The 45,706-nt window shown below is 36.1% G+C and carries 40 protein-coding genes and 1 riboswitch (1 of these 41 running past the window's edge); of the genes, 3 read left to right on the top strand and 37 right to left on the bottom strand.

The annotated features are described in order from the left end of the window. Positions 1–131: 131 nt before the first annotated feature. From M2139_RS06035 to M2139_RS05940, 20 genes are all read right to left on the bottom strand, one after another. Positions 132–1,202, bottom strand: coding sequence for a SepM family pheromone-processing serine protease (locus tag M2139_RS06035; protein ID WP_280737926.1), 1,071 nt, complete (start codon positions 1,200–1,202; stop codon positions 132–134). After that, positions 1,192–1,689 (bottom strand): pantetheine-phosphate adenylyltransferase, encoded by a 498-nt coding sequence (gene coaD / locus M2139_RS06030; RefSeq protein WP_280737925.1) that lies wholly within the window; start codon positions 1,687–1,689, stop codon positions 1,192–1,194. The genes M2139_RS06035 and coaD overlap by 11 nt, the downstream gene beginning before the upstream one ends. Positions 1,690–1,705: 16 nt before the next feature. Continuing rightward, the gene (gene rsmD, locus M2139_RS06025; RefSeq protein WP_280737924.1) at positions 1,706–2,263 is read right to left on the bottom strand and encodes a 16S rRNA (guanine(966)-N(2))-methyltransferase RsmD; all 558 of its coding nucleotides are present in this window, start codon (positions 2,261–2,263) and stop codon (positions 1,706–1,708) included. A gap of 77 nt (positions 2,264–2,340) precedes the next feature. After that, positions 2,341–2,685, bottom strand: a complete 345-nt coding sequence (locus M2139_RS06020) for a YlbG family protein (protein ID WP_280737930.1) — start codon at positions 2,683–2,685, stop codon at positions 2,341–2,343. Beyond that, complete coding sequence (locus M2139_RS06015; protein ID WP_280737923.1) at positions 2,675–3,106, bottom strand: YlbF family regulator; 432 nt, start codon at positions 3,104–3,106, stop codon at positions 2,675–2,677. The genes M2139_RS06020 and M2139_RS06015 overlap by 11 nt, the downstream gene beginning before the upstream one ends. Next, positions 3,103–4,251 carry a CAP-associated domain-containing protein gene (locus tag M2139_RS06010; RefSeq protein WP_280737922.1) on the bottom strand — a complete coding sequence of 383 codons (1,149 nt, stop codon included), beginning with the start codon at positions 4,249–4,251 and terminating at the stop codon, positions 3,103–3,105. Before M2139_RS06010 ends, M2139_RS06015 begins: the two co-directional genes overlap by 4 nt. Before the next feature lie 132 nt (positions 4,252–4,383). Next, positions 4,384–7,812, bottom strand: coding sequence for a pyruvate carboxylase (locus M2139_RS06005; protein WP_280737921.1), 3,429 nt, complete (start codon positions 7,810–7,812; stop codon positions 4,384–4,386). 105 nt (positions 7,813–7,917) lie between these two features. After that, positions 7,918–9,102 (bottom strand): FtsW/RodA/SpoVE family cell cycle protein, encoded by a 1,185-nt coding sequence (locus M2139_RS06000; RefSeq protein WP_280737920.1) that lies wholly within the window; start codon positions 9,100–9,102, stop codon positions 7,918–7,920. After that, entirely contained in the window at positions 9,089–9,412 is a 324-nt protein-coding gene (locus M2139_RS05995) for a YlaN family protein (protein ID WP_280737919.1), read from the bottom strand. Before M2139_RS05995 ends, M2139_RS06000 begins: the two co-directional genes overlap by 14 nt. Before the next feature lie 352 nt (positions 9,413–9,764). Further along, complete coding sequence (gene typA / locus M2139_RS05990) at positions 9,765–11,603, bottom strand: translational GTPase TypA (RefSeq protein ID WP_280737918.1); 1,839 nt, start codon at positions 11,601–11,603, stop codon at positions 9,765–9,767. 265 nt (positions 11,604–11,868) lie between these two features. Next, positions 11,869–12,630 (bottom strand): inositol monophosphatase family protein, encoded by a 762-nt coding sequence (locus M2139_RS05985; protein WP_280737917.1) that lies wholly within the window; start codon positions 12,628–12,630, stop codon positions 11,869–11,871. A gap of 4 nt (positions 12,631–12,634) precedes the next feature. Further along, positions 12,635–12,910 carry a UPF0223 family protein gene (locus tag M2139_RS05980; protein WP_280737916.1) on the bottom strand — a complete coding sequence of 92 codons (276 nt, stop codon included), beginning with the start codon at positions 12,908–12,910 and terminating at the stop codon, positions 12,635–12,637. Positions 12,911–12,928: 18 nt separating this feature from the next. Then, positions 12,929–13,435: an LURP-one-related family protein gene (locus tag M2139_RS05975; protein WP_280737915.1), complete on the bottom strand. Its 507-nt coding sequence runs from the start codon at positions 13,433–13,435 to the stop codon at positions 12,929–12,931. 332 nt (positions 13,436–13,767) lie between these two features. Further along, complete coding sequence (gene lpdA / locus M2139_RS05970; protein ID WP_280737914.1) at positions 13,768–15,174, bottom strand: dihydrolipoyl dehydrogenase; 1,407 nt, start codon at positions 15,172–15,174, stop codon at positions 13,768–13,770. 6 nt (positions 15,175–15,180) lie between these two features. Next, positions 15,181–16,482, bottom strand: coding sequence for a dihydrolipoamide acetyltransferase family protein (locus M2139_RS05965; protein ID WP_280737913.1), 1,302 nt, complete (start codon positions 16,480–16,482; stop codon positions 15,181–15,183). A gap of 30 nt (positions 16,483–16,512) precedes the next feature. After that, entirely contained in the window at positions 16,513–17,490 is a 978-nt protein-coding gene (locus tag M2139_RS05960) for an alpha-ketoacid dehydrogenase subunit beta (protein ID WP_280737912.1), read from the bottom strand. A 2-nt stretch (positions 17,491–17,492) separates the two neighbouring features. Further along, the gene (gene pdhA, locus M2139_RS05955) at positions 17,493–18,602 is read right to left on the bottom strand and encodes a pyruvate dehydrogenase (acetyl-transferring) E1 component subunit alpha (protein ID WP_280737929.1); all 1,110 of its coding nucleotides are present in this window, start codon (positions 18,600–18,602) and stop codon (positions 17,493–17,495) included. 485 nt (positions 18,603–19,087) lie between these two features. Continuing rightward, positions 19,088–21,697 carry a magnesium-translocating P-type ATPase gene (gene mgtA, locus M2139_RS05950; RefSeq protein ID WP_280737911.1) on the bottom strand — a complete coding sequence of 870 codons (2,610 nt, stop codon included), beginning with the start codon at positions 21,695–21,697 and terminating at the stop codon, positions 19,088–19,090. 338 nt (positions 21,698–22,035) lie between these two features. Beyond that, a riboswitch (M-box (ykoK) riboswitch) is annotated at positions 22,036–22,211 on the bottom strand. Positions 22,212–22,266: 55 nt separating this feature from the next. Further along, entirely contained in the window at positions 22,267–22,995 is a 729-nt protein-coding gene (locus M2139_RS05945; protein ID WP_280737910.1) for a nitroreductase family protein, read from the bottom strand. Between the two features lie 52 nt (positions 22,996–23,047). Continuing rightward, entirely contained in the window at positions 23,048–24,475 is a 1,428-nt protein-coding gene (locus M2139_RS05940) for a PLP-dependent aminotransferase family protein (RefSeq protein ID WP_280737909.1), read from the bottom strand. A 136-nt stretch (positions 24,476–24,611) separates the two neighbouring features. Between M2139_RS05940 and thiD the strand changes: the two genes are divergently transcribed. Both thiD and M2139_RS05930 read left to right on the top strand, forming a co-directional pair. Next, on the top strand, positions 24,612–25,433 hold the full coding sequence (gene thiD / locus M2139_RS05935; protein ID WP_280737908.1) for a bifunctional hydroxymethylpyrimidine kinase/phosphomethylpyrimidine kinase: 822 nt from the start codon (positions 24,612–24,614) through the stop codon (positions 25,431–25,433). 45 nt (positions 25,434–25,478) lie between these two features. Beyond that, positions 25,479–25,997 (top strand): ECF transporter S component, encoded by a 519-nt coding sequence (locus M2139_RS05930; RefSeq protein ID WP_280737907.1) that lies wholly within the window; start codon positions 25,479–25,481, stop codon positions 25,995–25,997. 57 nt (positions 25,998–26,054) lie between these two features. On the opposite strand, the gene dnaI is transcribed toward M2139_RS05930, so the two are convergent. From dnaI to M2139_RS05860, 14 genes are all read right to left on the bottom strand, one after another. Beyond that, complete coding sequence (dnaI, locus tag M2139_RS05925) at positions 26,055–26,981, bottom strand: primosomal protein DnaI (protein WP_280737906.1); 927 nt, start codon at positions 26,979–26,981, stop codon at positions 26,055–26,057. 2 nt (positions 26,982–26,983) lie between these two features. Next, positions 26,984–28,387 carry a DnaD domain protein gene (locus M2139_RS05920; protein WP_280737905.1) on the bottom strand — a complete coding sequence of 468 codons (1,404 nt, stop codon included), beginning with the start codon at positions 28,385–28,387 and terminating at the stop codon, positions 26,984–26,986. Between the two features lie 42 nt (positions 28,388–28,429). Further along, positions 28,430–28,909, bottom strand: a complete 480-nt coding sequence (gene nrdR, locus M2139_RS05915) for a transcriptional regulator NrdR (RefSeq protein WP_280737904.1) — start codon at positions 28,907–28,909, stop codon at positions 28,430–28,432. Positions 28,910–29,120: 211 nt separating this feature from the next. Then, complete coding sequence (gene coaE / locus M2139_RS05910) at positions 29,121–29,717, bottom strand: dephospho-CoA kinase (RefSeq protein ID WP_280737903.1); 597 nt, start codon at positions 29,715–29,717, stop codon at positions 29,121–29,123. A 16-nt stretch (positions 29,718–29,733) separates the two neighbouring features. Next, the gene (gene mutM, locus M2139_RS05905) at positions 29,734–30,567 is read right to left on the bottom strand and encodes a DNA-formamidopyrimidine glycosylase (protein ID WP_280737902.1); all 834 of its coding nucleotides are present in this window, start codon (positions 30,565–30,567) and stop codon (positions 29,734–29,736) included. 96 nt (positions 30,568–30,663) lie between these two features. Continuing rightward, positions 30,664–33,309 (bottom strand): DNA polymerase I, encoded by a 2,646-nt coding sequence (polA, locus tag M2139_RS05900; RefSeq protein ID WP_280737901.1) that lies wholly within the window; start codon positions 33,307–33,309, stop codon positions 30,664–30,666. Between the two features lie 151 nt (positions 33,310–33,460). After that, the gene (locus M2139_RS05895) at positions 33,461–35,809 is read right to left on the bottom strand and encodes a bifunctional metallophosphatase/5'-nucleotidase (protein ID WP_280737900.1); all 2,349 of its coding nucleotides are present in this window, start codon (positions 35,807–35,809) and stop codon (positions 33,461–33,463) included. Between the two features lie 185 nt (positions 35,810–35,994). Further along, entirely contained in the window at positions 35,995–36,678 is a 684-nt protein-coding gene (locus M2139_RS05890; RefSeq protein WP_280737899.1) for a Bax inhibitor-1/YccA family protein, read from the bottom strand. Further along, a complete protein-coding gene (locus M2139_RS05885) occupies positions 36,671–37,156 on the bottom strand; it encodes a MaoC/PaaZ C-terminal domain-containing protein (protein WP_280737898.1) in 486 nt (161 codons plus the stop codon). The genes M2139_RS05890 and M2139_RS05885 overlap by 8 nt, the downstream gene beginning before the upstream one ends. A gap of 122 nt (positions 37,157–37,278) precedes the next feature. Continuing rightward, entirely contained in the window at positions 37,279–38,613 is a 1,335-nt protein-coding gene (gene murC, locus M2139_RS05880) for a UDP-N-acetylmuramate--L-alanine ligase (RefSeq protein ID WP_280737897.1), read from the bottom strand. A gap of 300 nt (positions 38,614–38,913) precedes the next feature. Continuing rightward, positions 38,914–39,762 (bottom strand): DegV family protein, encoded by an 849-nt coding sequence (locus M2139_RS05875; protein ID WP_280737896.1) that lies wholly within the window; start codon positions 39,760–39,762, stop codon positions 38,914–38,916. A 111-nt stretch (positions 39,763–39,873) separates the two neighbouring features. Next, entirely contained in the window at positions 39,874–40,962 is a 1,089-nt protein-coding gene (locus tag M2139_RS05870; RefSeq protein ID WP_280737895.1) for an LCP family protein, read from the bottom strand. A gap of 166 nt (positions 40,963–41,128) precedes the next feature. Next, positions 41,129–41,551, bottom strand: a complete 423-nt coding sequence (locus M2139_RS05865) for a pyridoxamine 5'-phosphate oxidase family protein (protein WP_280737894.1) — start codon at positions 41,549–41,551, stop codon at positions 41,129–41,131. 172 nt (positions 41,552–41,723) lie between these two features. Beyond that, entirely contained in the window at positions 41,724–43,073 is a 1,350-nt protein-coding gene (locus M2139_RS05860; protein WP_280737893.1) for a DEAD/DEAH box helicase, read from the bottom strand. 205 nt (positions 43,074–43,278) lie between these two features. Between M2139_RS05860 and M2139_RS05855 the strand changes: the two genes are divergently transcribed. Then, entirely contained in the window at positions 43,279–44,058 is a 780-nt protein-coding gene (locus M2139_RS05855; protein WP_280737892.1) for a hypothetical protein, read from the top strand. A 51-nt stretch (positions 44,059–44,109) separates the two neighbouring features. Here the strand turns inward: M2139_RS05855 and M2139_RS05850 are convergent, their stop codons facing one another. The 3 genes from M2139_RS05850 to M2139_RS05840 form a co-directional block, all read right to left on the bottom strand. Then, positions 44,110–44,523, bottom strand: a complete 414-nt coding sequence (locus tag M2139_RS05850) for a thioesterase family protein (RefSeq protein ID WP_280737891.1) — start codon at positions 44,521–44,523, stop codon at positions 44,110–44,112. Between the two features lie 32 nt (positions 44,524–44,555). Next, positions 44,556–45,488 (bottom strand): signal peptidase I, encoded by a 933-nt coding sequence (gene lepB / locus M2139_RS05845; RefSeq protein WP_280737889.1) that lies wholly within the window; start codon positions 45,486–45,488, stop codon positions 44,556–44,558. A 151-nt stretch (positions 45,489–45,639) separates the two neighbouring features. After that, positions 45,640–45,706 carry the end of a DUF1002 domain-containing protein gene (locus tag M2139_RS05840; protein ID WP_280737888.1) on the bottom strand. 956 nt of this gene lie beyond the right edge of the window, so 67 of the gene's 1,023 nt are visible here — the last part of the coding sequence; its start codon lies beyond the right edge, outside the window; the stop codon is at positions 45,640–45,642.

The raw sequence follows: 45,706 nt of genomic DNA, 5'->3' as shown, positions 1-45,706 counted from the left end.
AAGAGGCAAAGGCACTATGGCTTGAACATGAAATGTGAAAAGCCAGCGTCTTTAGGCGCTGGCCGGTTTTAGGGGCTTATAGCCCCAGAGCAAACCACCCTTTTGAAGGGTGGTGCTGATTTCTTTTATTATTAATCAAGTTTTGCCAAATAATCTAAAGCATCTTGAACATTTTTGACAGGAACAATTTCCATCTCTGTATCTAATTTCTCTGCGGCTGCCAAAGCTTCTTGATAATTGCTTTGCAACTCTGGATATTCTGCTAAAATTTCAGGGGCTAATTCATCATCAGGTGCAAAGAAAATTTCAGCGCCACTTTTGCTAGCGCTAGCGACTTTTTTATCAATCCCGCCAATTCGGCCCACAGTTCCGTCAGAACTAATCGTTCCTGTTCCGGCGATTTCTTTGCCATGGCGTAAATTGCCTTCTGTTAATAAATCATAAATCTCTAAGGTAAACATCAACCCAGCTGAAGGACCACCGATATTGCGGGTATCTAATTCAACTTGCGTATCTGATTTGATTTCGTTATCGTCCACCAAACTGATACCAATGCCGGCTTTCTTTTCGCCGGTTAGTTCAATTAATTCACCAGTGGCTTCTTGTTCTTCCCCATCATGTAAAAAAGTAATCGTAACTTCATCGCCAACTTTTTTATTTTTGACATAATCCATAAAACCTTCTTTGGCATCAAAAGATTTACCATCAGCTTTAATGATAGTGTCACCTAAAGATAAGACATCTTTAAAATTAGAACGTTCATCTATGCTCATGACATAAATTCCCCGATAAATCATTTCATAATCCACATCAGCTAATTCAAAAGCCTGCTGAATGGCGCTATTTTTTGAAGAAACCATATAATATTCTTGAATTTGTTGGTATTCAGCAGAACTTGCGCCACCAGTTAATTCTTCTTCAGTGATAATCGCTTCAAAATCTCTATTTTGTGCGACTAACAAGCGTAATGCCGAAGCTTTAGAAATAGCCACTGCGGTTAAAGAAAAAGAACCCGCTTCTTTATCTTCCTCTTTATCAACCGTCACAACTTTTCTTAAATCCATCGTCGTCCCCGGTGCTTCCACGTAATAACCAGGAACCGGAACTAGAGCCGCGATAGCAGTAAGGACAAGTGCCACTATCAGTACGACAACACCTATTGTGCTTGCTGTAAAAATAATCTTATTTTCTTTATTCTTCATCTGTCATTCTCTTTTCCGCAATAGCCTCATAAATTGGTTGTGGTAAATATTTTTTAACATCACCATCAAAATGAAGTACTTCTTTTATTAAAGTTGAGCTTACATGACTAAATTCTTCATTAGCTAAAAGAAAAACCGTCTCAATTTCCGGTGCTAAATGCTTGTTCATCGCCGCAATATCTTTTTCATATTCATAATCTTTGACACTGCGAATGCCTCGAATCAAAAATTGTGCGCCAACTTCAGCCGCCGCCGTTACTGTTAGCTGACTGCTTTGTTGAAGAACTTTAACATTTTCAAAAGGCGCTAAAACTTCACTAATCAATTGCAGTTTTTCTTCCTCAGTAAAATAACTTTTTTTATTCGTATTGGTAAAGACGCCAACAATAACTTCATCAAAAAGCTTAGTGCTACGCTGAATTGTATCTAAATGCCCCATTGTTAAAGGGTCAAAGCTACCAGGAAATAATGCAATTCTTTTTTTCATGGTTAACCTGCTTTCTTTATTCTTCACTCTTTTGATAAATCGTAATACTTGTAATCCCGTAGTTTTGTTGTCTGATTTGTTGTAAACCAGCAATTTCAACTGGTAGTTGAACTGTTTTATCAGTTTCACAGACAATCAAAGACTCTTTAGCTAATAAATTATTTTCTTCCATAAATTCAATCTGCGAAACTATTTTTTGCTGGGCATAAGGTGGGTCTAACAACACTAAATCAAACTGAGTCTCTTCAATGGCAAATTGTTTCAAAGCTTGATTGGCTTCTCTTTTAATAACGGAAAATTTAGCTTCTTCTTTGGTAATTGCCACATTTTCTTTAATGATTTTGATTGCTTGAAAATTTTTATCCACACAAAAAGCCTCTGACATCCCTCTGGAGACCGCCTCAATGGCTAATCCGCCACTGCCGGCATATAAGTCCAAAACGCTACCACCATCAAAATAAGGCCCAATCATGTTGAAAATAGCCCCTTTTATTTTATCCGTGGTTGGTCTAGTATTATCGCCAGGTAAACTTTTTAATTTACGCCCGCCATATTCTCCTGCTACAACTCGCATAAAAAGCTCCTTCTTTTTTGAAATTAAGTGAAAAAAATGAAAAAAGCTCTGATTCATCAGCTTTTTTCATTTTTACTTTAAACCCCTTCAGCTAAGCGAATTTCAGTATTCAATTCCTCAACATCAAAGCCTTCATCATTGACTTGATAAGCTGCTTTCGTGCCAATTTTATCAGCAAAATTCATTTCAACATCTGGTCGATAAGAACGTTCAACACTACGCACGAAATGTAGCTTACGAATTTTTTCTTCCGCTAGCTCAATTTCACTTTCTTTCATATAAATAACCACATATTTCATTTTGCGAGAAACATATTGAATTAAACCAAAACGTCGCAAATTTTTTAATTGTTTTAAACTATAAACCCAAACGACTAAACTTCTTCGGGCTTGAATTTCTAATTGATTTGTTTCATCCATGATGACAATCCCCCTTACAGCTTGTGCCTTCTTTTGTTTCAAAAAATGGATTCCCTGCGCTAACTTTGACTGATTTTGAAATGGTGTTGGCTACACTTAAACAGACTTCATCTAATAATTCTTGTAAATTAGTTTCCGCCACTCTAAATTCTGCCACCGTTTCGTTTAAATCCAATTGCCGTTTCGCTTGGAAAACAGCCACTTTTTTTGCTTTATAATCAGGAGCAAACGAGCTAAAACGCTCAATTTCCTCAAACGTATTTTTATGTTTTTGAAAAGCTTGCTGGAGCTCTTTAACTGTCTGACTATTATTTAAAGCTAAACGTTTTTTTTGATAATTAGCTGTTGTTTCGCTTGATAATAATGTCGTGACTAACTCATTGCAGCAATCTTCTAAAATAAATAGTTCATCATTGATAATCATTGCGTTTCACTTTCATCCGTTTCCTGCATTTCTTTCTCCAATAAGACTATCATACTTTCTTTAGCAAATGCAATCTCTAATCTTTGATTTTCATTAGAAATAAAACGACTATGCAAATAAGGATCACTATACCACCAGAAAATTGTAAAACTTGGGTCAATAATCGGCTTAGCTGCGATAATCACCCGCTCTTTTTCCAACTCTTCATTATCTAGCAAGAAAGCATCAGTAGTCAACAAACTTGCCGGCCCGTTTTCCTTTTCAGGAATGATGCTTTGCCAAGTTTTTTTGCTAGATTCCGTAACTAGTGGAATTTGATTTTCATTTAAAGCCTCAATTAGCTGGCTGGCAGCCAATTGCAGCTCAAGATTACTGACATAGCTATCATAACCTTCTTGTTCTCGCAAATAAGCAATCAACATTTTACTTCGCAGTGCATTTTGATTGGCAATTTCTTGCCATTTTTCTTCAGAAAAATCACTTAATTTATAGGCTAAAGTATTTTCGCTGTTGATTTGATAAGGCATCAATCTTAAAAGTGTTTCTTTATTCAAGTAATCAACGGCATAAAGCTCATTATGATCTTGTCCGAAAAAGAGAATCGCAAAAGTTTCATTGTCAAAAGCGATTAACGGTCGATAATTTTGATCTTCTTCCGTCAATTCAATATCGAAACTTTCCTCTTTATAATCAAAATCGAAATGAAAAAATAGCGTCGTAATATCAGTTAATTCAGATAAAGACATGCCAAAATCAAAAGGGGCAATTTTATCGGTACTTTTACCAGCAACCTTAATGGATTGAACAAGGTCCGCTTTAATATTCACTTCAATAAAAAGGTCCCGGATGCCATCTTCGTAATTGCCAATCGTATAACCTAAACCAGTTTCTTGCGTATTAATCGGTTTGCCAAAAACTTTCTCTAAATCACTAACTGGTTTATTTATGTACACAGAAAAACCTGCAGCCGTTAATTTATCATAATTTAAAGGGGTAATTGCATTACTACTATCATTAGGAAGCGTATCAGTTGGTTGCGGATTGGCAGATTGAGTGGCTTCCGTTAGGGGAAAATAAATAGGCTCCAGATAAAATAAACTCATAACAACTGTAAAAATTGTTAAAAACCATAAGGCTCGCTTCATCTGCTCATTTCATCTCCTATCAATTATTTTCACTTTAGCTTTGTACTAAAAAAGCTGACAAACTTATTTTACCGAAATAACATAAGTTTGTCAGCTATTAACTAGCAAACTAAGTAGCTTGTTTGCATTTTCTTATTTTTCTCTCACTTCAATTAATAAATCACCAGAAGAAATGGCATCGCCAGTCGATACATAAAGGTGCGCCACTTCACCGTCAAAGCGGGCTTCAATCGCTGTTTCCATCTTCATAGCTTCTGTAACCATTAAGGTATCACCTTTTTTAACAAGGTCGCCTTTTTTAACTAAAACATCTAAGACGGAACCTGACATAGTAGCCCCAATTTGTTCTTTATTCGTTGGCTCAGCTTGACGACGGGTTTGTACTGTACTGATAATTGAACGGTCTTTGACGACAATTTCTCGTCGTTGGCCGTTTAAGTTAAAGAATAGATTACGGTTACCTTCAATATCAGGCTCACCAATTTCATCTAAACGAATAATTAAAGTTTTACCTCGTTCAATTTGCACTTCAATTGATTCTCCCAAACGCATTCCTTGGAAGAACGTCGGTGTATCTAAAACTGTTGCATCGCCAAAATTATTACAAGCTACCCGATAATCTAAGAAAACTTGTGGATACATTAAATAGCTTAAAACTTCTTCTTTTTTCGGCGTATAACCAATTTTTTCTTGCAACTCAAGCTTCACCGCTTCAAAAGAAATCGGTTTTGCTAAAGCCCCAGGTCTTTCAGTAATCGCAGGACGGCCTTTTAAGATAATTGCTTGCAATTCTTTAGGGAATCCACCCACAGGTTGACCTAAATCACCTTGGAAGAAAGTAACGACTGATTCAGGGAAGCTCAATGATTCGCCTTTTTGGTAAACATCTTCTTCAGTTAAATCATTTTGCACCATAAATAGCGCCATATCCCCGACAACTTTTGAAGATGGGGTTACTTTTACAATATCGCCAAACATCAAATTAACTGTATGGTACATTTTTTTGATTTCATCCCATTTGCTACCTAAGCCAACTGCTTTGGCTTGTTGTTGCAAGTTAGAATATTGACCACCAGGCATTTCATGCATGTAAACTTCTGTTTGTGGCGCATTTAAGCCATTTTCAAAGGGTTGATAATACATCCGGACATCTTCCCAATAGTGATTTAATTTTTGCGTATTTTCAATATTGATTTCTGGCGCTCGCTCTTCGTTAAGTAGCGCGTAATATAAGCTACTCATACTTGGCTGACTAGTTGAACCACTCATGGCGCTCATGGCAACATCTAAGACATCAATACCTGCTCGAGTTGCGGCAGCATAAGTAATAATACCATTGCCACTAGTATCGTGAGTATGCAAATGAATCGGTAAATCAACTGTAGCTTTCAACTCGCTAATTAAACGATAGGCAGCTTGTGGTTTTAATAAACCAGCCATATCTTTAATCGCAATCATATGAGCACCGCAAGTTTCGAGTTCCTTAGCCATTTGTTTATAGTAAGCTACGTTATATTTGGCACGACTTTCATCGTTAATATCGCCAGTATAGCAAATCGCAGCTTCGGCAATTTTACCAGTATCTCGGACGGCTTGAATACTTTTTTCCATTTGTGGCACCCAGTTTAAGCTGTCAAAAATTCGGAAAACATCAATCCCCTGCGCCGCAGCTTCGTTGATAAATTCCACTAACACGTTATCAGGATAATTAGAATAACCAACCGCATTAGAGCCGCGGAAAAGCATTTGCAATAGCGTATTTGGCATTAGTTTACGGATTTTTCGTAATCTTACCCAAGGGTCTTCATTTAAGAAACGATAAGCAACATCAAAAGTTGCTCCACCCCACATTTCACTTGAAAAAAGTTCTGGTAAAGCTTCCCCAGTTAATTGGGCAATCTCAGTAAAATCGTTAGTCCGAATCCGTGTTGCTAATAAACTTTGATGAGCATCGCGGAAAGTAGTATCTGTCAAAAGAACATTTGGTTGAGCTTTCACCCAATCACTAACCGCCGTTGCACCTTTATCATCTAAAATATTTTTAGCAGTGATAAATTTAGGTTTTACTTCAACATCTTTAGGGATACGTGGTTTATCGTAATGACGTTTTTTAGTTTTTTCTACTCCAGGGAAACCATTAATGGTAATTTCGCCAATATATTTCATGACTTTATTCCCGCGGTCGCGTAAATAAGGGAATTTAAATAAGTCTGGACAATTATCAATAAAGGTCGTTTTAGCATCCCCTGTTTGAAATTCCGGATGCAAAATAACATTTTGTAAAAATGGAATATTGGTTTTTACCCCACGAATCCGAAACTCAACTAAACAACGACGCATTTTGCGAATCGCTGTTTCAAAATCATGCCCATAAGTGCAGACTTTTACTAATAAAGAATCGAAATATGGCGTTACTACATAACCAGCATAAGCATTACCGACATCTAAACGAACCCCAAAACCACCTGGTGAACGATAAGTATCAATTTTCCCAGTGTCCGGCATAAAATTATTTAAAGGATCTTCTGTGGTAATCCGACATTGAATGGCAGTGCCTTTTAATTTCAAATCCGCTTGTTGCGGTAACTCAATATCTTTGTGCAAATCTTTTCCTTGAGCAATTAACAATTGTGCAATCACGATATCTACATCGGTAATCATTTCGGTAATAGTATGTTCTACTTGAACTCGTGGATTAACTTCAATAAAGTAAAACCGGTCACCTTCAACTAAAAACTCGACGGTTCCCGCATTGATATAGCCCACATGCTTCATTAGTTTTACGGCTGCTTGACAAATTTCTTGACGTTGCGCTTCTGACATAGAAACACAAGGGGCCACTTCTACAACTTTTTGATGACGGCGTTGCACGGAACAATCCCGTTCAAATAAATGTAATACGTTCCCGTGCGTATCACCTAAAATTTGAACTTCAATATGTTTCGGGTTGCCAATATATTTTTCAACATAAACTTCATCACTACCGAAAGCTGCTTTCGCTTCACTTTTGGCGCGATGATAGCCATCATGAGCTTCTTTTTCGTTATGAGCCACCCGCATCCCGCGACCACCGCCACCTAAAGCGGCTTTAATCATGATTGGGTAACCATATTCAGCTGCAAAAGCCAAGACTTCATCAATTGAATCGACTGGTCCATCCGTTCCCGGAATGGAAGCAATTCCAGCAGATTCTGCCGCTGCTTTCGCTTTGATTTTATCGCCAAAAATATCTAAGTGATATAAACTTGGTCCTACAAAAATCAGACCTTCTTCTTCACAGCGACGGGCAAAATCAATATTTTCAGATAAAAGACCATAGCCTGGATGAATGGCATCAGCGCCACTCATTTTAGCAATCCGAATAATCTCTTCAATATCTAAGTAAGCATCAATCGGCTTTTTGCCTTCACCCACTAAATAAGCTTCATCCGCTTTAAAACGATGCACGGAATACTCATCCTCAGCAGCATAAATCCCCACTGTTTTAATCCCTAATTCCGTACAGGCCCGAAAGACCCGAATAGCAATTTCACCACGATTGGCAACAAGTAATTTCTTCATAAAGCACTCCTCCACCAAAATTTCTTCATTTTTTTGTTAGAAAGAGGCTGAGATATCGCTACCTCATCCTCTTTAACAAACGACTTTAAAAATATACTTCAATAATTATTGAACTTCATATAATTGATTGTTTTCCATTGCAAATCTATCGCGTTTTTCTTCAGCACTAATATTTAAGGCTAAACCAACACAGATAGATAAGGCAAAGAGGCTTGAACCACCTTGACTAAGGAAAGGAAAAGTAACCCCTGTTAAAGGAATAATACCACTAATTCCTCCAAGGTTAACAAAAGTTTGAATCATTAATAAACTAGCGATACCAATACACATCATAGAATTAAAAGGTGATTTTGAGCGAATCCCTACTAATAAAATGCGGATAATTAAGAAGAATAATATCGCCAACACAATTAGCGCTACGATTAAACCTAATTCTTCCATTAAAATAGCGAAGATATAATCAGTATGAGCTTCTTTAAGGAAACCTTTTTTCTGAATACTATTACCAATTCCGACGCCGAACAAGCCGCCGTTAAACATCGCATAATAACCATTTACAATTTGATGTCCATTATCAAATTCATCAATAAAAGGATTTGAAAAAGCTTGAAATCGTCCATAAATATATTGGAATTTTGTCGGTAAAAATCTACCTAACCATAACATCAACTGAATAGCAATCGTACTACCAACGACTGCAGCACCACCAACAATCAGTGTATAGCGATAATTAATGCCACTAGCTAACAGCATTAAAACCACTAATAAAACAACAATTACGGTAGTTCCCAAATCCGGTTGCAGTATCAGTAATGCCGTCATCCCAGCAATAATCGCTAAAGGACCAGTAAAACTTTCCTTAAAATGATTAGGAATATTGCGTTGTCTGCTAGAAATGCTATAAGATAAAAACCAAATCACATAAATTTTGAAAAATTCTGCCGGCTGCAAACTCCCTAAAACAGGAATTTGAATCCAACCTTTGGCACCATTGACTGGATTCATAAATAATACGACAATCAGTAGCAAACCAATCACATAAGTCGCCAACTTGACAATTTGCTTATTTTTGAAAATATCAATTTTCAACTTATAAATAAGAAAGATTAGTACCAAACTAATCCCCCAAAATAGCAATTGGCGTTTCCCATGATAACCATTGGGTAAGTTGTTGGAAATTTCTAAATAGGCTGATGAGCTATGAACCATCAATAAACCAATCACACATAGAATCACATAAGGAATAATAATCCCATAATCTAAAAAGTGACGTTTTCTAATTTTTTGCAAGTGGTTCCCCCTCCTTGCCTAAATCAACACGTGAATCTTGTGTTTCTTCATAAACTTCATTATATAAATTATTAAGCTCCTTTTCTAAGTCGCTTAAAAGTTGATTGCCATGTTCTTTAGTTATAATTCCTAAACGCGCTGCGTAAGTCACTTGACGAGAAAAACCATACATTTGTGTGTCAACCACTTCTTCAAATGCTTTACACTGTGAGATACAAAGGCGATTTTTTTGATTACGAATTAACATTTTAATCCGATCAGCATCTTCCATTAACAACTCTAAAGCAAGTTGCGTAGAAATAGTATCCATTAATTGTAACCCCCTGTCTAAGACTACATTATATCATAAATCTTGAAATATTTATTACAAATTTTGCAGATTTCAGCTGAAAACTTTATTCTCAAAATTCAGCTGAAAATCTCTGCTGTGAAACAAAAGATAAATATGAAACTTTGCTGTGAAGAAATCAGCGCTTTTTTCATTCTATAAATTTAACTTTCCTGTTAGATAGCCATTTTGCCAAAAGAGCTTTTCCACAGCTCATTTATTATACAATTATCAAAAAACTTTATAAAGACTTTTAAGAGAATCTTAGCAATAAAAAAGACTTGAGCTGCTGACAACTTTCATCAGCAGGCACAAGTCTCAATTACAATTATTTTTATTCAGCCTTTTTTTTCTTTTTAGAAGCTTTTTCACGTTCGTTTTTGTTTAAAATTTGTTTACGTAAACGAATGCTTTCTGGCGTTACTTCACAGAATTCATCTTCATCTAAAAACTCTAAAGATTCTTCTAAAGTAAGTTGTTTAGGTCTTTTAATAACTGAAGTTTGATCTTTATTAGCTGAACGGACGTTAGTCATTTGTTTTGCTTTAGTAATATTAACGGTTAAATCGTTATCGCGATTGTTTTCGCCGATAATCATACCTTCATAAACTTCTGTACCTGGTTCAACAAAAACAGTTCCCCGTTCTTCAATACTCATAATTGAGTAAGTTGTCGCTTTACCAGTATCAATTGAAACTAAAGCCCCTTGATGACGACCACCGATAGAACCTTGAATCATTGGTAAATACTGATCAAAAGTGTGGTGCATAATTCCATAACCACGTGTCATTGATAAAAATTCAGTTGTATAACCAATTAAACCACGAGCTGGTGCTAAGAAAATAATTCTTACTTGGCCATTACCAGTATGAATCATATCTTGCATTTCTGCTTTACGCATCCCTAATGATTCAATCACGCTACCCATGTATTCTTCTGGAGTATCAATTTGAACTCTTTCGAAAGGTTCGCATTTCACGCCATCAATTTCACGTTCAATTACTTCTGGACGAGAAACTTGTAATTCATAACCTTCACGACGCATATTTTCAATTAAAATTGATAAATGCAATTCTCCACGACCAGATACAGTCCAAGCATCAGGTGAATCAGTTGGATCTACTCGTAAAGAAACGTCAGTTTGTAATTGAGCCAATAAACGCTCTTCAATTTTACGAGAAGTTACGTATTTACCTTCACGACCTGCAAAAGGTGAATTATTCACTAAGAAAGTCATTTGTAAAGTTGGTTCATCAATGTGTAGAATTGGTAAGCCTTCTTGTTTATCAATCGGTGTTACTGTTTCACCAACAAAGATATCTTCCATTCCTGAAACGGCAATTAAATCACCAGCTTTAGCTTCTTGAATTTCTAAACGTTGTAAGCCGAAGAAACCAAATAATTTAGTTACTCGGAACTTCTTAACTTCGCCATTTAATTTCATTAAAGCAACTTGGTCGCCAACTTTAATTGTACCGCGGAAAACTCGGCCAATCCCAATACGACCAACATAGTCATTATAATCTAATAAAGAAACTTGGAATTGTAAAGGTTCATCGCTATTATCAATTGGTGCTGGAATGTGTTCGATAATTGTATCGAAAATATGTGACATTGTTGATTCTTGCTCTTCAGGTTTATCTGACAAACTAGAAGTTCCGTTAATCGCTGACGCGTAAATAACTGGGAAATCTAATTGATCATCATCAGCACCTAATTCAATAAATAATTCTAAAACTTCATCTACAACATGTTCAGGACGAGCTGAAGGTTTATCAATTTTGTTTACAACAACAATCGGAATCAAATGTTGCTCTAAAGCTTTTTTCAATACAAAACGAGTTTGTGGCATTGTTCCTTCGTAAGCATCAACGACTAAAACAACCCCATCAACCATTTTCATAATACGTTCCACTTCACCACCGAAATCGGCGTGTCCTGGTGTATCCATAATGTTGATTCGTGTGCCATTATAATCTACGGCAGTATTTTTAGCTAAAATCGTAATACCACGTTCTTTTTCAATCGCGTTAGAGTCCATCGCTCTTTCTTGTAACTCTGTACGACCATCCAATGTTTGCGACTGTTTCAATAATTCATCGACTAATGTTGTTTTTCCGTGGTCAACGTGGGCAATAATGGCAACGTTACGAATATCATTTCTTAATTTCACGTTTTATTCTCCTCTATTTCTAAGTACATTTGTACCTTCTGATTTCCAATAACAATTTATATAAAATTGATTCGACTGTTAATTATAGCAGAAAATCATTATGAAATATAGTGAAAAATGAATGAAAATCAATATTTTCATTCATAAACTAATGATTTCTAACAATTCTCACTTAAAATTCAGCAATTATCTTCCAAAATGCTAAAAAAAGAAACTTTGAATCTGCCTCAAACAAAATCCAAAATTTCTAAATTGAAAGATTAACCTATTTAATTAAAGTCATCACTCGCTGATAAGTTTGTGGCGTCCCGGCAAAGAAATACTCTCGTCCTTCAAAAGCTAATTTTTTACCATTAACACCACTATAAGGAAAATTAAAAATATCTAGCATTACACTACCCGCCGCGTAATCCCAAGGACTCAAGTTAGAAATATAACCATTCCGAGTCCCTTTTAAAATACCGATAAGTTCAATACCTGCACAACCGCTACAGCGAATGCCTTTACTTTCCTCGCCAATTGCTAAGGTGTTAAATAAATTATTGCCGTGCATATAAGCATTCATGCCAATCAAGCCTTCACTTAAAAGCAAATCCTTAGGTTGCGGTAATTTTCGATCATTACAATAAACGCCAAATTGCTTTGAGCCCCAATAGATTTCTTTTTTCATGACATCATAAATGAATCCATATTTGCCGACACCCTCTTCAAAAACCGCCAACATAATGCAGAAATTTTCTTTTTCCAGCACAAAATTTAAAGTTCCGTCAATCGGATCAATAATAAAAACTTGTCCTTGGCTGATATCTTGTTGATTATAGCCCTCTTCTTCAGCTAAAATTTTTGCTTGAGGATTATAAGCATTTACTTTACTAATCAAAAACTGCTGGGTTTGTTTATCAATATTGGTGACTAAATCTTTAGCGCTGGTTTTTTCAGCCACTTCAATCTCACTTTTAAAAGACTCTTTAATTTTTTCGCCGGCTTCTTCTAACCAACCGATAACCTCAGTAACTAGATTTTGCATTTTCTTACCCTTTCATTTTCAAAACTTTTTGAGATGCGGATTGCGCCGCCTTGACTGCTGGATATAAAGCATAGCCAGAAAGCTTTTCAAACTCTCGCCCTAAACGCTTTTCTTCACCGATTGACTTTACAACCGTTTTAAACTCCCCGTAAGCCGCTAAAAAGTCTTTAACTGGAATACCTTTTTCATAAGCAGCTTCTAATGCTGACCACATCGCCACCACCGTCACCATCTCTGCTGTTGTCCATTCAATATCAAGGGGATATTGATAATCTTTCATTTATAAAAACTCCTCATCTTAATTTGCATTTGCGCCGCCATTATTTCTGGCAGCTCTTTCCGTTGATGTCACATAGTCTAATGCTACCACAAAACAAATCAGTAAATGCTCCAAATCATCTTGTAAAATTTCGATTTCATAAGTATCGCCCCACGTGAACCACTTTTCAACCACACGGGCAACTTGTAGATTCCCTTGAAACACTTCAAAATTTTTATCCCAAAAATCACCGTGAATCGCTAAATTTTCACCAGTAATTTGATAACGGTCTTTAAAGAAAGTGAACTCTTTTTGAATCACAACTTCTTCTTTTCCCTGAACATTAACAAAGAACCGGGGCATCCAGCTAAATGTCTTTTTGACCACGGTACCAATTTCATTACCAGCCACATCTGTCACTTGAAAAGATTTCGGAATTTGAAAAAAACTTCCTTCTATATAATATAAATCATTTTCCAATTCATCCTTAATCGTAAAACGTTCACTTAAAGAAAAAACTTTTTGCTTCATATATAATTTTCTCAAAAAAGCCACCGTCCTTCTTAAGTCTATAGCCTAATAGTAATTGATTTTGACTATTTCAACAAGGACAAAAAGAAGCAACCACAAAAAAATACGATATTTAACCAAAATAGTTTTATAACAAGAAAAGCGGAACGAACTTGGTCAGCTCTCGAGTAAAATGCATAAAGAAATTATAGCGGTGTTTTGTACCGCGAATTTATTTATCATTTTATCGAAGAGAGTTAGTTCGTGTAGCTAGACAACAGGAAAAGCGAAATGACTTGTTTTGCACCCAAACAAAGCGAAAAAAGCCGAAGACAATCACTTGAATAACTGTCTTCAGCCGTTTTCTTTTAAATATGAATAGGTAAACCTAAAGCTAATTCAGCCGTATCCATAGTAATTTCACCTAATGACGGATGAGGATGAATCGTCAAAGCAATATCTTCTGCATTCATGCCAGATTCAATCGCTAAAGCTAACTCAGAAATCATATCACTAGCTCCAACTCCGGCAATTTGGGCACCGATAATCACGTTATCATCAACTGTAGTTACTAAGCGAACAAAGCCTTCTGTTTTCCCTAAAGAAATTGCGCGGCCATTACCGGCAAAAGGAAATTTATAACCTTTTGCTTCAATGCTAGCCGCCTTCGCTTCTGCGACTGTCATACCAACAGAAGCTAATTCTGGATCGGTAAAGGCAACTGCCGGCATTGCTTTATAATCAACTACGACTTTTTTACCTGCAATTGCTTCAGCAGCAATTTTAGCTTCGTAGCTCGCTTTATGAGCCAAGGATGCGCCAGCAACAATATCGCCAATAGCAAAGATGTTAGCGACATTGGTTCGACCTTGCGAATCAACAGGAATCAAGCCCCGTTCACCGATTTCTATGCCGGCTTGCTCTAAACCTAAATCATCCGTATTGGCTCTGCGTCCAACCGTAACCATCACATAATCAGCAGTAATCGTTGCTTCTTGACCGTCTACTTGATATTTAACAGTTACACTATCGCCATTATCAATCGCTTCTTTAGCCAGTGCTGAAGTTACTACTTTTACCCCTTTTTTAGCAAAATCATCTAAAACGACTTTTACCATATCTTTTTCATAAGTTGGTAAAATAGAAGGACTACCTTCTATAATCGTAACTTCTGATCCTAAATTGGCATACGCCCCACCTAGTTCAGCCCCAATAACGCCGCCACCAATGATGACAAATTTTTTAGGGATTTCTTTTAAATTCAAACCGCCTGTAGAATCCAACACCCGACCAGCAAATTTAAAACCAGGAATTTCAATTGGGCGGGAACCTGTTGCAACAATTGCGTGATTAAATGAATATGTTTGTGCTGAATCAGGATGAATCACTCGTAAAGTGTGGTCATCAACAAAGAAAGCTTCTCCTTCAATAATTTCCACTTTATTTTTTTTCAAAAGCATCCCAACGCCTGTTGTTAAACTTTTAACGACTTGATTATCTTTCCAAGCTTGCGTTTTTTCAAAATCAATCGCGACTTCTTTAGTAGTCACGCCAAACAGGGTTGAATCTATAGATTCTTGATAATGATGTCCGGCAGCAATTAAAGCTTTGGAAGGAATACAGCCGACATTTAAACAAACACCACCAATAAATTCTCGCTCAATAATCGCAACTTTTTGTCCCATTTGCGCAGCTCGAATCGCAGCTACATAACCACCAGGTCCAGCACCAATCACCACTGTATCTAATTCAATCGCAAAATCTCCTACTACCATTTATTTTCACCCTTCCATCAATAATAATTCTGGATCAGCTAAAAGGCGCATGATATTATTTAAAGCTTGTTGAGCAGTTGCACCATCAACAATTCGATGATCAAAGCTTAAAGATAGTTTCATCATACGACCAACAACGATTTCTCCAGCTTCATTAACTACTGGTTGTTGGGCAATTGTGCCAACGCCTAAAATCGCAACTTCCGGATAATTGATAACTGGCGTAAACCAGCCACCACCAACTGAACCAACATTACTAATTGTAATTGAACCTTCTCGCATATCATTTGCGGCTAATTTACCTTCATGAGCTAAAGCAGCTTTTTCACTAATTTCATCAGCAATCTTAAACATACTCTTCATATCAGCATCTTTAATATTAGGAACATAAAGGCCATGCTCTGTATCCGTTGCAATGCCGATATTATAATAATTTTTGTAAACCACTTCTTGTTTTGCGTCATCAATAGAGGCGTTTAAAATTGGATATTTTTTAACTGTCGCTACTAAGGCTTTAACTACATATGGTAGGAAAGTTAGTTTGGTCCCTTTTTCAGCAGCAATATCTTTAAATTTTTTACGATAATCCCATAACTTAGAAACTTCTACTTCTCCAAACATCGTGACATGGGGTGCCGTATGTTTGCTGTTAACCATTGCTTTTGCAATTGCTTTGCGCATTGGTGTTAAAGCTTCTCGCGTTTCTCTAGCAGCTAAACTTGAAGTGAAAGCTTGCGGAGCTGGCGTTGCAGCTCTTGGTGTTGCTGCTTCGGAAACTTCAACTGGTATAGCTGTAACTTTTGGAGTTGCTGGAGTTTCAACTGGTGTACCACCTGCTAATAAGGCGTCAATATCCGCCTTAATCACGCGGCCACCTTTACCAGTTGCTTTTGCTTGCGTAATATCAACATCTTTTTCACGAGCATATTGACGAACTGACGGCATCGCTAAAACTCTAGCATCGGGATTTTTCGGAAGGTCAATATTCGCTTTTACAGTTTCGATTTGAACAGGTGTCGCTGGCGTTGTAATCAATTCCTCAGGTTGCTTATCCGCTGAGATATGTTGCCCAGCAGTAGCAATTTCTACTAAAACATCACCGACATTTGCTACGGTACCTTCTGGAACAATAATGTTAAGAATTTTTCCGGTAATAGGCGATGGAATTTCTTCCACTGATTTATCATTTTGAACTTCTAATAGTGTATCATCTTCATTAATTGTATCGCCAACTTTGACGAACCATTTGACGATTTCGCCTTCTGCGATGCCTTCGCCAATATCGGGTAATTTAAATTGAAAAGCCATATTTTTTCATCCTTTCCTTACAGTATTTGCTTAAAATGCTAAAATTTCACGAACTTTTGCTTCGATATCAGTAGCGTTGGGTAACCAAATGTTTTCAGCTTGACCAAACGGGAAAATCGTATCAGGTGCTGAAACGCGACCGATTGGTGCCTGTAAGGAAAGAATAGCTCGTTCAGAAATTTCAGAAACAACTTGGGCTGCAACTCCAGCTTGTTTTTGCGCTTCTTGAACAACGACAACACGACCCGTTTTTTCAACAGAAGCAATAATTGTCGCTATATCTAAAGGTGCTACCGTTCGTAAGTCAACAATTTCAACGGAAATATTTTCTTTAGCTAAATTGTCTGCCGCTTTAATTGCTTCTCGCACCATTGCGCCGTAAGTAATAATAGAAATATCAGTGCCTTCACGCGTAATACCAGCTTTATCTAAAGGCACTTCATAAGCTTCATCAGGCACTTCCTCACGAAAAGAGCGGTACAACTTCATATGTTCTAAAAAGACCACTGGATCATTACTACGAATAGCAGCGATTAACAAGCCTTTTGCATCATAAGGATTTGAAGGAATTACCACTCGTAAACCAGGCGATTGAGCCATTAAACCTTCTAAATTGTCTGAATGTAATTCTGGCGTATGAACGCCCCCACCAAATGGTGAACGAATCGTGACAGGCATATTGCGAGTGCCACTCATGCGATAGCGTGTCCGTGCCATTTGCCCAACAATTGAATCCATTACTTCAAAAACAAAACCGAAAAATTGGATTTCCGGAACCGGACGATAACCTTCTAACGCTAAACCAAACGCTAAACCACCAATTCCTGATTCCGCTAAAGGTGTATCAAAAACCCGTTCTTCACCGAATTTAGCTTGTAAACCTTCTGTCGCTCGGAAAACACCGCCGTTTTTTCCAACATCTTCCCCGAAGACTAAAACATTTTCATCGCTTTCCATTTCAAGAGCTAAGGCATCAGTAATTGCTTGAATCATTGTTTTTTGTGCCATGATTATTTGCCCTCCTTCGCTTCGTAAAATGCAATTTGTTCTTTAATATTTTGTGGTTGCACTTCATACATATTTTTTAAGAAGTCAGAAACTTTTTGTTTTGGTGCTTTATCTGCTAAAGCAATCGCCTCTTTAATCTCTTCTTTGGTCTTTTCAATCACTTCTGTTTCTTTTGCTTCAGACCATAAACCTTTTTCAGTTAAATAATTACGGAAACGCACTAAAGGATCTTTCGCTAACCATTCATCATCCATATCTTTTGTACGATAACGCGTTGGATCATCACCTGAAAGCGTATGGGGGCCATAACGATAAGTTAAGGTTTCAATCAAGACCGGTCCGTTACCGGCAATCGCCCAATCACGCGCTTGCTTCGTAACTGCATAAACCGCTAAAGGATCCATGCCATCGACTTGAATACCAGGGATACCAGCCGCAACTGCTTTTTGTGCTAATGTCTCAGCAGCTGATTGCAAGCTCCTTGGTGTTGAAATAGCAAAACCATTATTCTGAATAATAAATACACCGTTAGCTTTAAAAGCTCCTGCAAAGTTAATTGCCTCATAAAAATCACCTTGTGAAGAACCACCATCACCAGTGTAAGTCACTACGACATTTTTCTTACCACGTTTTTTTAATCCTAGTGCAACACCGGCTGCTTGAACATATTGGGCACCGATAATAATTTGCGGTGGCAAAGCTTTCAAATCAGCCTCATAATAATTACCAGCCGCATGACCTCTTGACCATAAGAAAGCTTCTTTTAATGGTAAGCCATGTTGAACTAGTTGTGGAACATCCCGATAACCCGGCAATAAGTAATCTTCTTTACTCATAGCGAAATGGCTAGCTAACTGACTGGCTTCTTGCCCAGCAGTTGGTGCGTAGAATCCTAAGCGACCCTGTCTGTTTAGAGCTGTAGAGCGTTGATCTAAAACGCGAGACCAAACCATTCTCGTCATTAATTCCACTAATTCATCATCAGAAAGCTCTGGCAGTAAATCCTCATTCACCACTTTCCCGGACGAATCAAGAACTTGATAAGTGGGAAAATCATTTTTGATGTCCTTCATTAATTCATTAAAATTGATTGCCTTCGATGTGTTTACCATCATCTCTCACATTCCTTTCATAGTTAAAATGAAAACAACTATTCTAGTTAACTTCTCGCTAAAAAGAAACAGATTGAAAATCTGTACCATTTCAATCTCATCTATATATTCAAAATATCATTATTATGAAAAAAAGACAACTATTTCGACTTACAATCCACGATTTTCTCTTTTGTGAAAAAAACTATTCATTTTATTTAAGATAGTGATATTAATCACATATATTTAAAATGTAAACTTTGTAAGAAAACCCTGTCATTCACAAAGTTGATTTATCAACAACGTAACAGCTATCTCTAAAATAATTTAATCATAAAAAAGAAACAGTTTCAAAAAACTGTTTAACTGCACTAACTAATTTAATTAATTATTGCACAAAGGAAATAAGCTATTTTCAATTCAAAATATCAAAAAAACTCGAAGAAAAGCGTTAAAATCTTTTCTTCGAGTATAAAAATTTATTTTTTATGGCTAAAATCAGTTACTTACAACCATTCTTTAGTAATCCGAATATACAAACGTTTTGCTAATTCAACAGTAATTAAATAAGCCAGAATAATTAGCGGGAAAATTAACCAATATTTTGTTGGCAAAATGTCAAACTCAAAAATTTCATTTAAAACTGGATTAATAATGATCACAAAGCCTAAAATAATCCCTACTAAGCTACTTAATAAAACTTGTGGTGAAGCGATACTTTGTAGGAAAGGAATTTTTTTAGTCCGAACGATTTGAACTACTAAAGTCTGACTAACTAGGCCCACCATAAACCAGCCTGCTTGAAAAATCCCTTGTTCAGCAACAGTATTCGCACCAAAAACGTTCCACATCATAATAAAAGTTAAAATATCAAAAATACTACTTACCGGCCCAATACATAAAGTAAATTTCACTAAACCATTAATTTGCCATTTAACAGGTTTTAATAATTCTTCTTCATCAACAGAATCCCAAGGAATTGTCAATTGTGTCATATCATAAATTAAGTTTTGCACTAACAATTGAATTGAAAGCATTGGTAAAAATGGTAAGAATGCACTAGCGACTAAAATTGAAAAAACATTACCGAAATTTGAACTAATCGTGATTTTAATATATTTCATCATGTTGCTAAAGACTTTACGACCTTCTAGTACCCCGGCTTCTAAAACGTTTAAACTTTTTTCTAATAAAATAATGGAACTTGCTTCTTTAGTAATATCTGCTGCTGTATCAACAGAAATCCCAACATCCGCTTTTCTTAGGGCTGGTGCATCATTAATGCCATCACCCATAAAGCCAACCGTATGACCTTTCGCTTGTAAGTTTTCGATAATGCGGGCTTTTTGCATCGGGTTTAACTTAGCGAAAAGATTACAACTATCAACTACTTCAGCTAGTTCTTCATTAGATAGCGCATCTACTTCCGTTCCTAAGACTATATTTTCAACCGGAATACCGACATCTTTACAAACTTTTTTGGCAACAATATCATTATCACCAGTTAATACTTTGACGGCGACTCCATGCTCTTGTAAAGATTGAATTGCTGTAGCTGCCGAAGCTTTAGCTGGATCTAAAAATCCCATGAAGCCAACTAAAGTCATACTTTTTTCATCTTCAACGCTATAGACAGCTTCCGTATGAACATCGCGTTTAATCGCAACAGTAATTACTCGCATTCCTTGCTGATTCATTTGCACGTTTAATTGACGTAATTGCTTTTTCAACTCAGTAGTTAATGGTTGTTTTTCCCCATTGATTTCAACAAAATCGCAAATGTCTTCCATTTCTTCCACCGCGCCTTTAGTAATCATCAATTGATGATCATCCGCTTTAACGACTACTGTTAAGCGACGGCGAGAAAAATCAAAGGGAATTTCATCAACTTTTACAATAGAATCATAAGGTAATTGCCGTTTTTCTTCCTCATAATAATTAAGTACCGCAATATCCATCAAATTTTTCCAACCAGTTTGATAGTGAGAATTTAAAAAAGTTAAATCCAGCACTTGGTTATTGCTATTGCCTAATGGGTCTAAATGTTGAACTAAGACAACTTTATCTTCTGTAATTGTACCGGTTTTATCAGTGCAAAGAACATCCATACTTCCTAAATTTTGCATAGAAGCTAATTCTTTAACAATTACTTTATGCTTAGATAGTGATAGCGCCCCTTTGGCTAAGTTGCTAGTTACAATCATCGGTAGCATTTCTGGCGTTAAACCAACTGCAACCGCAATTGCAAAGAAGAAAGCATCGCCCCAATTACCTTTCGTCCAACCGTTAATCAAAAAGACAATCGGAAATAGCACCGCAACCATTCGTAATAACAATTTACTGATTTTTGTTAAACCAATATCAAAACTAGTTTTTCCTCGTTTGCCAGTTGCCGTTTCTGCAATATCACCAAAGAAAGTATTTTGACCAGTTTTCAAAATAATCGCTTTTCCTTGTCCACTTAAAACGTCAGTCCCCATAAAAATTAAATCTTGCATGTCCAATGCGGAAATACCTTCACGTTTTACATCGACTTTCGCTTCAACAAATTTTTCTACCGGCATTGATTCTCCAGTTAATGAAGATTGATTGACGAACAAATCCTTCGTCCAAATCAAAACAGCATCGGCAGGGATCATATCGCCAGTCGCTAAAGTGATAATATCGCCTGGCACCACTTCGTCCATGGGAATTTCTTTTGTTACGCCATCGCGAGTTACAGCGGTGGTATTTTCAATTAATTCTTTCAATTCTTGACTGGCTTTTTGGGAACGATATTCCTGAATAAAAGTAATAATGACACTGGCTAAAATCATTCCCCCCATCACAACAGCCGCTTCAATATCCTTTGTTGCAAATGAAACGACCATCAATAATACCAAAACAAAAACAAATGGATCATTAAAAGCTTTCAAAAATAATAGCAACGCTGGTAACGGTTTTTGTGCGGAAACAACATTCGGACCAAATTCTTCTAAACGTTCTGCGGCATCTTCTTTTGTTAAGCCATTCATAGAAGTCCGTAATTCCATCATTAATTCTCTTTCAGAAAGAATTGCTAACTTCTTTAATTCTTGTTCTTTAGAAAGTTTTTTTAAATCATTTTTTCTCATCATATCTTTTTCCTCCTAAGTTAACCGCCATAAAATTATCATAGCCCTTGTTAAAGAAAGCTGTTTTCTTTAAGGACTTACAATCTTGACAGCTTAGATTAGCATTAGGAGGTCATTTATTAACCACCTAATGCTTTACATTTTAAATTCGACCTACTCTCGGGGTGATCCAATCTCCTCATCCTCTCTTTCAAAATTTGGTGGGTAATAAATAAAAGCTGAGAGACTTGCTTTACTCAGATGCAAATTCTCGAAGCTAGACAAATAAATAAAAGCTACGAGACAAATATAAATACGAAAAAAAGCGCACACTCAACGAAGAGCATGCGCTTAAAAAGTCAACACTTACATCATCGTTGAGCTTTAGCACTATATGGCGTAGATTGTAATCTATTCCCAATCAGCTACGTTATGAATAACCTTCACGATTATTCCTGTTCAACCAACTAAGGGTCTCTCGATCCTTTCGCGGCAGCAGCTTATGTCCATATAGGAGCCTCACCTAACAATTATTTCATTTACTAACACACTATACTAAATGAAATTTAATTTGTCAAAGAAAAACACTTAATTTATTTTTCTAATAAATGATGTTTCGCTAAAAACTTGTCAGTTCCCGTGTTAAAAGGTCCCGCATAATAATCAGCAAATTTAACGCTCCACAGCTTAGTTTCTCTAGCTTCTGCAAACTCTTCCATAGTTTTATCATAAGCTGCAATGCTATCAAAATTATAAGGGCGATAAGTATCATAATGCACGACAGTTTCTTCTGGTAAGCGTGGTTTGACTTGCATTTCAACAGTTGGTTTACCGATAGAAACACCACATAAGGGCATCATATAATCGGGCAAGTCTAATATTTCTGCAATTTCTTGGCTATTTTTCCGAATACTGCCTACTGGAACACAGCCTAATTTTAAAGATTCCGCCGCCACAATCGCATTTTGCATCGCCATTGCAGTATCCGTTACCGCTACTAATAAATGGTCCGCACTTTCGCCGCTAGTATTAGCGACTTGATAATGTTCACTAACCATTTTTGTCCGATGTAAATCAGCCACAAAAATTAAAAAGACTGAACTTTTCAACATATGGGGATTACCAGGATTCCAGGCAACTAATTGTTGGCGAATTTCTTTATCTTTAACAACCATAATGCTATAGGCTTGGCCATTCATCCATGAAGCAGCCTGTCTTGATGCATCTAAAATTGCTTGCAACTCATTTTCTGGAATTTCATAATTTTCATCGAAATCTCGATAACTGCGATGTTCTTTTAACAAACGAATAGTTTCATTCACTTCTATCAACCTCCAAGAAAAAAATTTATGCTACTTTTCTTATTTTACCATACTATTTAGCTTTTAACCTATGAGTAATGCGACGAAATGTTGCTAAAAACTGCGGGAAATTCTCCTGAGAAAGTCGCGTAAAATTAATTCGCAAAGCATTTTTTTCACTTGAAAATAAAAAGCTAGGTGCAATCGCCAGTTTTTCTTCTAAAAAGTAGCGCCATTGTTTATTCGTAATTTCTCCATGACGCCATTCTAACCAAGCGTAAAAACCGCCTTTGATTTCATGCACTTGCCAATCTGCAGCAAATTCTTCCATGGCATTTTGAAATTGGATAGCTCTTACTTTTAATTGGTCACGCAAATCTGCTAATTTCTCTTCATAACTATCATCCCCTAAAGCGCTAGTTGCCAAAACTTGCGGAAAAATACTTAAAGAAAAATCCATCACTTGACGGGCTTCCGCTAGCGGTTGAATAATTGATTCTGGTGCACAAATCCAACCGATTTTGGTAGAAGAACCTAAAATTTTCGATAATGAACCTAAATAAATCACTTGTTGGGGTGCTAAATTTTTTAACAGCGGTAAGCGTTCTTGAAAATTTAAATCACCAAAAACATCATCTTCCACAATCGGAATTTGGTAAGTACCACACAGCTCAACTAAGGCTTTCCGGCGCGCTAAGGACATCGTGTTACCGGTGGGATTTTGATAATTAGGATTCAAAATCAGCATTTTAATTTTCTTAGTTACGATTAAATCTTTTAAATCCGTTAAAGAAATCCCCTCGGTATCCATTTTCACCCCGTATAAACGAATCCCTGCCGCTTGAAAAATCGGTAAACTATAAAGAAAGGAAGGATTTTCAATGGCAATACTATCACCTTGCGTTAACAGCACTTGCAAAAGTAAAAACAATCCTTGCTGGGCACCTGAAGTAATCAGAAGCTGCTTTTTATTAATGGTTAGTTGTTGGTCTTTTTGCAAGCGTTCAATAATTGTCTGCTGCAATGGTCCATAACCAGATTCTGATAGCTGACTGCCTTCCTTTAAAAAATCTTCCCAGTGATAACTAGGTAATTGAAAATCGGGAATCAGCTCTCTTGGCAATTCTCCAGTATATAAATCTAAGCAATTTTCCTCAGCAATCATTTTTTTTAATTCTGTCACATAAGGATTTTGCTGGTTAAAAACATTTTGCGATAAATAATTTTTCCAATTGGTTCTTGGTGCCGATAAACGCCCCCAATTGCCTTCGTTAACTCTGGTACCGCTGCCTTGTTTACGAATAATCCAGCCTAAACTAACTAATTCCTCTAAAGCATGTACCACAGTTGAACGATTCACCGCAAACCATTTCGCCATTTCCCGTTCTGTCGGTAATTTTTCACCAGCGACTAATTCGCCTGTTTGAATCTTATTAATAATCAGTTCCATAATTTCCACATAAATTGGAGTTTTGTTTTCTTTTTTTAATTGCCATTTCATCCTGTTCACCTCTTTATAAAACAAATTGGATGATTTGAAAATAAACCAATTGGCCCTTTTTGTCAACTAAAACTTTCGTTATACTACTATTTATCAAGTTAATAAAGGTTTATTTAAAAAAGCGAGGCTCAGAAAAATGATAAAAAAGGTTTTAACAGTCGCAGGCTCTGATTCCAGTGGCGGCGGTGGCATCCAAGCGGATTTGAAAACTTTTCAGGAGTTTGGTACTTTTGGCTTTACTGCCATTACCAGTATCGTAACTATGAATCCTGATGAAAATTGGTCCCACACGATTACTGCTATCGACCCAGAATTAGTAGCAAAACAATTAAAAACTATTTTCACCGGCGAACCCTTAGCCGCTATCAAAACCGGCATGTTAGGTACCGTTGGTGCAATTGAACATACCAGCTATTATCTGAAAAAATTTCCTTTAGCTAATTTAGTCGTTGACCCGGTTATCGCTTGTAAAGGCACCACTGAGCTTTTGCAACCGGAAAACGTGGCAGCCATGAAAAAATTACTTTTACCGAAAGCTTTGATTACTACACCGAATTTAGTTGAAGCAGGAATTTTATCTGAATTAGGTGATTTGACTTCTTTAGCAGATATGCAAAAAGCTGCGAAAATCATTTATAGTTTAGGGGTTAAAAATGTGATTGTTAAAGGTGGTCATCGCTTAGGCAATGAAAAAGCAATTGATGTTTTTTACGATGGCCGTAATTTCGAATTTTTAGAAAATGAATTATATAAAACTAATTTTAACCACGGAGCTGGTTGTACTTTTGCGGCTGCGATTACTGCTGCTTTAGCTAAAGGCTATTCCGTTGCTGAAGCCTGTCAAATTGCTAAGAAATTTGTGGCAGCTGCTATAAAAAATGGCTTAGAAATCAATCAATTTTTAGGACATGTATGGCACGGCGCTTACAATCAAGCGGAAAACAGAATGTTAGAATAAAAGAAAAGGTGATTTTTTACGAAAAAAGATTCTTCTTTACACGCAGTGGTCTTTGTGGCTTTATTTGCCGCCTTAACCACCATTGCCACCCAAATCAAAATTCCCCTTCCCACTGGGGCTTTCGTTCATTTAGGGAACGCTTTGGTGCTATTGTCGGTGTTATTGTTAGGCTATCGCAAAGGAGCTTTAGCAGGCGGCTTAGGCTTAGCTATCTTTGATATGCTAAATGGTTATCAGCTAGAAGCACCCTACTTTATTTTAGAAAGTTTTATTGTTGGTGGAGCTGCTTATTTAGTGATTAAAGCTTATCATCATGAAATCAACAGTATTCCCCAGCTTTTAAGCGTAGCGATTGCTGCCGGCATCGCAAAAATTATGATGACTTTTCTAAAAAACTTTGTAGTTCAATTTGTAATCGGTGATTCGTTAATCGGTGCAATTACTTATTCCTTCACCAAGCTTTTGGCAACTGGTATCAATGTTACCCTCACCGCAATTATTGTTACGCTCGTTTATTTTCCTTTAAAGAAAGCTTTACAACCTTTTTTAAGAGATTTAAAATAATTAAAAGACTGAAACTCAAGCCAAAAAGGTTTAAGTTTCAGTCTTTTTTATCAATTATTAACCGTTACGACGGTTTTTTCCGCCCATCCAAACTTCTTTAGTTAGATAGCGAATCCGCTCCATAATTCGTTTAGCTTTCAAGGGCTCTTGGTCGCCTCTTTGAGAAACTGCTAAATGCTCTTCTAACTCAAGCATATTGAAATTAGAAGAAAAGAAAGTTGGTAAATGCTCTTGCATCCGATGTTGTAAAATAACGCCAAAAATATCATCACGAATCCATGAACTCATGGCATCCGCCCCAATATCATCAATCATTAAAACAGGTGCTTTTTTAACCAAATCAAGCTTTTCACCCACTTGGTCTTTCGCAATCGCTTGTTTCATCTCAACCGAAAATGTCGGAAAATGAACTAACGTCGTTTCAAAGCCACGAACTGCTAATTCATGAGCAATCGCTCCTAGCAAATAGGTTTTCCCGACGCCGAAATCACCAACAAAATACAAGCCTTTATGGAAAAGTTTAGGCTCAGCTTCATATTCTTCAATGAAATGAATTGCTTCAAGCAACGCCGTGCTTCTAGCATCTTCTTTTTCAAAGTTTTTAATGGAAGCTGTCTGAATATCTTTCGGCATATCTAAGGCTCGAATCCGACCGCGAATTTCTTCCTCTTGTTTACGCGCCAGCAATTCTGCTGTTGGCACATAAGTTACATCAATATAATGAAAATTCATCACTAATTGCGGTTCATAGCCAGGAGCAATCATCGTTGGCTCATTTAATTGAAATTTTCGTTTTTCTTGAACAAACTCATATAGTTTGGCATAACTTTTTTCAATTTCTTGATTAGTCAAATTAGGACGATGCTTAGCGATAAAGGCTTTGACGTCTTCATCAGCTAAAACTGTTTGAACCATCTCTTGATATTTTTCTTGATAGCTTTTTTGGCGTGTTAATTTGGTTACTTCTCTGCCGACATCTTCCATGGCTATTCACCTTCCTTCAAAAATGATGCTAATTTCTGATCTAATTCTGCTTGTTTTTCTGGCGAAAGTTGCGCTTCCGCTGGTGTGGCTTTTTTAGCCATCCACTCAGGAATTCGCTCTTTGCGAACAGGGCGCTTCGTTGATTTATTTCGTGGTTGCTGATAAGTTTGATTTTTTTCAGCTTGAGCTGTTGTTTTTTTACGAACATGGATTAAAGCCGCTTCTGGCGTATAAAGTTTTTCTTCTGCCCATTCAGCAGCAGCTTTATTAGCACTAAAAGTATCTAGCACCGATTTCTTTTGCACCACTAACAAATAGTGCATTAAGAAATTAATCACATTACTTGGCAAACCTGATTTTTGCACTAGATCACGCACCACCCAAGTTTCTGGTTCCGAAACAAAACTACTTTTAGCGGCTTTTAAAGCTTCTAAATAAGTCATAGGCGGATACTCATCCATTTCCTTTAACAAATTGACTTCATAGTCACTAAAACCTTCTAATTGCAAACTGTTATAACGAAAAGTTTGCTGATCAGCTAGAGATAAATCCGCAGCTTTTTCAGGAACTGGTGTTGCAGCTGGCTCTTGCTTTTTACGGTAAATTTGTCGCAAATATTTTCGCAATTCTTTTAAATCAATTTCAGATTTAGTGATATTAGCGGTTTTCGCTAAAAATTCCGCCATTTCAAATTCATCTATGGCATACAAGGTGTGGAAAGTTAAAATTTCACTTTTAACTTCTTCGCTAAACTCAACTACCAAACCTTGCCGTTGTAAATAATCAGTTAAAAATTCCCAATCAAATGTTTCACTTACTATCGGTGCCTTTTCATTAGTGATTTGAAAATCTTCGTCAATTTTCTGTAGATTTTCTAAATCAGCTGAAAAACGTTCCTTTTGAAATTGGAAAACTTCGTTAAAACTTTTAGTGATTTCTTGATAACCTTCTGTTTCAACTTTTTTTGGTGCAAAATGTTGCAAGAGTTGCTTAAACCTTTTCTGACTAATCTTTTCTTGTAATAAAAAGACTAACAAATTATCTTTGAAAAAAAGCTCTGGTGATAGCGGTTCTTGTAATTGATATAAAAAAGTTTTTCCGACTTGTGGGTCAACTTTATAATAAGTTGTCAGTAAGCCAATTCCTTCTAAACGCAAACGAGCTTCATAAAACTGCTGAATCCCAAAATCACAATCAGTCAGTAAATCACTGTGGCTACCTACCTCACTAACCCCCAACAGTTCTTTGACTTCGCCTGATAAGGACAGGTAGAGATTAGTAGCTAAAGAACCAACAATCGGTTGATAAAGGTATAACAAAGCTTCTTGCCCACGGTCTTTCAGAGGCAACTGCTTAGCAACACGATATATATTTTTAGGTTGAACCTCTTCCCATGCAGATTTCAAAAAACTACCCCTTATTTTATAATATTAATTTTCTTCAGCCAATTATTCTGATTTTTCCTCATCATTTTTAGCTTTTTCAACAATTTCTTGCAGCTCTTTTAAAAAGACTGACATATCTTTAAATTGGCGATAAACACTAGCGAAACGAATATAGGCAATTTCATCTAAATCCACCAAATATTCCATCACATATTCACCGATTAAATGAGTGGAAACTTCATTTTCTCCTAAAGCTCGCACTCGATTTTCAACATCATTCACGACTGTTTCCATCTTCTCCATAGGAACAGGCCGTTTTTCAGCAGAACGAATTAAGCCACGTAAAATCTTATCACGATTGAACTCTTCCCGATTACCATCTTTCTTTATTACAAGTAGTGGTGCTGCTTCAATTCGCTCAAAAGTAGTAAAGCGAAAACCACAGTTCTCACATTCACGGCGACGACGAATAGTGCGACCATCATCAGTTTGACGGCTATCAATCACACGAGAATTATTATGTTTACATTTTGGACATCGCATTTTCCCACACCTCGTTTTCAGTCATATTTTATTCAAAAAACTAATAAATTTAGCTAGCTTTAATTAAAACTAATAAATCTAACAGTTTCGACATTCAAAACTTTATCTTCTGTTATTATTATATCATGAAAATCCTTGATTGCCATGCTTTCAATTTAACTAAGCCTGTTTTTTCTAAAAAACTTATAATTTCAAAGTTATTGTCATTTGTCTATAAAAAATACTTTGCTTTTAACCAGTCAACCACTTGGGCTTCGGTTTCTGATAAAGTTCCTTGATTATCAACGATAAAATCAGCAAATGTACGTTTTTCTTCGATAGAAAGTTGACTACTTATCCGCTTTAAAGCTGCGGTTTCCGTCAAATTATCTCGTTTCATTAAACGTTGTAGCTGTAAACTTTCAGGAATATAAACTAACATAATCTCATCTGCTAGCTGTTTAAACTCGGTTTCAATCAATAATGGCACATCAATAATAACTAAAGGATAGTCTTTCTTTGCTGTCGCAATTTCCTTTACCATTTCTTGATAAATATAAGGATGCAATAAAGCATTGAGTTTTTGCAACTCCTCTGACTTGTTAAAAACTAGCTCAGCTAATTTTTTTCGATTCAGTTCACCAGTAGTTGTTAAAATATCTTTCCCTAACCAAGCTACTAAATCATTTAACGCTGGCTGATTAGGCTCAACAATTTGACGAGCAATTAAATCAGCATCAATAACTGGAAAATTATATTTACGAAAAATTGCAGAAACGCTGCTTTTACCAGTTGCGATACCACCAGTTAAACCTAATACTAAGGACATGCTGCTCCCCCTTTAATTATTTAATTCTTAGTTTTTGACATTTAGGGCAAAAATGAGTGCCTCTTTGCGCGACTTTGGTTTTAACAATTTCAGTGCCACAGCGGCTACAAGGACTGCCAGTTTGACCATAAACATGAAGCGTTTGTTGAAATTTCCCAGCTTCACCTAAAGCATTTAAATAACTACGAATGGTTGTGCCCCCAGCCGCAACAGCTTGCGCTAAAACTTCAATGATTGCTGTATGCAATCGTAAAATTTCGGCTTTTTTCAAAGTGTTCGCTGGCTGCTCTGGATGAATTTTGGCTTGCCATAAAGCTTCATCAACATAAATATTGCCTAAACCTGTTACTAATTTTTGTTCTAACAACAGTGGCTTAATAGCTTTTGCTGATTTTTTCAACCCGTTAATAAACTCAGCAACTAAAAATTTTTCTGCAATTGGTTCAGGTCCTAATTTACGAATTCCTTTATAATCAGTACTTTGATTTTTAGCAACTAAAGTCATCCGACCAAATTTACGCACATCATGATAGTGTAATTGTGAGCCATCCGTAAAATTAAAAATAACATGAGTATGCTTGCTAGGAACTGTTTTTTCAGAAAAAAATTCATATTTTCCTTCCATGCGTAAATGAGAAATTAAATCCCAATGAGTTAATTTGAAAATCAAAAATTTCCCTCGTCGTTCAACATCAATAATTTGTTCACCAATTAAATCGTTAGTAAATTTTTCAACTTCTGGTAATTCAATAATTTTATTCCACAAAACTTCTACATGAGTAATGGTCTTTCCTTTAACTAATTGGACTAGCCCTTTGCGGACGGTTTCCACCTCTGGTAATTCCGGCATACTTTCACCTCGTCAATTTACTTTTATTTCTTTAGTCACAAAAACAGATGTTAAAAGTTTGCTCGACTCTTTTTTACATCTGTTTTGTTTTATCAATTATTTAGCGTCATACCAAGTAGCGCCCCAGCTGCTATCTGTTAAAAGCGGCACGGATAGCTCTACGGCATTTTCCATTACTTCTTTAACCAATGCATCTAGCTGTTGTAATTCACTAGTTGGCACTTCAAAAACAAGTTCATCGTGAACTTGCAATAGCATTTTCGCTTGTAAATTTTCTTTTTCTAAACGAGCTTGTAGTTGAATCATGGCGATTTTCAAAATATCAGCAGCGCTGCCTTGAATCGGCGTGTTGATAGCAGTTCGTTCAGCAAAAGAGCGGACATTAAAGTTTCTTGAATTAATATCTGGTAAATAACGACGACGATGGTATAAAGTTTCTACAAAGCCTTCAACTTTAGCTTGTTGCACAATTTTTTCCATATAATCTTTCACACCAGGATATTTTTCAAAATAAGTATCAATGTATTGTTGCGCAGCTTTACGGGTAATCCCTAAATTCTGCGATAAACCATAATCAGAAATACCGTAAACAATCCCGAAGTTAACGGCTTTGGCTTGACGGCGCATATTTGCGGTTACTTCTTCCGCTGTAGCAATCCCAAAGACCCGCATCGCTGTACTTGAATGAATATCTTGCCCTTCAATAAAAGCTTGTTGTAAATGCTCATCTTGCGAAATATGAGCTAAGACCCGCAACTCAATTTGTGAATAATCAGAAGAATAAATCACCCAATCTTCATGGCTAGGAACGAAAGCTTGGCGAATTTTCCGACCTTCCTCTAAACGAATCGGAATGTTTTGCAAATTAGGCTCTACTGAACTTAAGCGACCCGTTTGCGTTAAAGTTTGTACATAACGAGTATGGATTTTGTTATCCCCTTGAATAACTTTTAATAAGCCTTCCACGTAAGTTGATTGAATTTTAGCAATTTGACGATAAGTTAAAATATCATCGACAATTGGCGCTTGTTCCCGCAGTTGTTCAAGGACATCCACCGCTGTTGAATAACCAGTTTTAGTCTTTTTAATTACAGGTAAGCCCATTTTTTCAAAAAGAATCACACCTAGTTGTTTTGGTGAGTTTAAATTGAACTCTTCTCCAGCTAAAGCATAGATTTTTTCTTCAATCGCTTGTAATTGCGCTGAAAATTCAATTCTCATCTCTTGCAAACGACTAGCATTGACTTTAATTCCAGTCATTTCCATTTCAGCTAAAATTTGTGATAAAGGTAGCTCCATTTCCGTAAATAATTGGGTTTGATCTTTTTCAGCTAATTCAGCCTCTAATTTCTTCGTTAAAACTTGAATTGCTTTAACTTTACGAGCTAAATGATTATAAAAGACTTCATTATCCTCTGGTAAGCCTTTTTTAGCCCCTTTGCCGTAGATGGATTCATCAGATTGAATCTCGCTATAACCGTAATGAGCTGCCACACCTTCAATATCATTATTACTATCGTTAGTATCTAACAAATAAGCTGCTAATAACACGTCAAATACAATGTCTTTTGGTCGTGTAGTATAACGGGTTAACGCCACATAAGTCCGCTTAGCATCATAAACAAACTTTTTAGCTGTGCCATCTTGCAACCAATCAATGAAAGCTTGTTTTTCAAAAAGCTCTAATTCATCAGTCACGTAAATTTTTTCTGCATTTCCCCAAGCGACGCCAACAATGTCTGCTTGATGGTAATTGTCCTCTAGCATTTCTACATAGATAGCTTGATCTCCTTGAAACATTTCTGGCGTGAATTCATTAACCACTTGAAACATAATATCTTCTAAAACAACTTCTTCTTCCGGAACATCTAAGTTGCTTAAAAACTTTTTAAAGTCCATTTCTTTATAAAAAGCAACTAATTTATCTAAATCTTTTCCTTCATAAGCTAAGGAATCAATCGAAATTTCAACTGGTGCTTCTGTGTTAATCGTTGCTAATTTTTTTGATAAAAAGGCTGCCTCTTGATCGTTAATCAAGTTTTCTTTCATTTTGCTGGCCTTCATTTCATCAATGTGTTGATAAACGCCTTCCACGCTACCGTATTGATTTAACAATTTAATAGCGGTTTTTTCACCAACTTTGGTTACTCCTGGAATATTATCAGAGCTGTCCCCCGCTAAACCTTTCATATCAATAATTTGTGTGGGTGTTAAGCCGTCATATTTTTCTGCTAAATATGCGGGCGTATACTTTTCAACATCATTAACCCCTTTAACTGTAATATCAACGGTAATATGGTCGCTGACTAACTGGGTTAAATCGCGATCTCCAGATAAAATCACCACGTCAAATTGGTCTTTAGGAACTTGTGTAGCCAAAGTACCAATGATATCATCCGCTTCATAATTCGCTAATTCATAATGTTTAACTCCTAATGCTGTTAACATTTCACGAATATAAGGCAATTGCTCTCTAAATTCACCAGGTGTTTTTGCCCGGCCAGCTTTATAATCAGCATACATTTCTGTTCTGAAAGTAGTTTTCCCAGCATCAAACGCCACTAAAACGTGGGTCGGTTTTTCGCGCTCCATCACAATCTCAAACATATTGTGAAAAGTATAAATCGCATTGGTATACAAACCATTTTTATTTTTAAACTTTTCCATCGCATTATGCAAAGCATAAAATGCCCTAAAAGCCACACTGTTGCCATCAACTAATAATAATTTTTGTTTTGCCATTTAAGCGTTCTCCTCATTTTCCCTAAATCCTTCATCAGTCTATTTTACCAAAGAAATGCCTTAAAAGGAAAAAGAAACGACAATTTTTCCTAAGAACTAAAAAAAACAGTTAAGAAAAATCAAATTCGACTTTTCTTAACTGTTTAGCTAATTAATTTACGCTTGCTTTTCGTCTGTAATAAAGGACACCACCAGCTAAAATAAATAATCCCCCGATAATAACTAGTTGATAATTATTTTCTTCACCAGTTTTTGGTAAAGCCTGATTTGTTTTACTGCTAGAAGTTGTAGTTGCTTTTTTACTACTTGAAGTTGTGGTTTTACTACCACTGCTTGAAGAAGTTGTACTACCAGCTAAAACTAAACGTTTAAAGACAGCTACGTTATTGTCTTCATCAAAAACTTCAACCCAAGCAAATTCTTTTCTAGTTAAACCTAAGCTAGAAACATCTGCTGAGAATTTACCATCGGCACCAGCTGTCACAGTAACAATCTCAGTGCTTTGACGGGTAACGGCTGTTTTTTCTTCTTTACTGATAGTCACTTTACCGTTAGGAATTGTTTTACCAGTTAGAAATTTTTCGTTTTCTTTATAATTATCAATTTTCGTTGCTGCTTTAATTGCGTCAACACCAGTTTCAGAAGGTGTTGGTGTTGGGTTTGGCGTAGGTGTTGGATTCGGAATCGCTTGACCATCTGCCATTACTTTTCGACCTTGAATATCGCTAGCGACTTTTTGTCCAGAAGCTTCTAAAGATTCAATGTAAGTCACAAAAGTTTCAGTATCTGGTTGCATCGCACCGACTAGTTTCCCTTTAGTAAATTCACTAAAGCCATCGCCGCCACCATATAAGAAATCATTGATAACCATCCGATAAGTTTGATTATCTTCAATCGCTGTACCATCTGCTTTTGTCAAATTTTGCACAACATATGTGCCACTATTATCAGGATTCGCTGCGACTGTATATTTCAAGCCAGAAACTTGTAAGAAATAACCTTCTGCTTGTTTTTTATCAGCATTCCATTTAAAAGTTTGTTGATTTAAGGCATTTTTAACTTGTGCCCCAGTCATTTCGACAATCTGCATAATATTACCAAAAGGTTGCACAGCTTGTGCTGCTCCCCAAGTAATTGTACCATCTGCGGTAACTTTTAAATCATCACGGATGCCACCGTTGTTAGTCATGGCAAAATCAACATTGAAACCTTTTTGATTCGCTAATGAAACTTGACCATCTGTAATTAAATTACCTAAAGCTGATTCACCTAAACCATTGACACTGCGACTAATATCTTCTGCTTTGGCAGCAGTTCCGATTTTTTTACTAGTAACTTCAGAAACTGTTGTATTGGCATTTTCAATTAGAGTTGCAATTTCTTTATCTGGTTCAACTAAATCTTCTGTTTTCGTATTTTCAGTTTCTTTAGTCGCTACTGGGATAATTTCAGCAGTAGCTTTCTTTTGAAAATCGCCAGTTTTTTCTTCTAAAGTTCCCACTACGTTTGCGTAAGCTTTCCCTTGAGAAGTTGATTGAACAACTAAAGTATCACCAACATAACCATTGGTATATTGATGATTATGACCAGCGAAGAAAATATCGACACTGTTATCAGGATTTTTTTGATTCACTTTTGTCATAATATCCGCAGCTGCATCGGAAACCTTGTTCCCTTGACTAGTTGATGGCACGTGAGCTAAAACAACAATGGCATTAACGCCAGCATCAGTTAACTCTTTTGAATATTTTGCAATCGTGTCAGCTTCATCTAAGAAATTATAATCTTCATAATTTTCTTTTAACACTAAGTTAGGAATTTCAGTAGTTACGACACCAATAAAGCCAATTTTGACATCTTTTTCGCCAACTTTAACTTCTCTAGTAGTATAAGGTTGCCAGCCAAAAGGAATTTTGCCATCGGCCTTATTAACAACGTTAGCTACCACGATTTCAGTTTGACTTTTTTCGTTTTTATACTGATTTTGAAATTGTTTAACAATTGGATAGAAAGAATCTTTAGGTGCACCACCAGTTAAAATTCGATTGAATTCAGCTAAGCCTTCATCAAATTCGTGATTACCTAAGGTTCCAATTTCAAAATCCATCCGATTAAAAGCTAACACCGTTGGATAATCTTGTAATAAGCCTGAATTTGCTGGGCTCGCGCCTACCATATCACCAGCTTGAACTCTAAATGTTTCAGCATTCGTTCCTGCTGCTGCTGTAAACTCCGCTTCAGAACGATCTAAATAGCTAGCTAGCATCGCTGCGCCACCAGTATTACTATACTTTTGATTATCTTTTAAATAAGCTGAACCCGTGCTGCTTAAAGCACCATGAAAATCATTTACTCCTAAAAATTGGACTTGTGTTGTTGCCTCGCTAGCAGCGGTTGTTGTTGCTTCTTCTTCTGCAAAAGCACTGCTTTGGGCCAATGGTAAAGTACAAATTAAACTAGCACTCATCATTAAACTTAAAAAGCCAGTTTTCTTTTTCATAATTAGGATTGCCTCCTCTTTTCAAAATGTTGGACTTCAATAAATATCATAGCAATTAAATCACTAATAATCAATCAAAGAATCAATAAAAACTCTTGTTTTCCTTTAAATCTTAATGATTTTTCAGACAAAAAAACTGGAACTCATCAGATTGATTCTGATAACTCCAGTTTTTAATCATAAACTTAACGTTTTTTACCAAAAATTCTCAAAATTGAAATGAATAGATTAATAAAATCTAAGTATAATTGTAAAGCAAAGTAAATAGCGACGCCTAAGCCAGCTGTACCATTAGATTCCAAGTAAACTGTTCGGATTCGTTGGTTATCATAAGCTGTGATTCCTGAAAAGATTAAAATGCTCAAGCCAGAAATCAACAAATCAGCTGGTCCGCTTTTCAATACAAAGATATTTAATAAAGAACCTAAAATAATCCCAATTAAAGCACTATAAGCGGCATGGCCGACACCAGTTAAATCTTTTTTAATAAAAATACCAGTTACTGATAAGCCAATAAACATCGCTGCTGCTGTTAATAAAGCACCTAAAACATCCGCATCTGCATATGCCAGCAACGTAAAGGCCAACGTAAAGCCATTCACAATTGAGTAAACCACAAAGCCAGCAATCGCAATTGAAGGATTCGTTCTACCTTTAATGCCTAATAGTAAAACCAAAGCTAGTTCGACTAACCACAATCCCGTAAAACCTAACGGAAAGTTTATAACAAACATAAATGCTTGAAAGTAAAACTGATGCAAAGTTAAGTAAGCCACTAAAGCACTTAATAAAATCCCACCTGCTAAAATAGCATAAATTTTTGTATAAAAACGATTTAATCCACCAACATCAATAGTTTGACTATCCATTTAGTTCACCCTCTTCATTCTCTTGTAGTTCTTCTGCAACGATTTGTGGCGGTTGCACCATCACTACAGCATCTAAAATTCGGTTTTCCTCTTCATTAACTGCTTCTACAGAAATTGTTACCACATCTTTCATTTTGTCCACTTTAATTACTTCAAATAAAAAAGTAATCGTTTCATAATGATAAACTGGTTCAATAAAGTTAATTGAAAAATTCACTACATGAGAACCTGGCCCAGGTAAATGCTTAGATATAGCGCTTGTAACAATTCCCATCAACATAATAGAAGGAACGATTGGTTTTTGATAATCTGTTTCTTTAGCGTAATCATGCTGAATATATAAAGGATTCGCATCATTGGTTAAGCCTAAATATAATAATAACTGATTATCTTCAATTGATTCAGTTAAAGATAACGACTCGCCTTCCTCAATCTCATTAATGGTTTTTCCAATCTTTCTGGATTTACCGATATTCAAAATTATTTCCTCCATTTTTTCACTAAATTTCTTATAACAATTGTATCAAAATACCTCAAAAAGACAAGTTACCTTTAAATAAATTTTAATAACTTGTCTTTTATCCATTTACTTAATTGAAATTACTGAACGCTACGAGTAACTTTACTTAATAATTGTTCATAAGCTTGTTCAAATTTTTGCACATCGCCAGCTCCCATAAAGACCATTACTGCATCTTTATAATCTAATAGCGGTGAAACATTATCTTCTGCTAAAACTTGGCCGCCTTTTTTAATTTTCGCGCCTAAATCTTCAATTTTAACATCCCCTTGGTTCTCTCTAGCAGAACCAAAAATATCACATAGGAAAACATGGTCAGCTAAATCCAAAGCTTCAGCAAAGTCATCCATTAAAGCTATCGTTCTGGTAAAAGTATGGGGTTGGAAAACCGCAATAATTTCTTTGTCAACGTATTTTTGACGGGCAGCATCAATCGTTGCTTTGATTTCTGATGGATGATGGGCATAATCATCAACGATAATCATATCAGCGACTTTTTTCTCGCTAAAACGGCGTTTCACCCCTGCAAAAGTTTTCATCTCACTAGCAACTTTTTGCATATCTAATTTTTCAAAATAAGCCACAGCAATCACACCTAAGGCATTCATAATATTATGCATACCATAAGCTGGCAAATCAAAATGGCCAATAAATTCATCATGATAATAAACATCAAAAGATGAATGTTCAGGGTTTCTTTCGATATTACGGGCTTGAATATCATCAGTTTCGTTGACACCATAATAGTGAATCGGCACATCTGCTTCAAGTTTTCTTAAATAAACATCATCACCAAAAGCGATAATGCCTTTTTTAACATTTTTAGCCATTGATTGAAAAGCATCAAAGACATCTTCAATACTTTCATAATAATCAGGATGATCAAAATCAATGTTAGTCATAATTGCATAATCAGGAGAATAAGCTAAGAAATGTCGGCGATATTCACAAGCTTCAAAAGCGAAAAAGTCTGCGTGCGGATCACCATGACCTGTGCCATCACCAATTAAATAACTCGTTGGCGCAACACCACTTAAAACATGAGCTAACATCCCTGTTGTCGTAGTTTTCCCATGGGAACCAGTTACCGCAACACTAGTGAAAGGTTGAATTAATTGACCGATAAAATCATGATAACGAATCACTTCAATCCCTAATTCTTTTGCTCGTTGAATTTCTGGATGTTCATCAGGAAAGGCATTACCAGCAATAACTACTAATCCTGGATGAATATTTTTTTCATCAAAAGGAAAAATTTCCACACCTGCTTTTTCTAAATCACGTTGTGTGAAAAAATATTCGGTAACGTCCGAACCTTGAACTTTTAATCCTTTTTGATGTAATACTAAAGCTAAAGCGCTCATACCAGAGCCCTTGATTCCCACGAAATGATAAACTAACTCTTGATTTCCCATTATATTATCCTCTTTTCTCTATTTCGAAGCTATGAACTCGTCATAGCAGATAACCAGCCACTTTACACGAACTACATTATCTAACAAATACAGAAAAATTTCAATCATAAAAACTCAAATCTAAAGCAAAAGCTTTAAGTCTTTTAAAAGTCTTTTCGCTAGTTTCCTAGCTTCAAGCCATTTTCAAAAGATTTTTATTGTTTCAATAAGAGAAATCCCTATCATTTTGGCCTTTTTCTTTCCTGTAAAAAAGAAGAACATCTCTAGTAATTAGAAATGTTCTTCTTTATTTGTAATTGATTATTCGACACAGACACCGATTCCGATAGCTTTTTCACCTAAATGCGTACCGATTACCGGACCAAAATGACCGATTTCGATTTCTGCTTCTGGATAAAGAGCTTGCAATTTGGTTTTTTCCTCTAAAGCAACTTCTAAATTATTCCCATGAATCACGTAAAATTTCATTTTATGAGGAACTTCTTTATTTTTCTGTCCGACAATTTCTTCAACACGAGTAAAGGCTTTTTTAGTAGAGCGAATTTTTTCGTGTAAAACAATTTTGCCATCATCAAAAGTTAAAATTGGTTTGATTTTTAACAACCCACCAATAATCGCAGCACCGTTAGTTAAACGGCCACCACGTACCAAATTGTTTAAATCATCAACAATTAAATAAACAAAAATGTTATCACGAATCAAATCCAAATGATTGGTAATCTCTGTTAAAGATTTTCCTTCTTCAGCCATTTTCAAAGCGACTTCAACCATATGGCCCATTGGCACACTGGTAATTTTTGAATCATAAGGAAGAATTGTCACGCCATCAATCGTATCTTTAATTGAATTTAAAGTATTTACAAATCCTGAAATACCACCAGAAAGGTGAATACTTAAAATTGTATCATAGCCTTTTTCAGCAATTTCTTCATATACCTTCAAAACTTCTCCTAAAGCTGGTTGAGAAGTTGTAGGGAATTCTTTACTTTGTTTTAATAATTCATAATAAGCATCAGCTTCAATATCAATTCCTTCATTATAAATTTTACCATCTAAAATTACTGGAATTGGAACCGTAAAGAGATTTTCACTTGCTTGAATCTCTGGCGATAAAAAAGCTGTACTATCTGTAACAACTGCTAATTTCATTGATTTTCCTCTCAAACATAATTTTTCACAACATAACAAATATATCATAAACTTTCACGGAATAAAATTGATTTTCCATTTTGATTTATAAATTTTTTATTTTTCCACCATTTATTGATTAAAAAAGGCTTGCGCTGCTTGACGGTTCATTTCTTCATCAATATCTAAAACACTACCGACATCATATTCACCAAACTGCCAAGAACCTTCAACAGGGATGCTCAAACGCTCAATCCCACTAACCCCTTTAGCAACATGTAAAGAATTAACTACCATATGGGTCATTGGTAAATCGGTAGCGGTATAACCCCAAACTTTACCAGCAGCATAAGGTAAGCGCAACAGCACTAAAGGATTTTTCATTTGGCCAAAAATAGCTGACATGACTTGCTGCTGACGCCGAACTCGACCAAAGTCTCCTTCTTCATCCATTCTGAAACGAGCATACTGTAATAAAGTATGACCGTCCATTTTTTGGATACCTTGATTAATAAAGACGCCATCTAAATCCAAATCTTTTTCGGCATCAATTTTAACACCACTGCTGAAAATCGCATCAATCGCTTTTTCAAAAGTTTTAAAATCCACAATGGCATAATAGCGACAAGTGATACCAAAATTAAGCTCCAGCGTCTGCCGTAATAAATCAGCCCCACCATAAGCGTAAGCCGAGTTAATTTTATCATAACCATAACCGGGAATATTCACATAAGTATCTCGCATAAAAGAAGCCAACTTCGGCTTGCCACTATCAATATTTAAAACCATAATCGTATCTGCTCGGGCGGTTTCTCCTTCACGGCTATCACTTCCCAACAAAAGAATATTCTTATTGCCTGTTCCACTGCTTACACCGTTAAAAGTCATCACTTCCTGTTGGGGAATGGATGAATCCAGCTCCGCTTGAACTTTACCTACAAAAAAACTAGCAACTTCAATTAAAATAAATAATAGCAAAAACTTGAAAATTTTCTTTTTAAAGGAAGATTTACGCTTGGGTCGCTTTTCTTTATTTCTGCGGAAACCAAAGCGGCGTTTCTTTTGTGGGGTTTGATAATCATCTTCATCATAATGATCAGCTTGATAATCCTGATAATGATCTTTAGGCTGATTGACTTCTTTGCGGACAGAAAAATTATTTTTCTGTTCTGCCCGTTGAGATTCTTTATGGATTTTTTGATATCGATCCATTCGACTCATTTTTATCGCCACCTATCCTCAATAAGCATAGCGAAAAACAGCAAAAATTGCACGTTACTTTACTTTATTTTAAAGATTTTTTCTCTTTTTTAAGAGATAGCCAGCAAAAATCATGGATAAAAGCAAAAAAAGTGTCGATTGTCAGCAATCAACACTTTTTTTCTGATTATTTGGGAACTTGATATTCTACCGATTCTAAATAACTATAATTACGAATTTTTTCAACATTAAAACTTAAAACACAATAATTAGGATCCGTTACCCCACCAGCATAAAAAGCTTCGTCCCCCACTTGCCAAAGCATCTCCTTATAAGCAGAAGATTTTAAAATTTCAATCTTGCCCATTAACAAAACACCTTGAAAATTAGTAGCATCACATAAGTAAAGACAAGCTTTTTCATTATTAGTGTAGTCTTTAATCTTATTGGTTAAAGTATCGGTTGTAAAATATAATTTTCGCAGTCCTTCTCTTTTACGGGGGGACATCATGGCTCTAATTTGCGGAAATCCCGCTTGGTCTACTGAACCTAAAAAAGCCAAACTTTGTTCATCAAATAATTTTGTCGCTAAAGTTTCATCTATCGTCATCTACTCTTCACCGCCTGTTTTTACTTTAAATTACCTTACTAAAGTAGAATTGTAAACGGATTATTTCGACGAGTTTCCTTAGTTTATAGGAAAATTTTGACAATCTAGTAGTTAAAAACCGCCTGCTACGATGATTGTTCTTACTTTCATCGTAGCAGACGGTTATATTTCACTATTTATTAGAGTTTTTCTTGTTTTTACGAACAGTTCTTGTTTGCTGACGGCGTTCAATTTTGCGTTTTTGTTTGTTGCTATCAGAAATTGCTCGGTCAATTTTTTTCTTGTAGCCTGGTTTAATTTTTTTCTTTTTCTTTTTCACTAAACCAATTAGTGTTGGATCAAGCTCATCACGAGATTTTTCCCGTTTTTCCCGGCGTTTACGATCGTAAGTAGCAACAATTTCACCATCTTTAATTTCTTTCGGATGAAATTTCACTCCTAAATCTTCGATTGCTAAAATCGTTTGATCTTCTTCTGGCGTATATAAAGTAATCGCAGTGCCTGATAAACCATTCCGCCCGGTCCGCCCTACTCGGTGAATGAAGAAATCTAAATCCTCAGGAATTTCAGCATTAATTACATGGGAAACCCCTTCGATATCAATCCCGCGAGCTGCTAAATCGGTCGCAACCACGTATTGAAATTCCAAGTTTTGAACTTGGCGCATAATTCTTTTACGTTCTCGTGGCGTAATATCACCATGAATTTTAGCGACTTTCAAGCCTTGATTTTTCAAATAATCGGCAATCTCATCCACTCGTTGTTTCGTATTTGCAAAGACAATTGCTAAATAAGGATGCCCAATTGTTAATAATTGATGAATCAAACGATTTTTATTTTTTCCTTTAGTAGAGATTAACCAATTATCAATGGTTTCAGAAATCACGGCTTTAGGACGAATCTCTTCAATAATCGGATTCTCCATATATTTTTTTAAAAATGGTCGTAATTTTTCCGGAATCGTTGCTGAAAAAACTAGCATTTGTAGTTTTTCAGGTAAACGACCGGCAATTTGATCCACTTCTGCTAAAAAGCCCATATCTAAAGTCATATCCGCTTCATCAATGACAAAAGCAAAGGCGGTGTGAACTTTTAAAGCTTGCTCATTCATAATATCTAAAATCCGCCCAGGCGTCCCTACCACAATATGTGGTTGTTGGTGTTGCAAGCGATCTAATTGTCTTTTTTTATCCGTTCCCCCCACGAAATTCGTTACCCGAATCGCTGGTTGAGAAAATTCAGCAATTTGCACTGCTGCTTGATAAATTTGACCGGCTAATTCACGACTTGGTGCCGTAATTACCACTTGAACTTCATCTTTTTCTGGATTAACTTTATTCATTAAAGGCAACAAAAAGGTATGGGTTTTACCTGAACCTGTTTGTGATTGCCCCACAATATTTTTATTTCTTGTTATTAAAGGAATTAATTTTTCTTGAACTTCTGTTGGTGTTTCAAATCCTTTATCTGTTAAAGCTTCGTAAATAAAGGGTTGAAACTGAAAATCTTTAAAGCTTGCCATGCAAGTACCCCGTTTCTAAATAATGCGTTCTAGCGCATTATACCATAAAAAAGCTGTTGTTTTCACGCTTTTTATTATTCCCTTCATAAAATATCTCCCCCTGCCAGAAACGGGAATTTACGGACTACTTAAAGCAAATTTATTTAGATTTAACAATTAGCGTGCTATAATTGATTTAAATACAGCTTTTTTAGAGAGGAACTTCATGATGAAAAAAATCAGCTGGCGCTTAAGTTTAATTACCCTTTTTTCAGGTTGCCTGTTTTTTAGTAAAGAAACTTTAGCCGCCGACATGTACCGTCTCTACAATCCGAATAGCGGTGAGCATTTTTATACTAAAAAGTTTTCAGAACGAGATGCTATTTTTGAAATGGGCTGGGATTATGAAGATGTTGCCTGGAATGCACCGAAATCAGGAACTCCCGTCTACCGCCTCTACAACCCGAATGTTGGCGATCATCACTATACCACGGATGAAAATGAAAGCAAAAATTTGACCGATCAAGGCTGGGAATTTGAAGGTGTCGGTTGGTTTTCTGATCAAGATCAAGCTATCCCGATTTATCGAGCATATAATCCTAATGCTGCCACCGGAACTCATCACTATACAGCTAATCAACAAGAAATCATTGCTTTAATAGCGGAAGGTTGGCAAGCAGAAGGCATTGGCTGGTACGCTGCTGCAAATCAAGAAAAAGAAAATTTAGTTCCCGTTGAAATCCGCGGAAACTATCAAGGTACTAGTATTTATGATGATAAAGTTGTCCGCATTGCTTTTTCTAGCAACGAAGTAATTTATGGTGGTTACTCTTATTTAATTAATCAAGTAGAAAGTCAAGCGGCTGGTTATCAACTATTTTGGGATCCTAACGATTTTAATGAAAGATATGATACTGACTTGTCGGAAGTCGTCCCTTTTAACTTAGAGAAAACTTCTCAAGGTTTTCAAATAGATTTAGCTATCGTTAAATTTGAAATTAATTAACTAAAAAAACTGCGAGAATTGAAGTTTAATCAACTTCGTTTCTCGCAGTTTTTACATATTCAAGAATTTTTGATGAACCTCAGGAAAACTTTTCTTTAAACTAATCAAGCGACCAGTTTCGGCTGATAGAAAACAGTGTTTACTATAGCCAGTTGTTAACAGCTCATTAGTTTGATTGCGAATCTCATAAGATAAAGTTAAACGTGTGCCTGTGTACTCATCAACTTTCGTATAGATCAAGACTTGGTCATTAAAACGAACCATTTCTTTATAGGTGGCTAAAACTTCTAAAACAGGAATGATAATGCCAATCTCTTCAATTCTTTGATAAGAAATTTCGCATTTATCCAAGTAATCAACTCGAGTTTCTTCAAACCAACGAATATAATTGGAATGATGAATAATCCCCATTTGATCCGTTTCATAGTATTGGGCTTTGCGACGATAAGGTGTGATTTCTGTCATAACACGGCTCCTCACTCTTTTTATAACAAATTTTAACGAACAGAACCAAATTTATTAAATGGTGAGTAGCGGAAACGAACAACCCCAGCGATATCATCTTTAGAAATTAACCCAAAGGTACGGCTATCTTCCGAATTTTCACGATTATCTCCTAAAACAAGATACATATCTTTAGGAATTTCTGTGGTTTCTCGTAAACTACCTGCTAAGCCAGGGGTATTTTCAATGATATCTTCAAAATCAAAACCAGCCTCTAACCCACCAGTGTTGGCTACATATTTTTCCTTCAAGCTTTGATTATTGATTGTTAAAATGCCATCTTCATACTGTACAGAATCCCCAGGCATCCCCACAATTCGTTTCACGTAATATTCATCAGAAGATTTAGCAGTTGGTGGCACGAAAGCTACAATATCAAAGGCATCAAGCTTTTCATGTTTTAAGTAAACAACTTTTTCTTTCGTTTCTAAAGTTGGCTCCATAGAGTCACCTACTACTTTACCGGTTCCAATACTCATACTAAGCATCACAGCTCCGAATAGTAGCACGCCACTTAGAACTAAAATCAAGCTAGTTATAATGATTTGCAAACGGAATTCTTTTTTCTTTTGCTCCCGCATGCGTGCTTCATAAGCTTGACGTTTACGACGTTGACGGGCTCTTTGCTTTTCAGCTTCCGTTCTTGGCCGTTTTTTCCGTGGTTTATCTCCATTAACCTCTAGCTGAGAGTTAATTTTAATCGCTGCATTTTCATCATTAGCACTGCTTTTTTTCTTTTCGGCTACAGATTTTGCCAATTTAGTGCTTTTGCCTGTTGCAACAGGTCTTTTTCTTGATTTGGCAGACTGGCTTTTTTTCTTTTTCGCTACTTTTTCAGGATTAGTTGCCCCTGATTTTGCCCCAGTAGTTTGTGGCTTCTTTTTCTTTTTAGGTAAATCTGTTTGTTTTTCTTTAGTTGGTTCCATAAATTATATTTTCACCGCCAGCAATTATTTAAAATCCTACAGAATTACAGTATCAGTTTTAACCGCTTTTGTCAAAGCCTGATAGGAAAAACACCCCAGAAAAATCAGCTTTTACTTGCTTAATTTTCTTTATTTTGGCTGGCAGAAAATTTTAGCTAAATAAATTACTAAAGAAATCTTTAATGCCTTGCCATAAGCTTTGGAAAAATCCTTGGTTT

The sequence above is a fragment of the Enterococcus sp. PF1-24 genome (assembly GCF_029893325.1).
Classification (GTDB): Bacteria; Bacillota; Bacilli; order Lactobacillales; family Enterococcaceae; genus HY326.
This window is presented reverse-complemented; position numbering and strand designations above follow the sequence as displayed.

Bases quoted from the DNA above. Each gene is read 5' to 3' on its own strand.
- M2139_RS06035 (WP_280737926.1), bottom strand. From the start codon at position 1,202: ATGAAGAATAAAGAAAATAAGATTATTTTTACAGCAAGCACAATAGGT.
- coaD (WP_280737925.1), bottom strand. From the start codon at position 1,689: ATGAAAAAAAGAATTGCATTATTTCCTGGTAGCTTTGACCCTTTAACA.
- rsmD (WP_280737924.1), bottom strand. From the start codon at position 2,263: ATGCGAGTTGTAGCAGGAGAATATGGCGGGCGTAAATTAAAAAGTTTA.
- M2139_RS06015 (WP_280737923.1), bottom strand. From the start codon at position 3,106: ATGATTATCAATGATGAACTATTTATTTTAGAAGATTGCTGCAATGAG.
- M2139_RS06010 (WP_280737922.1), bottom strand. From the start codon at position 4,251: ATGAAGCGAGCCTTATGGTTTTTAACAATTTTTACAGTTGTTATGAGT.
- M2139_RS06005 (WP_280737921.1), bottom strand. From the start codon at position 7,812: ATGAAGAAATTACTTGTTGCCAATCGTGGTGAAATTGCTATTCGGGTC.
- M2139_RS05995 (WP_280737919.1), bottom strand. From the start codon at position 9,412: ATGGATACTATTTCTACGCAACTTGCTTTAGAGTTGTTAATGGAAGAT.
- M2139_RS05985 (WP_280737917.1), bottom strand. From the start codon at position 12,630: ATGCAAAATCTAGTTACTGAGGTTATCGGTTGGTTAGAAGAAGCCGGC.
- M2139_RS05980 (WP_280737916.1), bottom strand. From the start codon at position 12,910: ATGAAAGATTATCAATATCCCCTTGATATTGAATGGACAACAGCAGAG.
- lpdA (WP_280737914.1), bottom strand. From the start codon at position 15,174: ATGGTAGTAGGAGATTTTGCGATTGAATTAGATACAGTGGTGATTGGT.
- M2139_RS05965 (WP_280737913.1), bottom strand. From the start codon at position 16,482: ATGGCTTTTCAATTTAAATTACCCGATATTGGCGAAGGCATCGCAGAA.
- M2139_RS05960 (WP_280737912.1), bottom strand. From the start codon at position 17,490: ATGGCACAAAAAACAATGATTCAAGCAATTACTGATGCCTTAGCTCTT.
- pdhA (WP_280737929.1), bottom strand. From the start codon at position 18,602: ATGGTAAACACATCGAAGGCAATCAATTTTAATGAATTAATGAAGGAC.
- mgtA (WP_280737911.1), bottom strand. From the start codon at position 21,697: ATGATGAGAAAAAATGATTTAAAAAAACTTTCTAAAGAACAAGAATTA.
- M2139_RS05940 (WP_280737909.1), bottom strand. From the start codon at position 24,475: ATGAAATGGCAATTAAAAAAAGAAAACAAAACTCCAATTTATGTGGAA.
- thiD (WP_280737908.1), top strand. From the start codon at position 24,612: ATGATAAAAAAGGTTTTAACAGTCGCAGGCTCTGATTCCAGTGGCGGC.
- dnaI (WP_280737906.1), bottom strand. From the start codon at position 26,981: ATGGAAGATGTCGGCAGAGAAGTAACCAAATTAACACGCCAAAAAAGC.
- nrdR (WP_280737904.1), bottom strand. From the start codon at position 28,909: ATGCGATGTCCAAAATGTAAACATAATAATTCTCGTGTGATTGATAGC.
- coaE (WP_280737903.1), bottom strand. From the start codon at position 29,717: ATGTCCTTAGTATTAGGTTTAACTGGTGGTATCGCAACTGGTAAAAGC.
- mutM (WP_280737902.1), bottom strand. From the start codon at position 30,567: ATGCCGGAATTACCAGAGGTGGAAACCGTCCGCAAAGGGCTAGTCCAA.
- polA (WP_280737901.1), bottom strand. From the start codon at position 33,309: ATGGCAAAACAAAAATTATTATTAGTTGATGGCAACAGTGTGGCTTTT.
- M2139_RS05895 (WP_280737900.1), bottom strand. From the start codon at position 35,809: ATGAAAAAGAAAACTGGCTTTTTAAGTTTAATGATGAGTGCTAGTTTA.
- M2139_RS05890 (WP_280737899.1), bottom strand. From the start codon at position 36,678: ATGGATAGTCAAACTATTGATGTTGGTGGATTAAATCGTTTTTATACA.
- murC (WP_280737897.1), bottom strand. From the start codon at position 38,613: ATGGGAAATCAAGAGTTAGTTTATCATTTCGTGGGAATCAAGGGCTCT.
- M2139_RS05875 (WP_280737896.1), bottom strand. From the start codon at position 39,762: ATGAAATTAGCAGTTGTTACAGATAGTACAGCTTTTTTATCGCCAGAG.
- M2139_RS05870 (WP_280737895.1), bottom strand. From the start codon at position 40,962: ATGAGTCGAATGGATCGATATCAAAAAATCCATAAAGAATCTCAACGG.
- M2139_RS05865 (WP_280737894.1), bottom strand. From the start codon at position 41,551: ATGACGATAGATGAAACTTTAGCGACAAAATTATTTGATGAACAAAGT.
- M2139_RS05860 (WP_280737893.1), bottom strand. From the start codon at position 43,073: ATGGCAAGCTTTAAAGATTTTCAGTTTCAACCCTTTATTTACGAAGCT.
- M2139_RS05855 (WP_280737892.1), top strand. From the start codon at position 43,279: ATGATGAAAAAAATCAGCTGGCGCTTAAGTTTAATTACCCTTTTTTCA.
- M2139_RS05850 (WP_280737891.1), bottom strand. From the start codon at position 44,523: ATGACAGAAATCACACCTTATCGTCGCAAAGCCCAATACTATGAAACG.
- lepB (WP_280737889.1), bottom strand. From the start codon at position 45,488: ATGGAACCAACTAAAGAAAAACAAACAGATTTACCTAAAAAGAAAAAG.